Source organism: Pedobacter sp. R20-19 (assembly GCF_000708265.2).
Taxonomy (GTDB): Bacteria; Bacteroidota; Bacteroidia; order Sphingobacteriales; family Sphingobacteriaceae; genus Pedobacter.
In genome coordinates, this window is the sequence record NZ_JCKI01000001.1 from 634,387 (window position 1) to 692,057 (window position 57,671).

A 57,671-nucleotide genomic window follows, 5' to 3' on the forward strand; every position below is an offset into this window, starting at 1 on the left:
CGTACTACAGAAGTAAGTTCTGGTGATATTTGTGCAGTTGTAGGTATTGATGGTTTTGATATTGGTGATACTATTGCTGATTTTGAAGCACCAGAGCAGTTACCGGTAATCAGCATTGATGAGCCAACAATGAATATGTTATTTACCATTAATAACTCTCCATTCTTCGGTAAAGAAGGTAAATTGGTTACTTCTCAGCGTATTAAAGAACGTTTAATTAAAGAAACTGAGAAAAACCTGGCGTTAAAAGTTGTTGAAACAGCATCTCCTGATTCATGGTTAGTTTACGGTCGTGGTATTCTCCATTTATCGGTATTGATTGAAACCATGCGTCGTGAAGGTTATGAGATTCAGGTTGGTCAGCCACAGGTTATCGTAAAGGAAATCGATGGTAAAAAACATGAGCCAATTGAGACCTTAATTGTTGATGTACCTGGTGAAGTTTCTGGTAAAGTAATTGAATTGGTAACTCAACGTAAAGGTGAGTTATTGATTATGGAACCAAAAGGTGATTTACAACACTTAGAATTCGAAATCCCATCTCGCGGTATTATCGGTTTACGTAACAACGTATTAACTGCTACAGCTGGTGAGGCGATTATGGCACACCGTTTCAAAGCTTATGAGCCTTGGAAAGGAACTATCCCTGGTCGTTTAAATGGTGTATTGGTATCTATGGAAAAAGGTCAGACTACTGCTTATTCTATTGATAAGTTACAAGATAGAGGTCGTTTCTTTGTTGATCCGGGAGTTGATGTTTACGAAGGTCAGATTATGGGTGAGCACATCCGTGATAATGATTTAGTAGTAAACGTTGTGAAAGGAAAAGCATTAACCAATATGCGTGCATCTGGTACAGATGATAACACCCGTATCGCACCTGCAATTAAATTCTCTTTAGAAGAGGCTATGGAGTATATCCAGGCTGATGAGTATATTGAAGTTACGCCTGCAAGCATGCGTTTACGTAAAATCTTCTTAACAGAGCAAGAACGTAAAGTTAAAGGCAAGCAATTTGCTTAAACCCTTAAATCCCCTGAAGGGGACTTAAAATATAGATTACTAAAGCCTCGATGTAAAATCGGGGCTTTTTTTTAATTGGTGAGGTTTTTTACTATTTAAGGAATGTAAGTTGGATAGTGGAAATTCCTGGCGTGTTGGTTATACCTGCTATCCTTTTTTTTCTCTCTTTCAGGAGAGTGACTTCCACAAGCCTATCCAAAACCTACGTTCTTTAAAAGGGAGAGGCCCTATCGCCCTAAAAACTCATTAATAGCCCTTATCGCATGCTCTACTCGTAGTGTTCCTAAGCCGCTAATCACCCTATAGTTAGCATCCAAAGCATTTAGTTCCTTGTGCCACACCTCCATAAAATATTCCCTTTGATTCGGAAAGTCACGCAGTGGATCGTCCTGCCAGGGCAAATCAATGTCCATTAAAAGGTAAAGATCATAAGGTCTTTTTTGAAGTGCATCTAACACTATCTGGGGAGTTTCGCCTAACATCTCATCACTCCAGATTTTTACCGTTACAAAAGTGGTATCACAGATGATAAAATCACTTTCAGTAATGGTGAGAATGGCGTCTTCTAATGCTACCTGTCCATAGTACATGTTCACCTCGTCTTGTAAAGTGTAAGGAGCTGTTAAATTTTCACAGTAATAGCGGGCGTATTCAGGCACCCAGGAAACGCCATAATGTTTTGCCAGTAATTGAGACATGGTCGATTTGCCTGTACTCTCTGGTCCAACAATGGCAATCTTTTTAATTAATTTGTTCACGATATGTTTTTCTCCAGATTAAATAACCATTAAATGCAATAACAATTAGTACGAGATATAGTAATGCGCTTAGGTTGAGGTTTTTATAAATAAATAATGGAACGTAGCAGATGTTTGCAAAAACCCATAGCAACCAGTTTTCCAATATTTTTCGGGTTAAGAGCAGCTGCGCTGCGAAACTTATAGAAGTACAAAATCCATCTGCATAAGGTACAGTACTGTTGGTATAGTGATCCATAAACCAACCAAGTAAAACACTTAGCAGGGTAATAGATATAATTACCATTAGCCAATGTTTTATTGTTAATCTGGCAATTGGCCGATGTTGTTCCACCTTTTTATTAATCCAGAAATACCAGCCGTAAAATGCGGTAAACAGGAAATAAATCTGAAGCGTCATGTCGCCGTACATTGCCTCCCTAAAAAACAATATACCATAAGCCACTACACTGATGATGGAGATGGGCCAGTTCCAGATACTTTCTTTAGCGGCAAGATAAATGCATAAAAAGCCAGCAATCACCGCAACCCATTCTAAAAGGGTGGTTTGCTGAAACTGTGTGGTAACAAATTGAAAGAATGATGCTATGAGCAGGATCATATTAACCAAAAGTAAGAGAAAAAGCCATAAAAGAAAAAATCCGGTAGAGGAGGGCTCCTCTAACCGGATAATAAACCAAACAAACTATTTATGAAGAAATCCTCATTGCGGTTAACTACTCCGCGGAGGAAGCTTTAGATCTTTTTCTAAAGTATATACAAAACGCATATATGTTCTCCTTATTACAACATTATTGCCAATAATACCCTTTTAAATCATTCATGACTTAAACATGACTTCGTGTTCTTTTAACACTATATTTATGTTACATTTTAACAAATTTTAACTATTGTTCATTACTTTTGCGTTGGATTTACAACCAATATGAGCTTGGATTAAGCCAACTTTAGCATATTGTTTTTTACAAAATAATACAGTGTTCTATTTTGACGACAAACAAATTGGTTGTATAAACCGTTTAAAATGAGTTTCCATTGAAATGGAATTTTTTAGAAAAAAAATAAATTAATATGAAAAAGCTGAGTGTTTTTTGCGTAGCCTTAATTCTTTCATCTATTCTGTTTGTGGCCTTTACTTTCGTTAAACTGGGTGGCATTGTTGGGCGTGTAGGTCCAGTTGATGCCGTGACAGGTGTTTCTCTTATTGCTGGTCGGGATACTACGAGTGTGACCGTTAATCAAGGTAGCTTTTCTTTTACGCAGCTAAAAGAGGGGGTTTATACCATAGTGATTAAAGCCAATGCACCTTATAAAGATGCTGTTATCGAAAATGTTGCTGTTAAAGACAGTACCACTACCGACCTTGGAGAAGTGAGATTAAAGCAATAGTATTAAAAAGATATAAAAGGAGCTGATGCTCCTTTTTTTGTTTTCAGGAATTGTGGTTATCTTGTTTATGATTAACGGACCAAGTTAATTTTCGGGAAACATCTATTTTACTATAGCATAATCTTGGTTTTTTAATATAAAAACGTGCATTTCAGCTGTTTGATTTAGGGGATATTAATTTTTAAAATTTAATCAAAAACCTCCTTTAAAAAACATATCTTTGCATCCCGACAGAACAGTTGGGATTTTCTCTTCAAAAAGCAAAAAAACCTTCTTGCTTCTTCATCATTACCAGGTCAAATACTTTAGAATTTTAATCATTGTTTAAGCTTAATCATGCCTAAAGACACTTCAATACGCTCAGTATTAATTATCGGATCGGGACCAATTATTATTGGCCAAGCCTGCGAATTTGACTACTCGGGTTCACAAGCGGCACTTTCCTTAAAAGAAGAAGGAATTACCGTTTCCATTATCAACTCTAATCCGGCTACGATTATGACGGATAAGGTTATCGGAGATCATGTTTATCTTCGACCTTTATCGGTTGATTCAATAGAGGTAATTTTACAAGAGCATATCGACTCTGCAGATTTACCTAGAATTGACGCTGTTTTGCCAACTATGGGCGGTCAAACGGCGCTAAATCTTTGTGTAGAAGCTTCCGAACGTGGTGTTTGGGAAAAATATGGTGTTAAAGTTATCGGTGTTGATGTAGCGGCTATCGAAAAAACCGAAAACCGTGAATCTTTCCGCCAGTTAATGGTTGATATAGGTGTAGGTGTAGCGCCTTCTAAAATTGCCAACTCATTTTTAGAAGGTAAAGAAGCTGCTCAAGAAATTGGTTTTCCGTTGGTAATTCGCCCATCGTATACTTTAGGCGGTTCTGGTGGTGGTTTTGTACATAAAAAGGAAGAATTTGACGCTGCACTTAAACGTGGTTTAGAAGCTTCGCCAACACATGAGGTTTTGGTAGAACAAGCTGTTTTAGGCTGGAAAGAATATGAATTGGAGTTATTGAGAGATAGCAATGATAATGTAATCATTATCTGCTCGATTGAAAACTTCGATCCAATGGGTATCCATACTGGAGACTCGATCACTGTAGCGCCTGCTATGACCTTATCCGATCGTTGTTATCAGGATATGCGTAATCAGGCCATTAAAATGATGCGTGCTATCGGTACTTTTGCTGGTGGGTGTAATGTTCAGTTCTCGGTAAACCCGGCAAATGATGACATTATCGCCATTGAAATTAATCCACGTGTATCCCGTTCATCAGCTTTAGCTAGTAAAGCAACTGGTTATCCAATTGCTAAAATTGCAGCGAAACTGGCTATCGGTTATAACCTGGATGAAATTGAAAATCAAATTACCAAAACAACTTCAGCATACTTTGAGCCTACTTTAGATTACGTAATCGTTAAAATTCCTCGCTGGAATTTCGATAAATTTAAAGGTGCCAACAAAGAACTAGGCTTACAAATGAAATCTGTAGGTGAGGTAATGGCCATTGGTCGTACTTTTATCGAAGCTTTACAGAAAGCTTGTCAGAGTTTAGAAATAAGCCGTGCAGGTTTAGGTGCCGATGGCAGACAAGTGCGCAACATCGAAGAAATTATGGACGGCCTGGAGCATGCTTCATGGAACCGTTTGTTCTTAATAAAAGATGCCATGACAATGGGTGTGCCTTTGGAATCTATCCGTAAGGTAACTAAAATTGATAAATGGTTCTTAAACCAGATTCAGGATCTTGTTCTTTTAGAAACCGAATTAAAAAGATATTCATTAAATAATATTCCTCGTGATTTCTTCTTCACCCTTAAGCAGAAAGGATTCTCTGATATTCAGATTGCCTGGTTATTAGGGAATGTTACCGAAGATGAGGTTTATGATCGCCGTAAGGCTTTAGGCATCAACAGGGTTTATAAGATGGTTGATACTTGTGCTGCGGAATTCCCTGCTCAAACACCTTATTACTATTCTTCTTTTGATGAGGAAAATGAATCAATCCCTACAGAGAACAAAAAAGTAATTGTTTTAGGTTCTGGCCCCAACCGTATTGGTCAGGGAATAGAGTTTGATTACTCTTGTGTACATGGTTTGTTAGCAGCTAAAGAATCTGGTTTTGAAGCCATCATGGTGAACTGTAATCCTGAAACTGTTTCTACAGATTTTAACATGGCAGATAAGTTATACTTTGAGCCGGTTTTCTGGGAGCATGTTCGTGAGATTATCGAATTAGAGAAACCTGTGGGTGTGATTGTTCAATTGGGCGGTCAAACAGCGCTGAAGATGGCGGAGAAATTAACGGCATTAGGCATTAAAATTATCGGAACATCTTTCGAGAACATGGATATCGCTGAAGATCGCGGCCGTTTCTCAGACTTGCTTAAAGAATTAGATATCCCTTATCCAAAATATGGTGTAGCCGAAAATGCAGAAGAAGCCATTCTGGTTGCAAATGAAGTAGGTTATCCGGTATTGGTTCGCCCGAGTTATGTGTTAGGCGGACAAGGAATGAGCATTGTGATTAACGATGAAGACCTCGAAAAAGCTGTAGTAAAATTATTAGGTGATTTACCAGGTAACCGCGTATTGATTGATCACTTTTTAGATCGTGCAGAGGAAGCAGAATCTGATTCAATCTCTGATGGTGACGATGTACACATTGTTGGTATGATGGAGCACATCGAGCCTGCAGGTATTCACTCTGGTGATTCATTTGCAGTATTGCCTACTTTCAGCTTGCCAGAAACAGTAACTAAAGCAATGGAAGAGTATTCCATTAAGATTGCGAAAGCTTTAGATGTACGTGGCTTGTTAAACATTCAGTTTGCCATTAAAGATGAAAAGGTTTACGTGATTGAGGCCAACCCAAGAGCATCCCGAACAGTTCCTTTTATTGCTAAAGCATATGATGTTCCATACATTAACATTGCTGCTAAAATTATGTTAGGTGTAGCGAAGTTGAAAGATTTTACTATCGAACGTAAGCTTAAAGGTTATGCAATTAAAGAACCAGTATTCTCTTATGAGAAATTCCCTGAGGTTACGAAAGAGTTAGGTCCGGAAATGAAATCTACTGGTGAGGCGATTCGTTTCATTAAAGATTTAGAAGATCCTTACTTCCGTAAGCTTTACAAGGATAAATCCATGTATTTGAGTAAATAAAAATAAAAAAGGGCGATGGAAACATCGCCCTTTTTGTTTAAAACTGTTCTGATGAACAGGAGACATTAATATCAAATCTTAACCTCATGAATTAATTCTTCATTCTATTTTGCTCTGCTTCTGAACCCGTAGAACGGCGGCGGGCAGGTTTAATTTCTTTACCGAACCGATAAGTGAAAGTGATTCTTCCAAAGCGACTTTCATTTTTCTGATGTAAATTATAGTTTAATCCTGGATAAGTACTGGTTAAATTAGTTTCGGATGTGTTAAATATATCTGATAGGGCAAACTTTAAACTACCCTTTTTCTTAAACATCGTTTTGCTTAAACCCGCATCTATAGAATAATTAGACCGAATGCTTAATGTGCCATAATCCAATGGGGATTCGTAATTGCCGTTTAGTTCTGCGGTTAAGCCACTTGCAATAGTAAAACTTTGTTGTGATTTAAACTGGAAGGAAGTTTTTCCTGTTTTTAATGCACTGCCAGCCAGATCAGGAGCTTCAAAACTAAGATAGAAAACGTTTAAATTGTTATTTGCCTGCCACCATTTAGTAATCTGTATAGGTATATTTAAGTTGGCATTATAACTAATGTTTTTGGCAATATTTTCGTTCGTTTGGTATAACGCCTTTTGTGCCTCATCCGGCAAAATAACTTCCGCAATCACATCATTAGTTCTGCTATAACCTAAAGAAAGCATATACCTTTGCATAAAGGTATAGCTCAATTCAACATTATTAGTGTATTGCGGTTTCAAAAATGGATTACCCTTACTATAGGTATACTGATCCAGGTAATAAACAAATGGGTTTAAAGCATCATAACTTGGGCGGTCTATTCTTCGACTGTAAGAGAAACCCAACTGATTATTTTTAGAAAGTGTTTGCTGTACAAATAATGTAGGGAAAAAATCGAAATAATGCCGATCTACAACCGTATTTGTAGTAACCAGATTTCCCTTAGAATTAGTTTGCTCAACCCTTAACCCAAGCTGAATGCTGGTGTTTTTAAATTTCTTGTTAATATTGGTGTAGGCTGCATTTACATTTTCGTCATAAATAAATTGATTGCTGCGGCGAACATCATTTTGCCAAACATTATTCACCAGCTCTTCAGCCTGCAAATCGTTATCTGTTTTTACCCAGCTACTTTTTAAGCCAGCTTCAAGCTTTATGGTTTTACTCAATGCAACATTATAATCAACTTTAAAAGCTTTAATATCAATTTTTGAAGGTGTACCATTTCTGGTATAGTTAATCGGACGAATTCTATTGCCATTAGCAAACATATAATCATTCACATATTCAGAACCGTCATTTCCATTGTATTTTGAATAATCAAAATCTGCTGAAATTTCAGAACCTGCTGTATCTAAAACTGATTTGTAATTAAGATTATAAGAAATATTGTTGTATTTATTGTTTTGTAAACTGCTGGATGCCAGTGTAGAATCTACCTTTTGGAAGGATGTTCCGATTAAAGTGTTATTGTTGGTTGTCTCCGTTCCACGGTTAAAATAACCATTCACCAACACTCCAATGGTGTTATTTTTATCGATGAAATAATCTAAGCCTGCTTTAAAATTATTGTTTTGCTGTTTTCTTAAACTCAATCCCGATTGCATAAAATAAGTATCAGGTGTTCCGTTTGAAACGCGATCAATCATGATGAAATTTTCACGTGTGGTTTTCCCATAGTTATAATTTCCAAACAGATTTAATTTTTTTGTTCTATGGTTCAGGTTTAAGCCTGTATTGCCCCTAAAGTTTTTACCGTATCCAGCCGTGGCGTTTAAGCTTCCGTTTGTACCGCCGGCTTTGTTTTTCTTGGTTTTAATATTGATGATGCCTGAATTTCCGGCTGCGTCGTATTTAGAGGATGGATTTGTAATTAATTCGATGGTTTCAATTTCAGAACTTTGCATGTTTCGAAGTAGATTCGCTACATCAGCGCTACTCATATAAGTTTGCTTCCCATCAATCTGAATCAATACACCTTGTTTTCCCTGCATTGAAATTCTATCATTCTGATCAACAGAAACCCCAGGTGCTTTTTGCAATACCTCCAAAGCGCTGGAACCAGTCATAATGGTGCTGGTTGAAACGTTCATCACTACTCTATCCATTTTTCTTTCAATGAATGGTTTAGTTACAGCAATACTAACTTCTTTTAAATTTTGAGTGCTTGAAACAAGTTGAGCAGAACCAAAATCTACCTTCTGGTTTTTGTCTGTAAGTGTAATGGTTTTACTTTTAAAAGTATTATAGCCCATGTTACTGGCTTTGTAAAAGTAGTTTCCTTCTGTATTAACAGCAAAACCGAAAATGCCATTTTGATCCGTAAAACTGGTTTTTACAATGCTTGAATCAGCCGCTTTATATAATACTACTGTTGCATAATCTACTGGTTTTTTGTGCTCATCAAGGATAATTCCCGTTAGGTTAGGCTTGGGTGAAGTTTGTGCAAATAAACTTACTGAAGAGAAAGCAGCAATGATGATAAAGGATATTTTGTATAAAATTCTCATTTGTTTAGGTTTAAGTTTTAAAAAATCCAGGCAAAATAATTCCCATAACGCATGTTTCATGCGCCTTCTATTTTTGTCTTTATGTTTAAAGTTTAGCTTGGAAACGAATAGTCTCCTTTTTTAGTTATTAGTAAGACGAACGTTTTTTTAAAAGGTTACGAAGTTTTTAAAAAAAAGAAAAATCCCTGATTCAAAGACAAGTATAAGTCTGCAAATCAGGGATTTATTTAACACATCAAAAAGTGATGTGCCGTTTTTTATTGCTATTATTTAACGCCTAATACATCTACACCTTGTTCAAAAACAACATCAACCGGAATGTTTTTTCTGGTTAGGCGGTCCAGGTCCTGCTGAAGTGTAGCCGAAATAACTGCTTTTTCCTTTTGCGTTTTCTCTACAGCAGCTTTATCACCGTTTCCTTGTAGAGTAATGATAAATGCACTGAGCTCATTCATTGCAGCGGCAAACTTTTCGAAGTTAACTTTATATGTTCCTTTGGATGTACGCTCAAAAGCGCCCTTTTCTGCGAAGTAATTAAAGCATTGCATATTGGCTTTGCCATGTGCCTCTGATACGCCAAAACGAACTGATCTTAAAATGCCAGCCATAAAGGTGGTGTAATAACTTTTAATGTCGCCTTGGAGCTCGCCTTTTTTTAATAAGCCAGTAACCATATACAAGCCTAATATATCAGCTTTGCCTTCTTCCAGCCAGCTATATTGTTCTTTTAAAGCCTCGCGAACAAAACCTTTTCCGGTAACGGTTTTCTTAATCCCCAAACCATGGGCAACCTCATGAAACATTACATTGGCAAAAAAAGCATCAAACTTAATATATTGCTGCTGATCTGCATCGATTAATTCTTTAGATATTGGAAGAAGAATTTTATCAAATTTCGCTTGCATTGCATTTTTGAGTTGCGAGCGGCGGGTTCCTTTCTCCTGTTGAATTTTCTCATCATTGGGTAAGTTAACTGCAATGGTTTTTGATCCTGCATTACAATCTCCTGCGTAATAAACTACATCGTAAGCATTCAATTCAGAATCTGTTCCCGGTGTTTCGGTTTTATACTTAGCCGATACTGGAAGGTTTTTTTGCAATTCTGGTAAAAGCTTTACGTATTTTGCCAGGCGTTTACTCCATTCTTTATCTTTAATTAAAACATAAGCTTCATAACTGGTACGGGCATTGAAAAGTTTATCTTCATAATTTTCAATCGGACCTATAATAATATCCAATCCGTTTGTTTTCATGTCTAGCCAGGCATAATCACTTGCCGTAAACTTATCCGTTACCAAAGCATCAGCACGTAGATTTAAATATTTTTTTAAACCAGCATCTTCTGCAATTAGTGCTGCTTGTTTCAAAAGGGAACTTGCTCTTTGTAATTCAGAAGCGAATAATACATGATAAGGAACAGTAATGAATTTTCCGAGGCTATCTTTTTTTACCACAGAATAAGATCCAAATTTATCAGTTAATTCAGCTTTTTCAATTTCTTCCTTTGTGGTGCCATAAGGATAAAATGAAGCACCTTCTGGTTTATTTCCAACGCCTGCAACAAAAGGCTTATCATTGTTGAGTCTATCCCATGGACCATAGTTAATGTTAACAAATTCGCGGGTTTTTTCGTCCTTAATGGTGGCCAGTAAACTATCGCGCTGAGGATAGGCCTGTTTCCAATAAAGTTCATCCATAATTTCTGCTGCCTGAATAAGAAGCGGCAGAATTTTGCGGTCGTTAACACTCAATTGATTAAGATTTGTGCTAAGTTTTACCCTTTCATATATAGGAAGTCTGTTTGCTACATAGTCCGTTAAGCTATCTTTTTGTACAACGGTTACTTTTTCTTCAGTAGGTTTGCCTGTATTTGTGCAAGCTGTAAACAAACTTGTAGAACAGGCTATTGCTGATACAAATAGGATGGGTTTGTATAGTTTCTTCATGATTAAAATATATCGCGACTAAATTACTAAAATTTGAAAGCTTTGTAGAAAATTTGATGTAATGGATGAAGTTTAACATAACTTTGTACTTTCATATTTTATTTAAGTAATAACATGTTTTCAGTAAAATCTTATATTTTTAAAGGCACTTCAATTTTGGCACTGGCGCTGCTTCTTTCTTCCTGCAGCACGAGTAAATACGCTGCAACAGAAAAGATTTACAAGCAAAAAAGTAAAGATTTTGCAAAAATAATTTCAGCTACTCCGCCAGAAGGTCAGCTTTATGACCTACAAAATGCAACAAATCAAGCCTGGGTTGGTTCTGTAAATTTTGGGATACGTAAACCTAATTTTGTTATCCTTCACCACACTGCCCAGGATAGCTTAGCCCAAACGATCAAAACCTTTCATTCTACTAAGGCAGAAGTTAGCGCACATTATGTAATTAGCAGGGATGGAAAAGTAGTGCATATGGTAAACGATTATCTGCGATCAAACCATGCCGGTATTGGTAAATGGGGAAAAGACACAGATCTAAACTCTTCTTCGATAGGAATTGAACTAGATAATAATGGCACAACAGACCTATGGCCAGATGCACAGATCAATAGCCTGGTTAAATTATTGGAGACATTAAAAAAGACTTATAATATTCCGACTGCTAATTTCATTGGCCACTCTGATATTGCTCCAAAGCGTAAGCCTGATCCAAATAAGTTTCCATGGAAAAAATTAGCTTTAAAAGGTTTTGGTTATTGGTATGATGATGTACTTAAAAACCCACCTGTAGATTTCGACGGGCCAAATGCCCTAAAATTAATGGGCTATGATACCAGTGATTTGGGCGCTGCAATTGTTGGTTTTAAACGCCACTTTATACAAAGTGATATTACGCCAAAGCTTACGCCAGTTGATTTGTTGGTATTGTATAATGTGTATACGAAATACTAAAAAGGATGAAGGTAAAAAGTTAGAGGTAGGAAGGTAGATGGTAGAAGGATTTGGAGCAGAAGGTAAGGCAAATAGTCATATTTTTTAGAGAAACATTCTAGAATAAGGGGTCCTTGATCTCTGTATTCCCATGGCAATTCTTAATCAATTAAGAAAAAAAACACGGATAAATCTAAGTTCATCCGTGTTTATCTGTCATTATACTTAACTATTTCGGCTTTTTAAAAGTATCTTTTAAAGTTACCGTCCGGTTAAAAACTAACTTTTCTGCAGTAGAATCTTTATCTAAACAGAAATAACCTTTTCTGATAAACTGATAACGGCTATCTAAATCTGCATCAGCTAAAGCTGGCTCAATGAAAGCATTTGGAAGAACAGTTAAACTTTCTGGATTTAAATAGTCTTTAAAATCACCTTCTTCAGCATCTGGTGTTTCAGAAGTGAACAAGCGATCATATAATCTAATTTCTGCTGTTTTAGCATGTTGAACACTTACCCAATGAATCGTTCCTTTGACGTTAATGCCACTGGTGTCATTTCCACTTTTTGATTCTGGAATGTAAGTACAATGAATTTCTGTTACATTACCGTTTTCATCTTTAACAAAATCCTCACACTTTACAATATATGCAAATTTTAAGCGTACCATTGCTCCAGGTGCCAAACGGAACCATTTTTTTGCAGGTACTTCCATAAAATCTTCGCGTTCAATCCAAAGCTCGTTGCTGAAAGGGATTACACGGGTACCACCACCATCTTCAGCTTCAGGATTGTTTTCGCCTATTAAATCTTCTGTTCCTTTTTCATAATTGGTAATCACCAGTTTAATCGGATCTAAAACGGCCATTACACGATTAGCTGATTTATTTAAATCTTCGCGGATGCAAAACTCCAATAAGCTCAGTTCGATTAGGTTTTCACGTTTAGCAATACCGATTCGCTCGCAAAATTCGCGAACACTCTTTGGTGTAAAGCCTCTTCTTCGCAAACCAGAAATAGTTGGCATGCGTGGATCATCCCAGCCATTAACTAAATTCTCATTTACCAATTGCAATAATTTGCGTTTACTCATTACTGTTGAAGTAAGGTTTAAACGTGCAAATTCATATTGTTTAGATGGAAAAATCTCTAGTTTTTCGATAAACCAATCGTATAATTCACGGTGCGAAACGTATTCTAAAGTACAGATAGAATGTGTGATGTTTTCGATACTATCACTTTGGCCGTGTGCAAAATCATACATGGGATAGATACACCATTTGTTGCCTGTACGATGATGTACCGCATGTTTAATGCGGTAGATAATTGGATCTCGCATTAACATATTCGGACTCGCCATATCTATTTTTGCCCTTAAGATATAAGCACCATCAGCAAATTCGCCATTTTTCATTCTGGTGAAGATGTCTAAATTCTCTTCAATGCTGCGGTTACGGTATTTGCTATCTTGTCCTGGTTCAGTTGGCGTGCCCTTTAAAGCTGCAATTTCATCAGCAGAACTCTCATCAACGTATGCTAAACCCTTCTCAATTAATTTAACGGCAAAAGAATATAGTTCATCAAAATAATCTGATGCATATAATTCATTCTTCCAGTTAAAACCTAACCATTTAATATCTTCCTGCTGACTATTAACATATTCTGTTTTTTCTGTAACCGGATTGGTATCGTCAAAACGCAAATTAGTATAGCCGCCATATTTTTGTGTCAGTCCGAAGTTAAGGCATATCGCTTTTGCATGGCCAATGTGTAAATAGCCATTAGGTTCAGGCGGAAAACGCGTCACTAAAGTTTCATACTTGCCACTATTTAGATCGTTCTCAACAATTTCTTCAATAAAGTTCAATGACTTTTCTTCACTCATAAAAACCTGTAAATTAGGAACGCAAAGTTAAAAAGATTGAGCGTATATTATGTAATGATTAGAAAATAGATAATGTAGAAATAGGGAATTGAGGGTACTTATTGAATAGGCTGCTGGAAAATAGCACATAGATTGAGCTTCAATTGCTCTTCACCATTTTCCATCAATATGCAGGAGCTTAAAAATAGAGAATGGGCTGAAAATGTATCTCTATTACCAATTATCGATTTCATGTTAACCATCCTCTATTTCCCATAAAAGAAAAATCGATACATTTACATCAACTTAATATTCACTATGAGCAAAGTATTAAACAGGCCAATACGCGTATTAGTTGCTAAAGTTGGGTTAGATGGCCATGATAGGGGCGCAAAGGTAATTGCTACCTCGTTGCGTGATGCTGGAATGGAAGTCATATATACCGGCTTGCGCCAAACTCCAGAAATGGTGGTTAATACGGCATTGCAGGAAGATGTGGATGCTATAGGCATATCCATCCTATCTGGAGCACATATGACAGTTTTTCCTAAAATCATTCAATTTATGAAAGAAAAGCAACTTGATGACGTTCTATTAACGGGCGGAGGAATTATACCGGAATCGGATCGTAGAAAGCTTGCTGAAATTGGTGTTGGAGCGTTATTTCCTCCAGGAACTACTATGGCAAGTGTTGTAGCATATATTCAGAATTGGGTGGAAGAAAACAGAAATTTTTAAATTATGGCATATCAAAATTTAATATCAGAGATAAAAGAAAACATTCTTTACATTACTATCAATCGCGAAAAAGCTTTAAATGCGCTAAATAGAGAAACACTTGCTGAACTTGCAGATGTGATCAATTTGGCAAATGAAAATGCAGATGTTAGAGGGGTAATTTTAACTGGCTCTGGTGAAAAGGCTTTTGTAGCAGGTGCAGATATTAAAGAATTTTCTGACTATAACGCTGAACAGGGAGAAGAATTGGCCAGAAATGGACAGCATCACGTTTTTAATGCGATTGAAAGGTCTTCAAAGCCTTTTGTTGCTGCCATTAATGGTTTTGCGTTAGGCGGTGGGTTAGAGTTGGCTATGGCCTGCCACATGCGTATAGCTGCAAGTCATGCCAAATTGGGTTTGCCGGAAGTTACATTGGGCTTAATACCGGGTTATGGAGGTACACAAAGGCTCACTCAGCTGGTAGGTAAAGGTAAAGCCATTGAATTAATTACTACAGCAGGCATGATTACAGCCGAGGAAGCTTTAAAAATTGGTTTGGTTAATCATATAGTACCGCATGAAGATTTAATCAATAAAGCAGCAGAAATTTTAAATCTTGTTAAGCAAAGGGCACCTCTTGCGGTATCGGCAGCCATTAAATCTGTAAATGCGGCTGTAAATGAGGTGAATGGTTATGACGTTGAAATTTCAGAATTTGGAAAGTGTTTTGAAACAACGGATTTTAAAGAAGGTGTTTCTGCATTTATTAACAAACGCAAATCATTGTTTAAAGGGCAATAGCACAAACAAATGATTTAAAACGTGAATTTTTTTAATTTAATTGTGGTAAATATTTCCCAATTAAAAACGTTTTCAGTAACTATGCATCCTGTAACTTTCTAAAAATAAGGCTCTATTTCAGGAAAGCCTTATCCTCCTGTTCAGAGGTGTTTAGCTAAACAGTGTCACGCTCATGAAGAAGAAAATTTTAATTGTAGATGATGAAGTAAACATAGGATTGTTGCTGTCAAAATTTCTGGCAAGAGATGGTTTTGAAGTAGCAAATGCTATGTCTGGTGCGTCTGCAATGGATATTTTATCAAAAGAGACATTCGATTTAATTCTTTGTGATTACCGTCTCAATGATACTGATGGTAGAGAAATCTTAATTAAAGTAAAGGAAAACTATCCAACTACAGGCGTAATTATTATTACTGGTTATTCGGATATTAAGCTTGCCGTAGAGTTGATTAAGCTTGGTGCCCATGATTATATTACCAAACCGCTATATCCGGATGAGATTCTATCTGTCATTAATAAAGCTTTAGAAAGTCAGGAAAATTTAAATGAAACTAAGGTGCAGGACGATGCCAGAAGTAATTTGGATCAAGAAGCAGAATATGTTAATTTTAAAGATTTTATTGGTGGCGAAAGTGAAGCATCTGCCAAGCTTTTAAAACAAATCCATCTCATTGCGCCAACATCTTATAGCATTATTTTAACAGGTAAAAGCGGAACAGGAAAAGAAAGAGTAGCTGAAGCCATTCACTCAAATAGTTTACGTAGAGATAAACCTTTTATTGCAATGGATTGTGGATCATTAACCAAAGAGCTTGCCGCAAGTGAATTTTTTGGACATGAAAAAGGTGCTTTTACAGGTGCTTTATTTACCAAAATCGGGCATTTTGAACAAGCAAATGGGGGTACACTATTTTTGGATGAAGTAGGTAATCTATCTTATGAAATTCAGGCCATTCTATTAAGAGCAGTTCAGGAACGTAAGATAAAGCGCATAGGTAGTACAAAAGAGATTGACATTGATGTTCGGATTATTGTAGCAACCAACGAAAATCTGGCTGCAAACATCGAAAAAGGAACATTCCGTGAAGATTTATATCATCGCTTTAATGAATTTTCTATTCATTTACCTTCTCTTAAAGAACGTGGTCATGATATTTTAATTTTTGCTAATAAATTTTTAGCGGTAGCAAATTTAGAATTGAATAAAAAAATTCAGGGTTTTTCTGATGGTGTAAAAAAATGTTTCCTTAATTATAGCTGGCCGGGTAATATACGGGAATTAAAAAATGTAGTAAGAAGATTGGCTTTATTAAGTGATGGAAATGAAATCCAGGTTGATGTCTTACCTCTTGAGCTTTTTAATTACGTGGGCAGCTACGAAAAGGAAAAAAGTTTTAGTCAATTAAAGTCCCAGCAAGATAAACCACAGGATCTAAAAAATGCAGCTCTGGAAGCAGAATATGATGCGATTTTGAGCGTGTTAATTAAGGTTAACTTCAATAAAACCAAGGCGGCACAAATTTTGAATATTGATAGAAAAACACTTTACAATAAGATGAAGGCGATAAAATTAAACGGATAGAATTAAATTTGTTTTTCTATAAAACAAATCAATAGTCTTAGCCATTTAAGAAGTACCGTTCATCTAAACTATGTCAGTATTTTCTCATAAGCAGCGTCAAAATATTAACCTTGTAATCATTATTGCGCTTGGCGTTCTCATTGCATATTCTTTGCAGGATATTTTTTCTGCAATTCTAAGTACACTTGTGATGTATACCATTATGCGTCCAGCTTACATCCATTTGGCAGAGGTTAAAAACTGGAATAAGCGTTTTGTTGCTATCATGCTCATTACCATCAGTATTGTGTTAATCATATTACCTTTTTATGCCCTAAGCAGTATGGTGATTAGTAAAATTTCTGAGTTGAGAAGTAATGAAATCTTTTTTAAAAATTTGCTGATTAAACTTCAGCATATGCTTCCTTTTCGAATCAATGAAAATTTAATACAGGAAGGTTTAAACAGGCTTGGTAACTGGGCCACTCAACTCTTTCCATCATTGATCTCTAGTGCGGTAAATATTATATTGAGTCTGCTTGTGATGTACTTTTTACTCTACTTTATGCTTATTGAAAGAAAGCAATTTGAATTTTCTTTGGTAAAATATGCCCCATTTAGAGAACAAAATGCATTACGTTTTGGCAATGAAATGAAAAATACAACATATGCAAATGTGTTAGGGCAAGGGCTGATTTGTTTGGTACAAGGTTCACTTGTAAGCTTATCCTTTTATGTTTTAGGTTATCAGGATCCTGTGTTTTGGGGGGTAATTACAACATTTATTTCTTTTGTGCCTGTATTGGGGCCGCCAGTTGTATTTGTACCAGCTGCTATTTTACAAATTGTAAACGGTCATAATTTTGAAGGTTGGGCGATGCTGGTTTTTGGTTTTGTGGTGATCATTAATATTGATAATGTACTGAGGTTTATCATTGCAAAAAAAGTTGGCAATATTCATCCTATTATCACCGTAATTGGCGTAATTATTGGTATCCCTTTATTCGGGATTTTAGGACTTGTTTTTGGTCCGCTTTTGCTATCTTATTTTATTCTGCTTATTAAAATTTATGAAAGCAGTACACTGGCATCAGAAAGATTGGAAAGAATTAAAACAAATAATGAGCATATTGAGTTATAAAATATAGCTTAACAATTAAATAATATAGTAATTCTTATATTGTAAACGTTAAACCCTAAAAATACATAATTATGAATGATAACTCGAAAGTAGTAGTTGCCCTTTTAGCAGGATTAGCTGCTGGTGCCGCTTTAGGTATTTTATTTGCACCAGATAAAGGTGATGAAACCCGCGATAAATTAAGCCAGTCTTTAAAAGATTTAGGAGATTCTATTAAAGATAAAGCTGCTGATGAAATCAATAGCTTAGCTAGTTTAAAAGAAAAAGTAGTAAGCTCAATTAAAACCAAATTGAGAAGTGTTGAAGAAGAATATAGTGACGACGTAGAGCACGCATAAGCCACAAAATAAAAGCTGAGCGTTAACCACGCTCAGCTAAATTTCATCTTAACTATGCAAGAAAATAAAGAAAAAGGTATTGAAGATATTTTCGATGATGCCAAAGGCTACCTAGAAGCTAAAGTAGAATACACCAGGCTTTACCTTGTAGAAAAGGTATCTAAGATATTTGCCGATTTAGTAACCAATACGGCAGTAATTGTGTGTTTTATACTGGCCTTTTTATTTGGTAGTGTAACGCTAGCTCTTTTCTTGTCAGATGTTTTAGGCAGTTATACCAGAGGCTTTGGTTGCGTATCATTAATTTATATTTTATTAGCAGTAGTCGTGTATTTAACTAAAGATAAATACATTGAAAAGGCGATCATCAATATTGCCATTAGAAAGTATTTCACTAAACTTGCAGATAAGGAGGAAGAAGATGAGAAGTTATAAAAACATCAATAATCTCGAAGATTTGCAAGCCAGGAAACTCGAGCTTAAAGTAGAGTACACGTTAAAGCAAAATATGCTTGTTGCTGATTCAAAAGCTTATGCAAAACAATTTACGATTGGCGCATTGATTAAAAAATATGCTACTCCAAATAACTTTTTCAAAGCAGATGAAAAGCTAAATATTAGTGGTACAGCGATGTCATTATTGCTTCCTATGGTTATGAATAAGACAATTTTCAGGGGTGCAGGATTTTTAACAAAAGCTGCTGTTGGATTAGTGTCAGGTAAAGTAGGTAAATCATTAGATGCCGAACATATCTCAGCTATTTTTAATTCTGTAAAGGGTTGGTTTGGCGCTAGAAAAGAAAAAAAAGCAAAGAAATTTATTGACTATGGTATTCCACCAGATAGTGAGACTTATTAGTTTCATGATTCATTAGTCATTTGTTCAATAGTTAGCAAAGAGTAAAAATTAACAAAAAGCCTCAGAATTTTAAATTCTGAGGCTTTTTATTTAACCTAATCTACTGGTTGGTATTTCACCAACCGATAGATAGAAGGCTGCTATATGTGCTTCTGGCACAATGAACCAATGACTATTGAACAAATGAACTTTATAATTATAAATCCGTTTTAATTTTCAATTCTTTTAATTGTTTTTCATCAATAGTACTCGGACTATCAATCATCACATCTCTGCCTGAATTGTTTTTAGGGAAAGCGATCACATCACGAATTGAATCTAAGCCAGCGAAAATAGACGTTAAACGGTCAAAACCAAAGGCAATACCACCATGTGGAGGTGCACCAAACTCAAAAGCATCCATTAAAAAACCAAATTGTTTTTGAGCTTCTTCTGTAGTGAAGCCTAAATGTTTGAACATTAAAGCCTGTAGTGTCCGATCATGAATCCGGATAGATCCTCCGCCAACCTCAGTTCCGTTAATTACCATATCATAAGCGTTGGCACGTACGTTTTTAGGGTCTGTGTCCAATAAAGCAATATCTTCCGGCTTAGGAGAAGTAAAAGGGTGGTGCATGGCATGGTAACGTTCCGTTTCTTCGTCCCATTCCAAAAGAGGAAAATCCAATACCCAAAGGGCAGAAAATGTGTTTTTATCACGCAAACCTAAACGATTACCCATTTCTAAACGAAGCTCATTTAATTGTTTACGAACTTTATCTGTAGTGCCTGCTAAAATTAAAAGTAAGTCACCCTTTTCAGTTTCGAATATCTGGCTCCATTGTTTTAAATCTTCTTCGTTAAAAAACTTGTCGACAGATGATTTTATCGTTCCGTCTTCGTTATGGCGGGCATATATTAGTCCGGTTGCACCAATTTGTGGGCGTTTAATAAAGTCTGTTAATTCATCTAGCTGCTTACGTGTATAGCTTGCGGCTCCTTTGGCATTAATTCCAACAACCAATTCTGCATTGTCAAAAACCGGAAAGCCTTTGCCTTTTACCAAATCATTCAGTTCTACAAACTGCATGGCAAAACGGGTATCAGGCTTATCAGAACCATACAAACGCATTGCATCAGCATATTGCATTCTTGGAACCTCTGGTAAATCGTAATTACGGACTTCTTTAAATAAGGTGCGGATTAAGCCCTCAAAAGTATTTAATATATCTTCCTGTTCAATGAAAGACATTTCACAGTCTATTTGTGTAAATTCAGGCTGACGATCTGCTCTTAAATCCTCATCTCTGAAACATTTTACAATCTGAAAATACCTGTCGAAACCTGAAACCATAAGCAATTGCTTAAAGGTTTGTGGCGATTGAGGCAAAGCATAAAATTCACCCTCATTCATACGACTTGGCACCACAAAATCTCTTGCACCTTCCGGAGTAGATTTAATTAATACAGGTGTTTCTACTTCAATAAAATCTAAGGCATCCAGATAGCGACGAACGGATTGCGCTATTTTATGACGCAAAATCAGGTTGTTACGAACTGGGTTACGACGTAAATCCAGGTAACGATATTTCATGCGTAGTTCATCGCCGCCATCAGTATCATCTTCAATCATGAATGGAGGTAACTTAGCCGCATTTAAAATTTCTAAAGATGTAATTTTAATTTCTACATCGCCAGTTGGCATTTTAGGGTTTTTATTGCTGCGCTCTACAACTATACCAGAGGCTTTAATTACAAACTCACGACCTAATAAACGTGCAGATTCACATAGTTCGCGGTTATCATCCATGTTAAAAACCAACTGGGTAATACCATAACGATCGCGAATGTCTATAAAAGTCATTCCACCTAAATCTCTTGATTTTTGTACCCAACCACACAAGGTTACACTTTCACCTAAGTTATTAAGGGTGAGTGCACCACAAGTTACTGTTCTTAACATATATTGTAATCTAAATTGAGCGGCAAAAATACCGAATTAGTTTTAAACTTTGGAATAGAAGATTTGAGCTTTTTTAAGCAATTAGCTTTTGGATTTTAACCTGCTTAGTGTTTCTGGTGAGATATTCAGATAGGATGCGATCATTTTGTTAGAAAGTCTTTTAGCAATAATTGGATTTTGATGAAGTAATTGCTGATACCTTTCCGTAGCATCTGATGTGATGAAAGACATTAATCTGTTTGTGTTGGTTACATAGGCATACTCCAGATAATGGCGATAAAGTTTTTCCCAATGTGGAACAATTGTTAAAAGGTTATAGAAATCGGTTTTATTAATGCTCAGCAATGTGGTGCTTTCTGTAGCCTGAACAAATTCCAAAGACTTTGCCTCGGTAACAAAACTAACCAAAGCCGTTACAAATTGATCTTCGAAGGCAAAAAGTCTGGTTGCTTCACTGCCTTTTTCATTTAAAAAATAGATTCGCAGGCAACCCTTGGTTACAAAATATATTTTATTGCTAATTTGACCTGGACTTACCAAGTGTTCATTTCGCTTTACTCTTAATATAGTAAAAAATGATAAAACAGTTTTTAAATCATTTTCACTAATCTCTATTCGATTGCTGATATAATTAGAAAGCTGTTTGTACATTATTTGTTGTAGTGTTTATTTAGTTTTTTGATGCAATTTTCTCCGCCAGCTTACGGGCAATCGGAATGATCATGAAAGCAGAAAGATATGAAACAGGCAGCATTACACTCCATGCCTTTAAAAATTTGATAAACCAATCTTCGCCAAAGCCATAGTTACGCATCAAGCCTACGAATGCCATAATTAAAGTCATCGGAATTACAACCAATAGTGTGTTGAGGTATTTAAAATATACTTTTTTCATATTAAATTTGTTTTAAAACAAAGATGCAGTGATAAAAAAAGCTAAACTATGATGTAAGTCAATAAATAAGAATGGCTTAATATTTCTCTTCCAGAACCACCTGTACAGAAATTACTTTCCAGGTATCCTGTATTTTTTTCCATTGAAAAACTTCTTCTGTTTGGATGGTTTGCTTTTTTGCAAACAATAATCCTTTCATGTAAACAATTGATTTTCGTGCAATCTTTTCAAAAAGAATCTCACCTTCTATAGATGATTTTATGCGATAATATGATGTAGAAATGTCTTTTGTTTTTTTAAAAAAAGATTCGGTTTGGTAAAGAAGTTCTTTTCGGTCATACACTGTCGAGTCGGCTTTGGTGTAACGAATACTATTATCAAATAGATTCATATACAGGCTAATGTCTTTTCTTTCAAAAGCCAGGTTAGCCTTTTGATGTATGTTATCCAGTTCTTGAGTAATTAAATCAATTTCCATGGCATGAAGTTAAAAATTTGAAACAGGCTTTTAAATTAATTAATAATGAATGTGCTCATCTTTCGAAATTAACAGATGAAAGAGGTAAAAGATTTAAGGATTTCATTATAAATTAAGACACTTTTAAGTTTATTTAAACTTTTTTATACATTGATGCAACGTTTTAAATTCTCTTATGTCTTTTAATCAGAATCTTCGAAATTTTGGAAACGGTATATATCGATAAAAACCTGGAATTAGTAAAAGCATGCATGCAGGGCAGTCGGGCAGCACAGTTTGATTTATACAAATTGTACGCTAGGGCGATGTATAATGTAGCCTTGCGGATTTTAAATTACGAAGAAGAAGCAGAAGATGTTTTGCAAGAATCTTTTCTTGATGCCTTTACCAGAATTGTAGATTTTAGACAGGAAACAACATTTGGACTTTGGCTGAAACAAATTGTAATTAATAAATCCATTAATTATCTGAGGAAACGCAAGATGGAATTTGTAAGCACTGATGAAGTTTCGGAGGTGCCTGATGAAGAAAGTTTTGACGATTATGATACCCGTTTACAAGTAGAAGAGGTTAGAAAAGCAATTACTGAATTGCCAGATGGTTATAGGGTGGTTTTAAGTTTATACCTGTTAGAAGGCTATGATCATGAAGAAATATCACATATTTTAAAAATTAGTGAAAATACAAGTCGCACACAATACATGAGGGCGAAAAAGAAATTGAAAAGCATATTAGAACAGAAAGGGATGAGAGATGAATAATAAATTAGAAACCTTTGTTAAAGAGAACCGGAGATCGTTCGATATCATGGAACCTACGCCAGCACTTTGGGCAAAAATTGAAGAGAAGCTGGATCAAAAAAAAGAAAAAAAACCAATACAGTTATATTTATGGATGAGTGTGGCAGCAGCCATAGTAGTCGTTTTTGGTTTAGGCTGGCTCTATGCGGGAAGAATGCAAAACGGCGCCATCGAAATTGCTGATGTAAATGCTGTTTATGCTAAGAAAGAAGTTCAGTTTGCCGGATTAATTATAGAAAAGAGAGATAGCCTCGCTATTTTTGCTTCCGCAAACCCAGAATTATATAAAAAGTTCACAGCTGATTTAAAGAAACTGGATGAAGAATATGAACGTTTAAAAAATGAACTTCCTACTTCTCCTAACCAAACTTTTGTAGTTAAGGCCATTGTTAAAAACCGTGAAATTCAATTACAATTACTGAAGCAACAGCTATTAATCATAAATCAGGTTGACGATTATAAAAAGGTTAATCAGATTTAAATTCTTGATTCAAAATTTAGTGCTCAATATTTTAAATCAGGTAATTGCTTGTTGCTATTAAAAATTAATGCACAATGGTTTAGGCCGCCGGCAGGTTTACGCCATATTTATAATTAACAATATGAAAACAAAAATATTATTAGCCATTATGGCTTTCATAGCCGTAAAAAGTAATGCACAGGAAAGCATTGTTACAACGATGCCAACAGAAACTTATGCAGTAAACTCCAAAATTTCCACAAATACAAACATAAATACCTCCATTTTATTAAAACAAGATGAGCAAGGTAGTGATAGTGAAAAGTCTAAAACCTATAGTAAAAGTTTTAGTGTAGATGCAAATGATAAAGTGAACCTCAACAATCAATATGGTTCTATTACCATCAAAACCTGGGATAAAAAAGAAGTTAAAGTAGATATAGACATCAAAGCATTTAGTAACTCTGATAGTGAAGCGCAGAAAATGATTAATGCAGTAACCATTGATGCGAGTAAAAATGGTGATGTGGTAACTGTGAGTACCATTATGGGTGAAAGAAATGGCCGTTATGGCCGTGGAACTAAAAATGGAGTAACCACCTGGAGGAGAGAAGTTAAAATCAATTATATCGTTTATATGCCTGCTTCAAATTCACTTACCATTTCTCAGCAATATGGTAATGTAGAGGTCGGTAATATTTTTGGTCCAACTTCATTAAAAGTGCAATATGGAAATCTGGTTGCGGGCAGCCTTAACAACAATAACAATTACGTTAATGTACAATATGGTAAATGCGATATTCGGGAAATCAATGCAGGTGTAGTGAAGCATAGTTATAACGGGCCTGTAAATATCGGGAGTGTTGGCACTTTAGAATTAGATGCAGAGTACGTTGCTGTAAATATTAACAGTATTCGCAGATCAGCAGATCTTAAAATTCAATATGGCAAGGGTTTAACGGTAGGTACCATAGGCGGAAACCTCCTGCTAAATGCAGAATATGCAAAGGTTAATATCAACACAGTTAAAGGAAATATGGTTGCCAAACAAGCTTATGGAGATTTAACTATCGCATCTGCTGGTAAGATAGCTGTAGATGCAGAATACTCCAACGTAACTTTAGGCTCGGTTAATGGCGATGCCAATATCAAAATGGATTATAATCGATTAAATATTAATGAGATCAATCCCGCTTGTAAAAACTTTACTTTTGGAGGCGAATATGTGAGTGTTAGCCTTGGTTTTTCTGATCGTTATAATGGTAATTTTAATGTTTCTACTTCATATGCAGGTTTTAAATTTGGTTCCAATGTATCCTCTTCACTGGCCAGTAAAGATGATGAAGAAAAAAGATATGCAGGTAAGATTGGTAATGGTGGTGCAGGAAATGTAAACATTAAAACCAGTTATGGTGCGGTTACCTTTAAATAAGAATTTCTTAGCTAAACAAATCAGAAGCCTTGCTTATTTTAGTAAGGCTTTCGATTTGTTTATGCTGTTTGATAGGAGTTGCTGTATTTTCTCGAATGCAAATGTCTTTACTTAAACGGTGTTTTTTAGACTGTAGAAAAGTTGAAACTTAAAATCATCCAGATAAAACTGAACAAACAATATGAGAAAAATTCTTTTACTGATGCTCTTGCCTGTGGTAGCTTTCGCTCAATCTCACAAATTAACCAAGGCAGATAAAATTTACGGGTTATCAAAATTTTGGCAGGAAGTAAATTGTAACTTCGTTTATTTAAACAAAATAGATCGGAATAAATGGGATAGTACTTATAAAGCATTGATTACTTCTATTCCAGAAACCAAAACTGATTACGAATATTACCACGAAATGCAACGGTTTTGCGCCACACTTAAAGATGGCCATACCAATATTAACATGCCTGCCGGTAAAGATTTTGAACCGCTAACCACCATGTTTGGCAACTATCGCCTTTTTATCGAAAACGTAGAAGATAAGGCAATCGTTACACGTGTTAACTTTAGCAAAAAGGATGAAATCCCGATTGGAAGTGAGGTTATAGAGGTGAATGGAATGCCCACTACTAAATATATTACTGAAAATGTTGCTCCCTATATCTCTTCATCAACCGATTATGGTTTAAAAGATTGGAGTATAAGTAATCTACTTCAGGGATTAGAAGGAAGTCAGTTCGAAATCAAAATTAAAAAACCTAAGGGGCAGATTTTAAGCTTAAAATTAATTCATCAGCGTACTGAGGAAAAGGAAGTTTTTCCTGAATTCTCCTCATCTCTGCTAGATTTTAAATGGTATCCTAATAACGTAGCCTATATTGCGCTTAACTCGTTTGCAGAGGAGAAAATAGACTCTCTTTTTATCACCAAATTACCAGAATTGTATGAAGCGAAGGGCGTAATTGTTGATTTAAGAAATAACGGAGGCGGAAATACCTCTATTGGAAGCTTCATATTAAAATACTTAACTAACGATAGCTTGCTTTATGGAGCACGCTATTCTACGCGGCAATTGAACTCGGCGTTTAAAGCCTGGCGAAAATATACTGCTGTAAAGGATACTGTTAATAACGAATGGAACAAAAAGGCATTTCTAACTTATCAGGATAATTATTTCTACAATTTCGATTATCATCCACTGAAAAATAATCTTTCGGCAAAGCGAATAGTCGTTCCTACGGTTTTATTAATTGGCCACAATACCGCTTCGGCTGCAGAAGATTTTTTGATTTATGCTGATTACCAAAAACACATGACCAAAATTGGTAGAAATTCTTGTGGAAGTACAGGACAACCTTATTTGTTCGATCTTCCTGGCGGAGGAAGTGCAAGAGTGTGCACAAAAAAAGATACTTATCCGGATGGGCGTGAATTTGTTGGTTATGGCGTAAAACCTGATATAGAAATCATCCCAACAGTAAAAGATTTTATTGCCAATAAGGACGCAACCTTAAATACTGCTGTAGATTACCTGAATAAAAAGATAAAATAATTAACAAGATAAACCAATAAATCTCACCATATTAGTTAGAAGTATGATAACTGCGTTTGAATCATAAAATTTCTATGAGGATTTACTTTGCTACATTTTTTTTGATGGCAGGTTTGGCCAGCGCTCAGGAAAAACCTGTTAAATGGGCTACACAAGAAACTTTTTTTGAAGACCTGGTTAGTAAACCATTGTCAGAATTTCATGGACAAACAGTAGAAGGTAAAAAATTTTCAAGTAAGCAGCTGGAAAATAAGATTATTGTTATCAATTTTTGGTTCGAAAAATGCCCGCCCTGTATTGCTGAAATGCCAACATTAAATAAATTGGTAACTCAATATGGAGCAAAAGGCATCAGGTTTATTGGCTTAACGCATGATGCTCCACAAAGTGCCAGACGTTTTCAGAAACGAAATGGTTATCTGTATGAAATTATATCATTAACCATGGATGAAATTCGCAAGTTAAATATCAACCACGGTTTTCCATCAAATGTTTTGGTTGGGCGAAATGGGAAGATCATCTATGCCACTGCCAATATTTCCTTTTCCGATGTAGCGTTTCAAGCTAAATCAATCCTTTTTGTAGAGAAATTAAAAGCTGAAATCAAAAATCTTCCAGCGTCAAAATAAAACCAATAGTCTAAAAATATGTTTCCATAAACGGCATTGATTTATATATCTTCGCCTGATCAGATAAAATACATATGGATTTTTTAAGTACGCCTGAAGCGTGGATTTCACTCTTAACCTTAACACTGTTGGAAATTGTGTTGGGTATCGATAACATTGTCTTTATTTCCATTCTTTCAGGCAAATTACCACAGGATCAGCAGAAAAAAGCCAGGCAACTGGGCTTAGGATTGGCCATGATTACCAGAGTGCTGTTGCTGCTTTCACTCAGCTGGATCATGACACTTACCTCGCCTTTATTTAATCTTGGAAGCTGGATCGGCATCAACGGTGGGGAGTGGTACGAAAAACTCGCTATATCGGGTCGCGATTTAATTTTAATCATTGGCGGATTATTTTTAATATATAAGAGTACGCATGAAATTCACAATAAGTTGGAAGGTGAAGAAGATGAGGAAGGAAAAACAAAGGTACATTCATTTTGGGCAACAATCATTCAGATTTTAGTGCTGGATATTGTCTTTTCATTGGATTCTGTTATTACTGCTGTAGGCATGGCAGAACATATCGAAATTATGATTGCGGCAGTTGTAATCGCTGTAATCATTATGATGTTTTCAGCAGGAAAGATTAGTGAATTTGTCAATAACCACCCAACAGTAAAAATGCTGGCACTTTCTTTCTTGCTGCTGATTGGCGTTTCATTATTGGCCGAAGGATTAGATCAGCATATTCCGAAAGGTTATGTTTATTTCGCCATGGCCTTTTCAGTTTTGGTTGAAATGCTGAATCTTAAAATGAAAAAGAATACTAAAAAACCAATTGAGTTAAGGAATATGCCGAAGAAATAAACCTTAAAAAGCTTACCATAGTTTTGGATAGCAATTGCTACAAAATACTTTTTTAACCTATACTCTCATGAAACCAGCAGCAATAAAAAGTATATATGTTTCAATCACAGCTATGATGGTTTGGTTTGCATTGGGGCTGCAATTAAAATTAAGCATAGGGCATTCTGGCGGAAATATCTGGCATGCGTTAAAGTTATACTTATCGTTTTTTACTATACTAACCAATATTCTTGTTGCCTGTTGCTTAACCTTCATTATCTTTTTCAAAGGAACAGGCATCAGTAAGTTCTTCAGCAAGGCATCTACCCAAACCGCTATAGCTGTTTATATACTGGTTGTAGGATTGGTTTATAATATTTCGCTCAGAGGATTAACACACCCTGTAGGATTGGATAGGGTAGCAGACGAATTGCTGCATGTGGCAAGTCCTTTGTTATTTCTATGTTTCTGGATCTTTTTTGTTAAAAAAGCAGGGCTTGATTATAAAGATGCAGTGAAATGGCTAATTTATCCTTTACTATATGTGCTTTTAATTGTGGTAAGAGGCTATATTATAAACGCGTACCCTTACCCGTTTATCAACGTTGTTAATCTAGGTTATCCAAAAGCACTATTAAATACTGGTATTATTTTGTTGATAATGTGGGTTTTATCACTGCTTTTTATTTTTATTGGCAAAAAGATGAAGAAAATTTAAAGTATATATTCTTCGTTAATTGGTTTGATTGGTTCGGGTATATCAGTTTCTTCCAGCATTTGTAAAAGATTAATCTCTATAGTTCTGGTAATCTGATTTAATGGAATTCCTGCAGAATTATTTTCAAAAGGATCTACTAAACTCATTCCATTAATTTGGGTAGAAACAAATACAAAACCGATTAACCAACCTAAAAAAATAGCCGCCGGACCAGCAGACTGACTAATCACCAGTGTGAAGGTAACCACAAAAAGCCAGATAAAAACTTTGGTTAAATAAGTATAGGTAGTAGGGAAAATCGTGTTTTTAATCCGCTCACTCATGCCCATCGAATCAGAAAAACGAACCAGCATTTCATTGATTTCAATAAAACGGAAGCCATCAATTTTATTTTCCTTAGAAAGTTTTTGCAATTCTCTTGATTGGATATTTAAGATAGCGTTATGGATATTGGTGTGTTTTCGAACTTCTATCAGGTCTTCAGGCAATAAATATTTAATATAGATTTCATCTACCGTACCTCGTAAACCTGCTTTTAGTGCATACAAAAAGGCTATGTGCCTAAAGATTATCCTTTTTGAACTGGCCTCATCTTCATCTACATAGTTAATTAGAGCCCTTGCAAAAGAGCGGGAATCATTTACCAAAGCGCCCCATATTTTTCTGGCTTCCCACCACCTATCATAAGCCTGATTATTATTAAAGCCAATAAAAAATGCAATAGCTGTACCCAAAACGGTAGGAATGATCGATGGAATTTCAAAATGATGTGCAATTAAATATTCGCGAACAAAATAAGCAGCAGTGCAGGAAGCGATCATAATGAGATCAACTTGCCAGGTGTTCCTTAAGATTCTACTTAATCTAATGTTTTGTATTAAAAGCATATGTTTGGTTTTCGGTGTGAAAATACAAAACTAGTTCCAAAATGATTTACTATTCAAAATTAAATCAATCATAATTTTTTTGTCGCTCAAATGTTTATATTAGGAAACCAAATATTCCTGTTTATGAGCGAAACGTTACCCAAGAATAACATTTTCAAAGTTATTGGTGCATCATCATTGGGCACACTTATCGAATGGTATGATTTTTACATCTTCGGCAGTTTAGCTGTAATTATAGGGCATCAGCTTTTTCCTGAAGATGCAGGGGCTTCGGCACTGATTAATACGCTTGCTATTTTTGCTGCAGGCTTTATCGTTCGGCCTTTCGGGGCTTTGGTTTTTGGAAGGCTAGGTGATTTAATTGGTAGAAAATATACCTTTTTGCTCACACTGGTATTAATGGGAGGATCAACATTTCTGATTGGCCTGATTCCTTCCTATCAAAGCATTGGTTATGCTGCGCCAATTTTAGTGTTGATATTAAGGCTAATTCAAGGATTAGCGCTTGGCGGAGAATATGGTGGAGCAGCAACTTATGTTGCAGAGCATGCGCCAAAAAATAAGAGAGGATTCTTTACCAGTTGGATTCAAACCACGGCTACCTTAGGTTTATTTCTCTCGCTTGGTGTAATCGTTATCACCAAAAATGTTTTAGGTGTAGATGCTTTTGCAGATTGGGGCTGGCGGATTCCTTTTTTACTTTCCATTCTTTTGGTTGTGGTATCGATTTATATCAGAATGAAAATGCATGAATCTCCAATGTTTTCAAAGTTGAAGGCTGAAGGGAATGTTTCTAAAAATCCATTAAAAGAAAGCTTCAATAACAAAGCTAATTTTAAAATGGTCTTGCTGGCTTTGTTTGGTGCAACCATGGGGCAGGGCGTAATCTGGTACACCGGACAATTCTACGCACAATCCTTTCTGGAAAACACTTGCAAGCTTGATTTTAATGATTCGAGATATATTTTACTTTGGGGAATTGCCTTTGCCACACCATTTTTTGTGATTTTTGGTGCATGGAGTGATCGGATTGGTCGCAAGTGGATCATGTTGAGTGGGATGCTTTTGGGGATTATTTTCTACAGGCCCATTTATCAGATCTTTCTGGATGATACGGATACAGCCAAAATGAATTTAACAGAAGCTAAATATGGCACAGTACATAAACGTGAACAAATTGACGGCACTCAAGACAGCTTATATACGGCCATCACGCATGTAGTTTTAAAAAGTGGTGCTTCATTTAATAAAGTTCAGATGGATACCATTTCTGTAAAATCCGGTATTCATCCGGCTAAGGAAATTATAAAAGATAAAATTTTACCAACCCCCATATTCTGGAAGTTTGTTGGATTAATATTTTTTCAGATTTTATTGGTTACCATGGTTTATGGTCCGATTGCCGCATTTTTAGTTGAACTTTTTCCAACTAAAATCAGGTATACCTCCATGTCACTTCCATACCATATTGGTAATGGTGTATTTGGTGGGTTGGTGCCTTTTGTAGCCACCTTAATTGCCAGTTTCTCTGGTTCCACACCACTATCTGGCTTGTGGTATCCGATAGGGATTGCAACTTTGAGCTTTATAATAGGAACTATTTATTTATCGAATAAAAGAGATGAAACGATTAACGATTAAATTATGAATTTTTTAAAGAAATTTTTAGGCTTGGTTTGGATGGTTTTGGGTCCGCTGACTATGGGATTCTTATTGATACAGGCCTTTGATAAGGTAGGCTTTGCACATAGCGATATAGAAAGAACAAATACCATTTTGCAATGGGGAATTATCCTATTTATCTTTTTTCCGATTAGTATTGGCTTGATGATTTTTGGCTATTATGCCTGGAAGGGTGAATACGATCAGTTAGCAGATCATTCATCAGATTAATTTGCTAATGTAAATATGCTACCAAATAAAAAACCCCGATGCTGTTTTAGCATCGGGGTGGATATATGATGACCTCATAGGTAGAGGGTAATTGCTTCTTATCCTTGTTTTTGAGCAGCTTGTTTTAATGAATCGTTCGCAACGATTACAATCTCTACACGACGATTTGCTGCACGGCCTGCATCAGTTTCATTATCGGCAATTGGCTCAGAAAAACCTTTACCAATCGTTACTAATCTTGATGAAGGAACACCTTGAGAAACAGCATAAGCTTTAACTGCTGCTGCTCTTCTTTCTGATAATCCCTGGTTGTAAGATTCTGTACCTTTACTATCAGTATGACCGATGATTTTAATATCGGTATCAGGATATTGATTTAAAGAAGCAGCTAAGCTCTGAACATTTGTTTTAGCGGCATCTTTCAATGCTGTTTTATCAAAATCGAATAGAATACCACTATCAAATTTTACAATAATACCTTCGCCCTCACGAATAACTTCTGCATTAGGGATTGCTTTTTGAATTTCAGCAGCTTGTCTGTCCATTCTACGGCCAATAAATGCACCAGCAGTACCACCAATAGCACCACCGATTAATGCACCCACTGCAGTATTACCTGCTTTTTTACCAATTAATGCACCTACTACACCACCCGCAGCTGCACCAATACCGGCACCTTTTTGTGTTTTGGTTAAACTATCGCAGCTTTGAAATGCGATTGATCCTACTGCTAATCCTATGCTTAATGTTGCTATTCTTACTTTTGAGATACTCATGATTATTTATATTTAAATTCTAAACGATCGTATTCAAACACGATGCCAAAAAATCATTTAAATAAAATTTCTTAATATTTACACAGTTAAGTGTTAAAAAGAATAATATATCTCAATTTAAAATGCAAAATCAAATTGTCATTTATTTATAATGTATCATTCTTAGTACAAGGATTAAGCAGAGAAATAGCTTTCCAGTTCTCTCAGAGTGTTCTCATCTGTTTTAAAATCTTTAATCACTTGTCCCTTTTCTACCAAAATAATTCTATTACATACATCTGTAACGTGATTTAAATCATGGCTGGATATAAAGGTGGTCATGCTACCGGCCTGTGCTTTTAAAAGATTTTTAAGCCGGATTTGAGTAGTTGGATCAAGATTGGCAAAAGGCTCATCTAAAATCAGAATTTCTGGTTTTTGCATCAATGCTGCGGCTATACCTACTTTAACCTGATTACCTTTACTAAAATCTCGAATATACTTGCCGCTATTTAGGATTTCATTATTGAAAAACTCACCATATTGTGTTAAATAGGCGCCTACATCGGCAGTACTTAGCTGATTTAAACTACCAATAAACGTGAAATATTCTTCTGGGGTAAGGTAATCGATCAAAAAGCCTTCATCTAAAAAGGATGCGGTATAATTTTTCCAATTTTCATGGTGGCTAACATTTTCTCCTTTTGATAAAACTTCCCCTTCGGTTGGTCTGATGAGGTCTAAAAGCATCCTGAAAAACGTGGTTTTTCCGGCACCATTATTTCCAACCAAACCAATGGTTTCGCCCGGATTGATTTGGATGTGCTCAATGTTTACAACTGTTTTATCGCCATAAACTTTCTTCAAATTTTTTACTTCTAAAATCATAATTATTCTCTAAAGCCTTCGGCTATTTTATAACGTTGTTTTTCAAATCTTTTTACAATAAAATTCACCCAGAATCCACGCATAAGCAACATGATTAATCCAAATAAACCTATCGCCAATAAGCCCATGTAAGGCTGATGAAATATATTGAAGGCCCAATAAATTAATATCGGGAGTAAAATAAATGGAAAAATAGAAATCCACTGTGTTGCTCCCATGCCTTGCCAGTTAAAGCTGGCACTTCTGGAAATATCCAGTCTTTTGTAATTATAGGTGGCCAATATTAATACCATAACCGTTGTAAAGCCAATATTGTATAAGTAAGCTACCAAATGCAGAATAAGTAATTTTGCGCTAATAAAGCAGTAAAAACTGGCCAGAATAGTAATAATGGTAGAAGCAATGGTAAACAGTAAAAATTTAGCTTTAATAAAATCTTTGAAATCAATTTTATTACTTAACAGACCATCAAAATGTGCACTTTGCCAGGCGAACATAAACTGACCATAACTGATAATAGACATTCCCGTCATAAATACAGCAGCGAATAACATCATCCCAAATGAATTAGCCTGTATCACTTCTGGTTTGTAAAATAGAAAGCCGTAAACAAGAATAATGGTACCCATTAATACGGTACTTCGTGGGCGTTTATGTCTAATAATTAATTTCAACTCTAAGGCTGCAAGTTCACCAGCTTTTCCGAAACGGTTGAAAAAAGCATAATCGGTACTTACCTTTTTCTCTTGTTTAGCACTCAATTCTTCTACGTAGAGATTTTTACGTAAAAAAGCAGCATTGATTTTAAAAATTAAAAACGCAACCAACGGAAAAATCAGCGCAAGTAATGGTTGTTTGGTAATGGCCTTAAATACCCAATCTGACCCAGCCATAATGGAGATTACCTTAAAATATTCCAATGCAACAAAAGCTGAAACAACGGCTAGGCCACCAATGGTAAAGAGAATGTTGGAAATTGATTTCCTTTTAAGAAACAGGATAAGATAATTGTTCAGCAGCATTAAAGAAATAATGCTTAAAATATAAGCTGCAACAACAATAAAGCCATTCTGCGGTAATATGGCTACGAAACAAAAGGGTAGAAATAGTAAAAATGGCCAAAGGTTGAATACTGAAAATAGCGCCTTGATATTTAAAAAAGATACAATTTTGCTTTTTGAGATTTTTAGATGAAGATAGGGGATGATGCTTAATGTGGGTAATTCCTGCAATTGTAAACGCATCAGGAAGTCAAAAGCAAAATAATAGAGAATAACACCGTTGAAACTGGTGATAGCATCCTGATGAGGTAAAAATTTAGGTAAGAAAATTTTCATTCCAAATCCTACTCCAAGGGCAACCAGTAAAAAATAGAGCATAAAAAGGCCTAAAACAACCTGAGCGGCAATGCTGCCACCCCTGTTTCGCGAACGCCAGAAAGATTTCCTTTGATGGCTTAAGAAAGTATTGAGCATATAGGTTTAGGTATTAGTTAATTTCACCTATTAGTATCATTTTTTTACAAAATGTTACATTAATAGTTGTATTTGTCTTTCCAGTTTTGCCTTAGCTTTTCTCGAAGCTTTTCTTCAGCAGCATTTTTACCAGGATCATAAAGTTTGGTTCCGCTTAATTCATCCGGAAAATATTCTTGTGCTTCGAAGTTCCCTTCATAGCTATGTGAATACTTATAATCCTTTCCATAACCAATATTCTTCATCAGTTTGGTTGGGGCGTTACGGATGTGTAAAGGCACTGGTAAGTTTCCGGTTTGTTTAACCAACGCCTGGGCATGGTTAATGGCTTCGTACGAGGCATTGCTTTTTGGTGAACTGGCCAGGTAAGTTACACATTGTGATAAGATAATTCTTGCTTCGGGATAACCAATTACGTTGACGGCGGTAAAGCAGTTATTGGCCAGAAGCAATGCATTTGGATTGGCATTTCCAATGTCTTCTGAAGACAAAATCAATAATCTTCTGGCAATGAACAAAGGATCTTCCCCTCCTTCAATCATTCTGGCTAACCAGTAAACAGCAGCATTTGGATCGCTGCCGCGAATAGACTTAATAAAGGCCGAGATGATGTCGTAATGTTGCTCACCTGCTTTATCATAGAGTGCTAAGTTTTGTTGAGCATGAGCCAGGACATTATCATTTGTTAGGGTGATTTGATCTCCACCAATACCATTTACAGCAATTTCTAATACATTGAGGAGCTTCCGTGCATCACCGCCCGAAAGGCGTATAAGTGCCTCATGTTCTTTAATGGTGATTTTCTTTTGAGCAAGTAATACATCCTTTTTAACAGCTGTTTGTAATAGGCCCGATAATTCCTCCTCTGTTAATGATTTTAAAATATAAACCTGACAACGGGAAAGCAAAGCGGAGATAACTTCGAACGATGGATTTTCTGTTGTAGCGCCAATTAGTGTAACTAAACCTCTTTCTACTGCACCGAGCAAGCTATCTTGTTGCGACTTACTAAAACGATGAATCTCATCAATAAATAAAATGGGCAAACCAAGAAAACTATCTTTTAACGCCGCTGCTTTATCGATCACTTCCCTGATATCTTTTACGCCACTATTAATGGCGCTTAAATTAAAGAACGGGCGATCTAGTGCCTGGGAAATAATATAGGCCAAAGTTGTTTTACCAACGCCTGGAGGTCCCCAGAAAATCATGGATGGCAATTGGCCACTTTCTATCGCTTTGCGTAAAACGGCACCTGTACCTACTAAATGTTTTTGTCCCACATATTCGTCTAGGTTTTGTGGGCGCATTCTTTCGGCTAATGGTGCTTGATTTTGCATAATGGTAAATATAGGGAAAATGATTTTTAACCATAAATTTTCATTGCTGAACAATGCGTAATGGTTGGGATATTTCAAGCCATTTGCAATTTACAATCAATTATTAATCCTGTTTTACGCTTCTATTTTTGAATGGTGTTTGGTGTCCTTCATGGTAGTATATAAAATTAGGGAGATGAGAATACAAACGGTAACATACCAATAAAAGTAATTTTCATGGCCTATATTTTTAAACCAAAGTGCTAAATATTCAGCTGTTCCGCCAAAAATAGCCACCGTTAAAGCATAAGGTAATCCAACTCCTAAAGCCCTTATTTCAGCAGGGAAGAGTTCTGCTTTTACTACTGCATTTATACTGGTATATCCACTCACTATAATAAGGGCAGCAATCATGAACAGAAAAATAATGGTGGTGTCGGTTTCACGGGCAATGCCGGTTAAAATGGGATAAGTAAATAGGCTTCCTAATACGCCAAAACCAATTAATAACGGCTTTCTCCCTATCTTATCAGATAATAATCCAAACAAAGGCTGTAAGAGGGCAAAAATTAATAGCGAAATAAATGATAAAGTTGTAGAGGTTTCCTTACTGAGGTGAACAGTATTTACTAAGAATTTTTGCATGTAGGTGCTAAAAGTGTAGAAAGCAATGGTGCCGCCAAGCGTTAATCCAACAACGGTAAAAACCTCTTTTGGATATTTAAGAAGTACAGCAATCCCGCTTTCTTTTTCTTCTGTATTTTTACTTTTAAATGCAGAAGTTTCATCAATATGCCGCCTTAAATAAAGGGCAATAAAGGAAAGGATGGCTCCAATAGCAAATGGAATTCTCCAACCCCATCGGTGTAATTCTGCTGGTGTAAGCAACCAGTTTTGCAAAATTAATTGGATACCTAATGCCAGTAATTGTCCGCCGATGAGCGTAACATATTGAAAGCTGGAAAAAAAACCACGGTGTTTTTTGGTGGCCATTTCACTTAAATAAGTGGCTGAAGTTCCGTATTCACCGCCAGTACTTAAGCCCTGAATTAACCTGGCAAAAACCAATAACAGTGGTGCTGCAATTCCAATTTTATGGTATCCGGGTGTACAGGCAATAATTAATGATCCTATAGCCATCATGAGGACGGAAAGTGTCATAGATTTTTTGCGTCCCTTTTTATCGGCAATGCTGCCAAACAGCCAGCCTCCAATAGGTCTCATTAAAAATCCAACAGCAAATATTCCTGCAGTATTTAAGAGCTGGGCAGTTGGATTACTGTTCGGAAAAAATGCATCTGAAAAGTATAATGCAAAGGCAGAATAAGTATACCAATCATACCATTCTACCAGATTTCCAACCGATCCACCAAAGATAGATTTTAGCCGGTATCTCATATCATCATTTTCAGGGGACTGATGTTCTTTATCTGTTTTAACCATCGTATGAAATAGGATTAAAGCGTTTTGGCTAGCAAATTTTAAACACAAATCTAAATCTTTTGTTTATTTAAGTAGGTGGTTTAAGATAATTTGAGATAGATATGTAATGTAACATTCAGTTATTCAATTATCCAGCCATTCAACATTCACTCATTCTTTAAGACATGAAAGATAATTTCTCTACACAAGCTGCAGAATACGCCATTTACCGGCCAACTTACCCAATTGAATTGTATGACTTCCTTTTTAAATTAGTTGCGCATAAGCATGCCGCATGGGATTGTGCTACAGGAAACGGTCAGGTGGCAAGTATACTGGCACAACATTTTCAGCATGTTTATGCTACTGATATCAGTGAGAAGCAATTGAGCCAGGCGCTTCCGTTGCCTAATGTAGTTTACCAGGTAGAATCATCAGATCAGGTAAATGTTACTGATCAAAGTTTTGATTTGATTACTGTTGCTCAGGCCATCCACTGGTTTAATTTTGATGCATTTTACAGTGAGGTTAAGCGTACTTTGAAGCCGAATGGCGTTATTGCTGTTATTGGCTATGGCTTAATGTCTATTGATAAGAAGGTAGATCAGGTTATTCATAAGTTGTATGAAACTATTTTAGGAAAATACTGGGATAGTGAACGCAGATATATTGAGGAAGGCTATAAAACGATTCCTTTCCCGTTTGAAGAAATTGTAGCACCTCATTTTCAAATCAAAACCACCTGGAATTTTAACCAGCTGATTGGATATTTAAATACCTGGTCGTCACTGCAGCATTATAAAAAGGCTAATGACCGCAATCCATTGGAATATGTGTTGACTGAATTAAAGGAAGCCTGGGGTGATGATGCGGAGAAAGATGTACGCTTCCCTGTGTTGTTAAGGGTGGGAAAATAAATTTTATTTCACTACAGACATAAAAAAGTACAGAGAAACGCAAAGCTATTATATGTTTTTTAAACAAGCGCTACGTTTCTTTGCGAAAAACTCAACGTGTGCTGCGGTAAAGATTTTTAATTAATACATAAGTCAGATTGCTTCATCCAATGAAGAATTAGCTTCGCAATGACGATGGATTTACGTTGCGAAACCTACCGGTTAAATAGCCTTCAATAAATCCAGAATCCCTAAAACCGTTAGCTTTTTCTGCTCACCATTCTGCATATCTTTCAGGGTTAATTCACCACTTGCAATTTCGTCTCCGCCAATAAGAACCACATATGGTATTTTTTTCGCATCAGCATAAGCCATTTGTTTTTTCAGTTTTGCAGATGATGGGTATAATTCAGCGGAAATGCCTGCATTTCTGAATTGTTGTAAAATAGGCAAAGCATATTTTTCTGCTGCTGCATCAAAATTACTGATTAAAACTTTCGTGCCTACTTCTGCTGCTGCAGGAAAAAGATTTAATTCTTCCAAAACATCATAAATACGATCTGCACCAAAAGAAACACCAACGCCGGTTAAGTCTTTTAAGCCGAACATGCCTGTTAAATCATCATAACGGCCACCACCGCCAATGCTGCCCATGGCTACCTCATTGGTTTTTACTTCGAAAATGCAACCAGTGTAATAATTTAAACCACGCGCTAAGGTAATATCCAGTTCCAATTTAGCGGTTAGTGGTAAAGCGTATGATATTAAAGATTCTACATATTCAAAAACCTGTTCAATTTCAGCAACACCTTTTAAACCGGTTTCTGAAGTGGCAAGTACTTCTTTCAAACTGGCTAATTTTTCTTCATTGCTGCCCTCTAATAAAATAACTGGGTGTAGTTTCTCTAAATCATCCTCAGTAAAACCACGTTCTAAAAGCTCTTTACTTACGCCATCTAAACCAATTTTGTCCAGTTTATCAATGGCAACAGTCATATCTATAATCAAATCGGGTTTGCCTATAATCTCGGCAATGCCTGATAGAATTTTTCTATTATTAATTTTAACAGTGAAATCTTTAAGTCCTAATTTGGCTAAGGCTTCATTGTAAATTAGTATAAATTCTGCTTCATTTAATAAACTTTCTGAACCTACCACATCTACATCGCACTGATAAAATTCGCGGTATCTTCCCTTTTGCGGTCTGTCTGCACGCCACACAGGTTGCACCTGGAAACGTTTAAAAGGTAAGGTAATTTCGTGCTGGTGCATTACTACATAACGGGCGAAAGGAACAGTTAAATCGTAACGAAGAGCTTTTTCAGAGATAAGCGGAATTAATTTATTGCTGTTTTCCTCTTCAGAAAAATCAAAGGATTTCTTTTTAGGATCCTTTAAATATTCTCCACTATTTAAAATTTTAAAAATCAGTTTATCCCCTTCATCGCCATATTTGCCAGTTAGGGTAGAAAGGTTTTCAAAGCTTGGGGTCTGGATTTCAGCATAACCATATTTTTTGAAAACCGATTTAATGGTGTCATAAATAAAGTTGCGTTTGACCATTTCAACAGGCGTAAAATCACGGGTACCTTTGGCTAATGAGGGTTTAATAACTGACATAGCCGCAAAAGTACAAAAATACGGGGTTTAATCCTTACAGGTTTTTAAAACCTGTAAGGATTGTTTTTTATTTTCGCAACGCAGCTTTAACCATTTCTCTATTTGGTTTCGAAACCGGAATTTTATCACCATTATTCATTAATAATATTCCACCATCTTCCTTAAGCCAACTTTTTACAAATTTTGGGTTAACTAAATGACTTTGATGTGCCCTAACAAACCCTTGTGGTTTTAGCAAATCAGAATATTCTTTCAGGGACTTAGAAATTAAGATTTTCTCTCCACTTGATAAATAGAAAAATGTATAATTATTATCGGCAACACATCGCACAATAGCTTCAACTGAAACATAGCGGATTTCATGCTGCTGCGGCAGTGCAATTTTAGGGGCAGCAGGTTCAGTACGTTTAAGTTGATTGAGCAAAAAGTTCAGTTGTTCACCATTCATTTTGCTTTCAATTCTGTTTTCAGCTTTTGAAACTGCAGCCATCAATTCATCAGGATCTACTGGCTTAAGAAGATAATCTAAGGCAGCAGATTTTACCGCCTGGATCCCATAATTATCGTATGCTGTTATAAAAATGACTTCAAAAGATTTTTCAGTAAGCAAATTTAGCAAATCAAAACCTGTGGTTTTTCCCATTTGGATATCAAGAAAAAGCAAATCAGGGCGATGTAGATTTATTTTCTCGAAAGCATCATCAATGTTATTAGCAATAGCTACAACTTTAACCGTTCTGCAATTCTTAGCCAGCAAAACCTGTAGGTTTTCTAAATTTGCCAGTTCATCATCTACCAAAATTACCCTCATTTTATAACCATTGTGTTAAAGTAATTGTAACCGTTGTTCTGTTAATACCTGATTTAATATCCAGAACAAAAGGTGCATCTTTATAAATTGTATTTAGTAAAGATATTCGGTTTTTGCTAAGCGCCAAGCCTAAACCGTTGTATGTTTGAGTGGTGTCGAAACCTTTTCCATTATCGATTATTTTTAGCACCAAATTAGACACTTGCTTCTCGAAACTAATAGCAATTTCACCATCTTTTCCTTTCTCGGCAATAGCATGTTTAACTGCATTTTCTACAAATGGTTGTAAAAGCATGGCTGGTATTTCAATATTTTCCATGTCTAAATCAAATGGAGCGCTTAACATGTAGTTGAATCCAAATCGTAACTGTTCCATTTGAAGATAATCATCGAGTAAAGTCTTTTCTTTAATTAAACTGATGAGTTCTTTGCTATCTAAAACATTTCGTGTGAGGCGTGCAAACTTGGTGAGGTAACGATTAGCATTTTCGATTTCATTTTTATTCATTAGATTTTGAATACCTGCCAAAGCATTAAATAAAAAATGTGGATTTAGTTGTGAGCGAATGGAGTTAAGTTGGAGCTGAACAATTGCTTTTTGTTTATATTGTTGAGCGAGTTTTTTGGCTTGCTTCTTTTTGATATAGAAAAGAGAGGTGCCGAAAATAGCTGCTAATAATAAAGGGGTGATGATCCCAAAAATTATCATTTGACGATTTGTGAAAAGCTTTTCTTCATCTAAAATTATTGACAGCGTGTATCTGGCTGTATATTTTTCTATTTCTTTTAACGGCGTATGCTCATTAAGGAATGGTTGAATAATAATTTCGTAATCTCCTGATTTTTTGAAAATGCTCTTATCAATCTTTACGTAAGGCAAAAATTCATTTGCATCAATATAGCTGCCATATTCCCAATAAGTTGATCTAAAAATTATTTTATTTGTTAGCTTATTTTTTATTAAAACATAGTAGAGATAGTCTATATCCGATTTATTTTTTATAATTCTTAACCCAATATCTTTTTTAGAAAAACTAAGCTTTGTTCTTTCTTTTGGGGCAATGAGATTTGTAAAGCCTTCACCTTGATTGATTGCAACAAGCTTGGAAAATAAAACTATTTTTACTCGGGGAATAGGTTTAGCATAAAAAACAGATTTATAAATATCAAGAGGTTTATTGATGTTGTAAATAAGGGTTGTTATATTTTTACCTTTTATTGCGAGAACACCAAGCCTTGTGAAGCTCATTAAATCAGGAGTTTCAATATCGGTTAGTTGTTTTTTGTTAATAGACTTGTTTACCACTATTGGCTTGTTATCTGCCAAAATTGTGTATCTGTACTGTCTTACATCATCTTTCCGATCGAAATAAGCTTGTATGCTTATGTTATTCACTTCAGGTAAATAGTTAAATGATGTATTAGGCTGATTAGGAAATTTATTATCATAATAAATGCTTTTGGCAGAACTATCAACACAAAATCCCAATTTTCTACCGCCTGAATAAATCTTAGAAAAATTGATGCCTTTTTGCGCAAATACTGTAGATAGCATAAAAATGAAACTGAAAAATGTGATGAATATCTTTTTCATATGTTATTTTTTTATAAACCTCCGCTTAAAAAACAGTTTACAAAATGCCAAAATAGTAAATGAAACCTATAACCTAGTATTTGAATGGTTTGGATTAGAATTTTATCCATTGGTTTTCAATTCGGTTGCTGTAGAGTGATTAATGCGGTTCATATTTGAATCCATTGTAGCGACCCTGATATGCTTTCAAAGATGCACAAAGCATATGCAAATAATGAAACAGATGCTTTGTGTCTCAGCATGACAAATTGATTAAAAAACAGAAGCGAATGATCGTGACTGATTTAGCAAAAAAAAATAATGCAGTATCCTTCTAAAATAAAAATATTGTTTATCTAAATACAGTCAAATCCTGCCTTAGGAAATATCAAAGATAATACTATACGTTATAGGCAAAAAACTTAAATTTGTGACAACAAAATCAAAAATATAATGAGTTTCAGAATAGAACACGATACCATGGGCGAGGTGCAGGTGCCGGCCGACAAATACTGGGGTGCACAAACCGAACGCTCACGCAATAACTTTAAAATCGGACCTGAAGGTTCGATGCCTAAAGAAATTATTCATGCTTTTGGCTATTTGAAAAAAGCCGCTGCCTTAGCTAACACTGAGTTGGGCGTGCTTACTGCTGAAAAAGCAACATTAATTGCTAAAGCCTGTGATGAAATTATCGCTGGTGATTTAGATGATCAGTTTCCATTGGTGATCTGGCAAACAGGTTCTGGTACACAAAGTAACATGAACGGAAACGAAGTGATTGCGAACCGTGCACACGTGATCAATGGTGGAGCATTGGCTGATGATAAAAAAGTACTTCACCCGAATGATGATGTGAATAAGTCACAATCATCTAACGATACTTATCCAACTGCAATGCACATTGCAGCGTATAAACTTACGGTAGAAAACACCATTCCAGGATTAGAACACTTAAGAAATGCCCTGGCTAAAAAGGTAGAAGAATTTAATTCGATCGTTAAAACGGGCCGTACCCATTTTATGGATGCCACGCCTTTAACCTTAGGGCAAGAATTTTCTGGTTATGTACAACAAATTGATAACAGCATCAGGGCAATTAAAAATGCTTTGGTAATGGTTGCTGAATTGGCTTTGGGGGGTACTGCAGTTGGTACAGGTTTAAATACACCAAAGGGATATGATGTTTTAGTGGCTCAAAAAATCGCCGAATTAACAGGCTTGCCTTTTGTTACCGCACCAAATAAATTCGAAGCTTTAGCAGCTCATGATGCGATGGTTGAACTTTCAGGCGCTTTAAAACGCACGGCAGTTGCATTGATGAAGGTTGCGAATGATGTTCGTATGTTAAGTTCTGGCCCACGTTGCGGTATTGGAGAAATTGTAATTCCTGATAATGAACCAGGTTCTTCCATCATGCCTGGAAAAGTAAACCCAACACAACCAGAAGCTTTAACCATGGTTTGTGCACAGGTAATCGGCAATGATGTTGCAGTTTCTGTAGGCGGGATGTCTGGCCATTTTGAATTAAATGTTTTCAAACCTTTAATTGCGGCAAATGTATTGCAATCTGCCCGTTTAATTGGCGATGCCTGCGTTTCCTTTACGGATAAATGTGCAGAGGGCATTACAGCAAACCTACCAGAAATTGAAAAACATTTACAAAATTCACTAATGCTGGTAACTGCTTTAAATCCGCATGTAGGTTATGAGAATGCAGCGAAAATTGCTAAGAAGGCACACAAAGAAAACAAAACACTAAAAGCTGCGGCTGTAGAGTTAGGCCTGTTGACCAACGAACAATTCGATGAATGGGTTCGTCCGGAAGATATGGTTGGAAGTTTAAAATAGCATATTCAGGCCTGGAAGCTTTAAAAGCTTTTAGGCCTGTTTTTAGATAGAAAGCTTACGTAATAAAAATATGGAAGGTGCAATAATGAATTTTTTGTCTACCCTGATTTCAGTAATTTCTCCACTGTTAATCTTTTGTGCCTGCTGTTATTATCTTAGTAAAGAGGTGAAAGCAGATTCAATCCTGCTTTTTATTGGCTCGGGATTTACCTTATTGCTAGCCTGCTTTTATAGGTTTTTAATGCCCTATTTGATGGATCATTATGCTATGCCCATGTCGGAGGTAAATTCTTATTATTTTATTTTAGGGGTAATAAGCTTCTGTGCAGGCATTTGTTTTGCAATTGGCCTTTTTATGCTGATTAACAACTTGTTAAATGCCAACAAGATGCTTAATAAAAAGCTTTAACCGATTTTTATACATTAATATTGATGAACAACGATGCCAAAATATAAAGATGGACTGAAGCGACTGAGCCTGGTTTTTGTTGTTGCTGGTTTATTATATTCTTCCTGCTCCAGATTACCAAATATCCAGGGTAAAGGAGAAGCATTTATGCAAGGACTTTGGAATGAAGATTCAGTTGCCTTTAGCCATAAACTAAGCAACTACACCCAACATCGTTTTAAGGTTACTTGCGATTCCATCTATATAGATTTTGTAACGCATAGCAAAGTAAATTTTTACGAAGATTCCTGTTACCACAATGGTGTATGGAAAGAGTATGCAAAAGGCGTTTATGCGGTTCGGGGTGATACCTTAATTGTAGGTGCTACGTTTACGCATGCCAACTATAAACAAAAAATATCCGGCTGTTATCGCATCGGCCGATATGATAAAAATTTTCTGATTAAAAAGCATTCAAGTGATACCTTAATATTGGAAAGCTTAAATGATCAAAGTGAAATCAAATTAGTGCTTAAAGAAAAAATAAACTGTGTCCAAAAAGAATTATAAAATGATATTTAAATTTATTAATAAGAAGCTAGCTATTATAGCAGCCATCGGTTTGCTTGCTTATGTGCCACTTCAGGCGAATGCCTGGGGCATGATTGGTCATCGCATCGTTGGCGAAATTGCAGATAGCTATTTAAAGGCTAAAACCCGCAAGGCTATTCAGGCTATTTTAGGTACAGAATCATTGGCGATGTCTGCTAACTGGGGTGATTTTATAAAATCGGATTCTACTTATAATTATATGTATAATTGGCATTTTGTAAACCTTCCGGGTGGTTTAGATAAACAGGGCGTTTATAATATTTTAGAAACTGAAAAAGCACCGAATCTTTACAACAAAATTATCGATCTGACAGCTGTTTTAAAAAATGCGAATAGTACCGCATCTGAAAAAAAGTTAGCCTTAAGGATGTTGGTACACATGGCAGGCGATTTGTGCCAGCCGATGCATGTGGCGCACAAGGAAGACTTAGGTGGTAACAGGGTTTCGGTGATGTGGTTCAATGAAAAATCTAACTTGCATCGGGTATGGGATGAGCAATTAATCGAATATCAGCAGCTAAGTTATACGGAATTTGCAAAGGCGATTAATCATCCTTCAGCTATTCAACTATATAATTGGCAAAATACAAACTTAAAAGATTGTGTTTACGATGCTTATACCATTTGCAGCAAGATTTATGAGGGTACAAAACCAGATTCCAAATTAAGTTACCGATACAATTTCGATTGGTCAGAAATCCTTAACCAGCAATTATTAAAAGGTGGAGTTCGTTTGGCTAAGATGCTTAACGATATTTACGGATAACTTATATCAGCTTTAAATCCTCCAAAAATTGGGGGATTTTTTTATGTAGCAAATTCATTGTTATTTTCGTTTACCTTATATAATCTAAATCATATGAGAAAATTACTATTTGTACTTTTAATTTGCACAGCAGTTGCCTGCACAAAGGATACCGCTAAAATGCTTATTTCAAAAAAATGGGTAATCGAGTCAGTAACAGTTACGCCTGCAATAACTCTAGGTGGTAAGACTGATACTAATTATATCGCACTGTCTGGACCAGAAAGTTGTGTAGCCAACTTATCACTCTCATTTGCGGCAGATAGTACTTATGTGGCTGGGGCCAATGGAGCGCTTTGCGATATGATGGCTGATGCCAGTGTAAAGACCTGGAAAAAAGAGGACAACAAGATCATTTTGTCTGCTTCTCCTTCCGCTCCGCTCTTTTTTGACGGTAAAAAACTAACTCAGACAACCACAACTCAACAAAACGGGACCACATATACTTTTGTATATACCTATAAATCTAAATAATTTGAAAATTTTAATGGTCTGCCTCGGTAATATTTGTCGTTCGCCTTTGGCAGAAGGCATTATGCGTCATCTGGCAAAACAACAAAACTTAGATTGGGAAATTGCATCAGCCGGAACAGGAAACTGGCACATCGGCCAGGCACCCGATGACAGAAGTATAGCCGCCGCCCAAAATTGTGGTTACGACATTAGTTTGCAAATAGCACAGCAATTTTCACCTGCTATGTTTTCGCAGTACGATTGGATTTTGGTCATGGATCGAAAAAATTTAAGGGATGTAAAGAACCTTGCAAAAACTAAAGAAGCACAGCAAAAGGTTAAACTTTTTTTAGATGATGAAGAATTGATAGACCCGTATTGGGATGATACTTTATTTGCCACAGTTTGTAAACAAGTTGAAGAAAGATGTAAAGAAATTATCAAAGAACTTTCTTAGATTTAGGATTAAATAGCAACCCGTTGATCATAAGCTAACCAAATTTTAAGATGAAAAAAATATTCGTACTGATGATTACCCTGGTCATCTGTCACAGTAATTTATTTGCAAAAAGTAATTTGAGAATTTTGGTATTCTCTAAAACCAAAGGATTCCGTCACGCTTCTATTGAAGACGGTAAAAAGGCCCTAATTAGCCTTGGTAAGCAATATCATTACCAGGTAGATACCACAGAAAATGCAATCCTGTTTACAGAAGATAATTTAAAGAAATATGCGGCAGTTATCTTTTTAAGTACAACCGGCGATGTGTTGAATGAGGTACAACAATCTGCTTTTGAACGTTATATTCAGGCCGGTGGTGGTTATGTAGGTATTCATGCAGCCACAGACACTGAGTATGAGTGGCCATGGTACGGAAAACTGGCCGGTGCTTATTTCAGCAGCCACCCTGAAATACAGGAGGCAAGATTCGTTATTAAAGATAAAAATCATCCTTCAACCAAATTTTTAACAGATTCGATATGGATGCATAAAGATGAACTGTATAATTTCAAGGATATCAATCCGGATCTTAAGGTGTTAATTACTCTGGATGAATCATCCTACAAAGGTGGAAAAAATGGCAATTTCCATCCCTTTAGCTGGTATCATTCATATGATGGTGGCCGAGCCTTTTACACAGCAATGGGTCATACTAAAGAATGCTGGAGCGATCAAAAATTCCTGATGCATTTAAACGGAGGCATAACATATGCAATTGGAAAGCATCAAAAACTGGATTACCGTAAAGCAAAGTCGAAACTGCTATAATCAACTTTAAAGATTCAGGAAATTGTTTAATCAATTTGAAATCAAAATCACATCATTATAAATGTCAGTTAATGATATGAAGATATATTGTAGCAGTTTCAAGAATAAAAATTTAAAAATAATTACAAACTATTCCAGGCAGATCATGTTCCATTAATACATCAAAACTTATAAAAACATGAATACTGCAACAATAACAACAGAAGTATTAAACGATCTGGTTCAAATTAATAATGACCGTATTGCCGGTTATGAAAAAGCCCGTGCAGAATTAAAAGATGAGGATGCAGATTTAAAATCTTTATTTCTGGATATGATCTCAGAGAGTCAGAAATATAAAATGGCTTTAGGAACGGAGATATCTGCCTTAGGAGAAGACATCGATACAGGTACCACTAATTCTGGAAAAATCTATAGAGCATGGATGGATGTTAAAGCATTATTTACAGGCCATGATAGAAAAACAGTATTAAATAATTGCGAAGGTGGAGAAGATGCTGCTCAAAATGCTTATAAAATGGCTTTAGAGGTAGAAGATCTTCCTGCACACATCAGAACGCTGATTTCAGATCAAAAGGCCTCGTTGAGAACTTCTCATGATGAAGTTAAAAGATTACGCGATAGTCAGGCATAAGAATTTTTAGTTTAATAGAAAAGGCCTCCTAATTTAAATCAGGAGGCCTTTTTATTTTTAAGATTCCAACTCTCTATCCAGGTGTTCAGTTACCCTTTGAATGGTGTTATCTATGGTATTACTTAGTATGGTTAAGTACGATCCTTTTTTAGCAGAATCAATGGCAATTTGTAAACACTCCGTGCTTCTATTGTTAATGATGATTTCCTTATTTGGGTCAACCTCCTTAATGCCTCGAATCAATAAATTGATCAGTTCATCTTGCTTACGGCCACGCAGGTATTTCTCCTGACAGATATAAATTTTATCGAACATTTGAGCAGATATGCGTGCGGTTTCAATAATATCTTCATCACGTCTGTCGCCCGTTCCTGAAATGATGCCAACATGTTCGGTGGCTTCAACACTTTGTAAATAGGCTTTAACACCATTAAATCCATCCGGATTGTGTGCAAAGTCTACCAGTACTTTGAAGTCTTTGAATCTGAAAACATTCATTCTACCTGGCGTATGTGCTGCAGATGGAATAAAAGTTTCAAGTGCTAAGCGAATGTCTTCAGGTTTATAACCCCATAAATATGTTGCTAAAGTTGCAGCCAGAACATTCTGAATCATAAAGTTTACTGCCCCACCAAAAGTTAGAGGTATATGCGTTGCTTTATCAACCCTTAGTTTCCAATCACCTGTTTTGATGGTGATATAGCCATTTTCATATATTGCTGCGATACCACCTTTTCTGCAATGCTCCTTAATTACCGGATTGTTTTCATCCATACTAAAATAAGCTACATTACAACGGGCATCTCTGGCAATTTTAACACAATAACCATTGTCTGCATTTAATACGGCCCAACCTTTACGGCGTACGGCCCCAACAACTACAGCCTTTACCCTTGTTAAATCATCAAGATTATGAATATCAGAAATACCCAAATGATCTTCCTGAATATTCGTTACAACACCAATATCACATGCATTAAATCCCAATCCAGCTCTTAATATTCCACCACGTGCCGTTTCCAGTACTGCAAATTCAACGGTTGGATCTTTTAAAATAAATTCAGCACTTACCGGTCCAGTGGTATCGCCTTTCATTAACATCGTGTTATGAACATATACCCCATCACTGGTGGTGTAACCTACGCGTTTACCATTACTCCTGATGATATGGGCAATTAAACGTGTTGTTGTCGTTTTTCCATTGGTTCCGGTTACCGCAATAATAGGTATTTGAGATAACCTTCCTTGCGGATAAAGCATATCTACAACAGATGCAGCAACGTTTCTAGGTAAGCCTTCGCTTGGTGCCAAATGCATTCTGAAACCTGGAGCGGCATTCACTTCTAATACTACGCCTCCATTTTCTGTTAATGGCTGAGTAAGGTTTTGCGCCATGATATCAATGCCACAGATATCTAAGCCAATCACCCTGGAAATTCTTTCGCAGATAAATATATTTTGCGGATGAACAATGTCGGTAACGTCTATGGATGTACCACCAGTACTTAAATTAGCCGTTGATTTCAGGTAAACAATTTCTCCTTTTTCAGGAATGGTTTCCAGCGTATATTCTTTTTTGGCCAGCAAATCCAATGTATCACGATCGACAGCAATCTCTGTTAACACATTTTCATGCCCATAACCACGGCGAGGATCTTCATTTTCCTTATCAATTAATTCCTGGATGGTGTGAATGCCATTTCCCAGAACATGGGCTGGATCACGTTGTGCTGCGGCAACTACTTTATGGTCAATAACCAGCACACGAAAGTCAAAACCGGTAATGAACTTTTCAATGATAACCCGGCGGGAATATGTTTTAGCATATTCAAAGGCTTCTTTAGCCACTTCCATCGTTTTGATATTGATGGTAGCGCCTTTTCCATGATTGCCATCCAATGGTTTAAAAACCAATGGAAAGCCAACTTTTAGAACAGCAGCTTCTAAGTCTTCCGGATCTGAAATGGTTACGCCAGAAGCCACTGGAATAGCGGCTTCGGTTAACAAACGTTTGGTTTCTTCTTTATTACTGGCAATATCTACAGCAATGCTACTGGTTTTTTCGGTCATGGTAGCCCTGAAGCGAACCTGATTCTTACCATAACCCAGTTGTACTAATGAACTCTTATTTAATCTGATCCATGGAATGTTTCTACTCACCGCCTCCTGAACAATTGATCCGGTACTTGGGCCAAGTGCTTCCAGTTCACGGATTTCTTTCATCCTCCTGATGTCATGTTCTAAATCATATTCTTCATTATCAATCAGGGCCTGGGCTATTTTTACAGCAGCTTCAGCAGCATAAACCCCTACTTTTTCTTCCAGGTAACTAAATACTACATTATAAATGCCTTCAGTTTTAGTTTGGCGGGTTCTACCAAAACCTGTTTCCATTCCAGCTATGGTTTGAATTTCCAGGGCAATATGCTCAATAACATGTCCCATCCAGGTGCCTTCTTTCACACGTGTGAAGAAACCACCCTCAACACCTTTAGAGCAACGATGGGTAAACATACTAGGAAGTAACTTCTCTATTCGCTCACTAAATCCATCAATCAGGTTGGTTGGCCTTTGCTCTAGTTCCTCTAAATCCAGTCTCATCTGGATGAGTTTTTTGCGGTTTATCGACCATATATTTGGCCCTCTTAATACTTGGATGTTATATATCTTCATGTAATGTTTTGTCGTTTTTATTTAAAAGCATGGATTTTGGGCAGATCTTTTTTCAACCTAGAGATGCTAAAATTGATGATTGTAAATTATGCATTTATTTTGAAAATTGGCAAATCAAATAGCTAAATGAATTTCTTAGGCTATTTGTTTTATTTTCAGGTATAACTTTAACCCAAATTCTTCATAATTATTTCAACCATTGTTAATAAATGCATATTTATTGACAAAAAAAGTCGTGTTTTTTATCTTAAGCTGATATATTTGGGTTTTTTGATAGAATATTAATACACACAAAATGGTTCCAAAAGGCAAACTCATCATTATTGGAGGCGCAATAAATACAGGCAGCTTTGCTGAAACGCAATTTGGATTGCCTGAAAACATGAATTTTTTCGAACGGGGAATTTTAAAAAGAATCACTACAGAATCAATTAAAGATCTTGATTCGCGTTTCGAAATTATCACTACGGCGTCCTTAATGCCTGAGAAAGTTGGCGAAGAATACATTAAAGCCTATGCGCAGCTAGATGTGCATAATGTTGGGGTATTAAATATTACCAATCGTGAAGAGGCTAATGCTGACGACAATTGTGAAAGAATTAGAGCTGCTGAAGTAATCATTTTTACTGGCGGAGACCAGTTAAGGTTGTCATCGATTTTTGGAGGGACAAAAATTCATCAGATTTTGATTGATAAATATAAAACAGAGCCTGTAGTTATTGCCGGTACCTCAGCCGGTGCTGCAGCAAGTTCTAAAAATATGATTTATCAGGGTAGCAGTAAGGATGCCTTGCTTAAAGGCGAAGTAAAAATTACTGGCGGATTGGGATTTATCGATGATGTAATTGTTGATACGCACTTTGTTCAGCGTGGACGAATTGGAAGATTACTTTATGCAGCAGCCAGTAATCCTGGAATTTTGGGTATTGGCTTGGGTGAAGATACTGGATTATTTATCTCGGATGGACACATCATGGAGGCCATTGGTTCAGGCATGGTAATTCTGGTTGATGGCCGTCAAATGGCTGATACCAATTTAACTGATGTAGAAATGGGGCAACCTGTATCAATCAAAAACATGGTTGTGCATGTAATGTGTGATGGCGATGTTTATGATCTCACTGATCACAGTCTCATAATCCATCATCCTAAAGTTATTCCAATAGGATAGAGGCAGTTTTAGTTTGCAATTTTCAGTTAACAATTTACAGTTTGCAGATAACGCTTAACAATTTTTAGATAACCATTACAAACCAGGCTTGATACTTGATAACCCATTCTTGATACTTGATACTCACATCTTGATACTCAATACTCACATCTCGATAAAATGAAACTAATAATACATGGTGGCTTTTTCAGCGAGTCATCAACCAATCAGGAAACTAAAAGAGCTAAACAAGATGCACTTGCCAATATCGTGAAGCTTGGTTATGCCTATTTAGAAAATCATTCGGCACTTGAAACGGTTGTTTACACTGTTGCTTTATTGGAAGATAATGAATTGTTTAATGCAGGAATAGGCTCGCAAATTCAAAGTGATGGAAAAGTGCGACTGAGTGCTTCCTTAATGGATGGAAAAACAGAAAAGTTTAGTGGTGTAATTAATGTTGAGGGTGTAAAAAATCCGATTCAAATTGCACAAAGTTTATTGCCATATGATGACCGTGTGCTAAGTGGTAATGGAGCGCAAAACTTTGCACGTGAAAATGGTTTTGAATATTTTAATCCGATTACTCCGCAAAGACAGTCTGAATATGAAGCAAAACTAAACCAGCAAAATAATAAAGGAACAGTTGGTTGTGTAGCTTTAGATGCAGAAGGAAATATTGCGGCGGCTACATCTACAGGCGGTAAAGGATTTGAAATTCCTTGTAGAGTAAGTGACTCAGCAACTGTAGCAGGTAACTATGCCAATCAGTTTGCGGGTATTTCATGCACTGGTGTTGGTGAAGACATTGTAAGTGGTTCATTGGCCTCAAAAATAGTGACCAGGGTTACGGATGGATTCTCTCTAAAAGATGCATGTGATAAATCATTTGTAGAGCTCCAATCATTTGATGGTTTTGCAGGCGTTATTGGCATCTCCAATACAGGAGAAATTTATCATTGTGATTCACACCCTTACATGGTTTGGGCATCTTTCGATGTTAATTTACAGGTATTTAGCTAAAGTTAAATATAAAGTATTATTTTTGTTGCATGTCCAAAATTGTATTGGCTCTTGTAAGCCTTTTTGCCTCATTTCAAATACATGCTCAAGATCTTGATGCCCAACAGCCAAATGCGGGAAATGCGATAACGATAGCCGTTTCTAAATTTGATCTGGTAGATGGCAATTCTTTTTACGAAGAAGCGGAGAGTTTCGAAAGAAAAGGCGATTTTAATGAGGCATTAACCTTATTTGGTAAAGCTGCTTTCGAATACATATCTGTTAAAAATTTTAACAGATATGGTCAGGCCATAATTAAAATGAGCAACATGCATTATATGCTGGGTCGTTTTGGCGATGCAGAGCAAATCTTGTTGAACGTTGCCCTTAAAAATTATTCAAAAATGGGCAGTAGAAATGGCCTCATGAATACTTATGGCTTGCTTGGTAAGGTATACCTGGCCAATAATAAATCTACACAATCGATGTGGTTTTACACCCAGCAGGGCATGTTGGCTAAACAGTTAAAAAGCAATAATTCATATTTAGAATCCATTTTGGGCATTGTACAGGTCAAAATTAAAAAGAAGGATTTTACGCTTGCTTTGAGAGATCTTAAAACAGCAGAATGGTTTGCTAATTCGGTCAAAATTACGCAATTCAAAAGCCAGATCCGCGATGCCAGAGAAGTGATTTCTAATAAGACCACTTCAAAAACAACTCTTAAGTAGACCTTATTTTTCTAATTTTAATGGAATAAGTTGGGCTAATTACCCTTCGACATTTTTGCAACAGGTGGTTTCCATTTTTTTAGCCAATTACCCCTAAAAGGTCTACTGTTTAATATCTTAAAACAAAATAATTTAAATTACGTTAGCATTTAAGAATTGTTAAATAAGAAGCTTTTGGTTAGATTTGATCAGTTTTAACAAGAGACGGTAATAATGCTGTCTCTTTTTTGTTTTTTTGTTAAAATGGTATCATATTGGCTATATAGAATTAGAAATGGATTTTAAATCATTTAAAGAGATGTTGAAGAGAGTATTTTTTGTAATTTTTACTGCCGCAGTGATTGCATGTCACGCCGCTCCGAAGCCTCAGCCAATAGTTGATGGCATTGCCAATGTTATGCCTGATCAGCAGCAACAACTCGTAATTAAAGAAGTAGTAAACCTGATTGAAAGTTATAACTATAAGAAAGTTCAGGTGAATGATTCCATCTCTTCACTTATTTTAGATAAATATATTAAAGCCCTAGATCAGGGTAAAAACTATTTTTTAGCTTCTGATATTAAGGAGTTTGAAAAGTACAGGTATACGCTGGATGACGATTTCAAAAATGGAGACTTAAGTGGTCCATTTTACATTTATAATGTTTATGCAAAACGTTTAAATGAATATTTTACATACTCTTTAGCGCAGATCAAAAATAAGTACGACTTTAATCAGAATGATACATATGTGTACGATCGTGAAAAAATGCCTTGGGCCGTATCTACCGCTGCTTTAAATGATACCTGGAAAAAACGTGTTAAATACGAACTGGTTAATTTGAATCTAGCAGGTTCTGCTGAAGCAAAAAATGTAGAGACACTAACTAAACGTTATCAAAATCTAAAGTCACAGATCGCTAAAAATAACAATCAGGATGTTTTTCAAATCCTGATGGATGCTTTTACAGAATCAATTGATCCACACACCAACTATTTCGTTCCGGCGAGAGCAACTGAGTTTAATGAAGAAATGTCTCGTTCATTCGAAGGAATTGGGGCCCGCTTACAATTGGAAAATGAAGTGGTTAAAATCGCAGAAATTATTCCGGGTGGACCAGCGTTCAAAGGAAAGCAGTTAAGCGCAGGCGATAGAATTATTGCTGTTGCACAAGGCAATGAAGATTTTGTGGATATTGTTGGCTGGAGATTAGACGCAACAGTAAGCAAAATTAAAGGTCCGAAGGGAACTAAGGTTCGTTTAAAAGTAATTCCGGTTGGAAAAGAGATGTCGTCAAAACCTGTGATCATCGAAATGATGAGAGAAAAGGTTATTCTGGAAGATCAATCTGCCAAGAAAAAAGTAAAAACCATCAATTCAAACGGTAAGGATTACAAAGTGGGTATCATTTCTTTACCTGCATTTTATGCTGATTTTAAAGCAGCAAATGCTGGTGATAAAAATTATAAAAGTACCACAAGAGATGTTAGAAAACTTATTGATTCCTTAAAAAATATTGATAAGGTTGATGCCATATTGATGGATTTACGTGGAAACGGTGGTGGTTCATTAGTAGAAGCCATTTCATTAACTGGTTTATTTATTGATAAAGGTCCTGTTGTACAGGTAAAAGATTTACGTGGTAAGATCGAGGTCGATGAAGATGAAAATTCAGGTGTAGCATGGGATGGACCATTTGGTGTAATGGTTGACCGTTTAAGTGCTTCGGCATCCGAGATTTTTGCTGGTGCAATTCAGGATTACGGACGTGGAATTATCATGGGCAGCCAAACTTATGGTAAAGGAACGGTTCAATCATCTATAGATTTAAATAAATTGGTTAACCCAGGCATGTTACAGAAAATTGCTGGTCTGGTTACCAGAGATAAAACGCTTGGTACTTCCCCTAATGGAACAAGTGCCGCTGATATTAACTTAGGTCAGATTAACCTGACCATGGCTAAGTTTTATCGTGTGGCCGGGAGCAGTACCCAGCATAAAGGGGTAATGCCAGATGTTGTTTTCCCATCTGTATATCCAATGGATAAAATAGGAGAGGATACCGAACCATCTGCTTTGCCTTGGGATGTTATTCCAAGTTCTAGCTTTACTGCCGTAGCAAATCTATCAGCTGTAAAGGCGGGATTAATGAAAAATAGTGAGCAGCGAATTGCAAATTCTTTAGATTTTAAATATTTGAAGGAAGATATTGTTGAATTGAAAAAAAGAGATAAAGAAGTATCTGTTCCTTTAAACGAGACTAAGCTAAAAGCTGAACGTGATGCTCAGGAAGCAAAGTCTTTAGCCAGACAGAATGATTTAAGGGCTTTAAGAGGTTTGCCAGCCATTAAAAAAGGAGAGAAAGTAACTAAACAAGATTCTTTTGACTTTATAGAAGATGAATCTTTAAAAGTGATGGGCGATTTCATGCAGCAATCTGGTAACTATGTTATGAACTTAGGTACACCTGCGCAGAAGTTATAATCAATTAATTAAGTAAGTAAAAAGCGGGCTGTCTGGAATCAGGCAGCCCGCTTTCTTGTATGAAGATTTTAGCACTTATTTCAGTTTCTGATATTAATTAAAAGATTGCCTGAATGCCGATGGTGTGAGGTTGGTTTTGGTTTTAAATAATTTAGTGAAAGACTGTAAATGCCCGAAACCAAGAGCATAAGCAATTTCACTAACTGATAAATCTGTTGTTGAAAGCTTCTCTTTAGCCAAATCAATCAGTTTCTGATGAAGATATTGCTGCATATTTAGACCAATAAGTGTTTTTAATAATCCAGAAAGATAGCCTGCTGAAATATTTAGTTTTTCGGCAATATAAGTTACAGTGGGTAAGCCTTTGCTGGCAAGATCTTCTTTTAAATAGTTATTAATCACATTTTCCAATCGATCGAGTATTTCATGGTTACTCGCTTTGCGTGTAATGAACTGGCGTTGGTAAAAACGTTGCGCATAATTTAGCAGTAGGGCAATTTGAGCGATGATTACATTTTGGGTAAAGCTATCTATATTGCTATTTGTTTCAAATATCAATTGTTGGATAATGGTGTTTAATGTGATTTCTTCATTTTCTGCTACGTGTAGGGCTTCAAATAATGTGTAATCAAAAAAGTCGTAATCTTTTATTGTCTTAGCCAAAGGTGTGTTCCAAAGTAAATCTGAATGGAAGAGAATCATCCACCCGGTTGGACGATGAATCCTATCTTCGTGAACCTCAACCGTAAAAACCTGCCCTGGGGCCATAAAAAATAATACACCATCATCAAAATCGCTCATTTGCTGGCCATACTTAATTTTAGCATCAGGAACACGCTTCAGCGCGATGGAATAAAAGTCAAAAATCATGGTATTCGAAAGGCCATTTACAGGCATTTTTACGTCTTCAAGGTTAACCACACTCACCAGCGGATGCCCCGGTTTTGGCAATCCGGCAAGTTTATGATATTCTGATATCGTTTTAAATCGGTATCTGATCGAATTTTTCATTGATACAATTTACTTAAAATAAATCTCTTGTTTCAAATCCTGAATTAAGGTTTGATGTTTTGGTTCCCAACCTAATCGCTCACGAGTTAAGCTTGCTGAAGCAGGACCATCTATGCTTACGAAATGTTCAAACCAGGTAAAATGGGCTGCAGCTTCCTGTTTTGATTTAGAGATAACTGGCAACCCTAGTTGCTTGCCAATAGCTTCAGCAATTGTTTTAATCTCTATTGATTCTTCTGCCACGCCATGAAAACGAGCACCTGGGCTGGCCTGTTCTAAAGCCAATCTAAAAAGCACTGCGGCATCCAAACGATGAACGGCAGTCCAA

The 57,671-nt window shown here is 36.1% G+C and carries 53 protein-coding genes (2 of these 53 only partly in view); 32 read left to right on the plus strand and 21 right to left on the minus strand.

Going from position 1 to position 57,671, the window contains the following annotated elements:
• Positions 1-1,023: the 3' portion of a translational GTPase TypA gene (gene typA / locus AN34_RS02815; RefSeq protein ID WP_029282086.1), read on the plus strand. It extends 783 nt beyond the left edge of the window; only the last 1,023 of its 1,806 coding nucleotides appear in the window; its start codon lies off the left edge, out of view; it ends in the stop codon at positions 1,021-1,023.
• Between the two features lie 227 nt (positions 1,024-1,250).
• Here typA and AN34_RS02820 read toward each other — a convergent pair whose 3' ends face one another.
• Both AN34_RS02820 and pnuC read right to left on the minus strand, forming a co-directional pair.
• Complete coding sequence (locus AN34_RS02820; RefSeq protein ID WP_029282088.1) at positions 1,251-1,781, minus strand: AAA family ATPase; 531 nt, start codon at positions 1,779-1,781, stop codon at positions 1,251-1,253.
• Positions 1,765-2,382: a nicotinamide riboside transporter PnuC gene (gene pnuC / locus AN34_RS02825; protein WP_029282090.1), complete on the minus strand. Its 618-nt coding sequence runs from the start codon at positions 2,380-2,382 to the stop codon at positions 1,765-1,767. Before pnuC ends, AN34_RS02820 begins: the two co-directional genes overlap by 17 nt.
• 470 nt (positions 2,383-2,852) lie before the next feature.
• Between pnuC and AN34_RS02830 the strand changes: the two genes are divergently transcribed.
• Positions 2,853-3,170: a hypothetical protein gene (locus AN34_RS02830; protein ID WP_029282092.1), complete on the plus strand. Its 318-nt coding sequence runs from the start codon at positions 2,853-2,855 to the stop codon at positions 3,168-3,170.
• 336 nt (positions 3,171-3,506) lie between these two features.
• Entirely contained in the window at positions 3,507-6,344 is a 2,838-nt protein-coding gene (gene carB, locus AN34_RS02835; RefSeq protein WP_029282093.1) for a carbamoyl-phosphate synthase large subunit, read from the plus strand.
• Between the two features lie 91 nt (positions 6,345-6,435).
• Here the strand turns inward: carB and AN34_RS02840 are convergent, their stop codons facing one another.
• Together AN34_RS02840 and AN34_RS02845 are read right to left on the minus strand one after the other, a co-directional pair.
• Positions 6,436-8,874, minus strand: coding sequence for a TonB-dependent receptor domain-containing protein (locus AN34_RS02840; RefSeq protein WP_029282096.1), 2,439 nt, complete (start codon positions 8,872-8,874; stop codon positions 6,436-6,438).
• Between the two features lie 266 nt (positions 8,875-9,140).
• Positions 9,141-10,820 (minus strand): hypothetical protein, encoded by a 1,680-nt coding sequence (locus AN34_RS02845; RefSeq protein ID WP_029282098.1) that lies wholly within the window; start codon positions 10,818-10,820, stop codon positions 9,141-9,143.
• A gap of 114 nt (positions 10,821-10,934) precedes the next feature.
• On the opposite strand from AN34_RS02845, the gene AN34_RS02850 reads away from it, so the two are divergent.
• Positions 10,935-11,771, plus strand: a complete 837-nt coding sequence (locus tag AN34_RS02850) for an N-acetylmuramoyl-L-alanine amidase (RefSeq protein ID WP_029282100.1) — start codon at positions 10,935-10,937, stop codon at positions 11,769-11,771.
• Between the two features lie 208 nt (positions 11,772-11,979).
• Here the strand turns inward: AN34_RS02850 and AN34_RS02855 are convergent, their stop codons facing one another.
• Positions 11,980-13,635, minus strand: coding sequence for a glutamine--tRNA ligase/YqeY domain fusion protein (locus tag AN34_RS02855; protein ID WP_029282102.1), 1,656 nt, complete (start codon positions 13,633-13,635; stop codon positions 11,980-11,982).
• A 297-nt stretch (positions 13,636-13,932) separates the two neighbouring features.
• Here AN34_RS02855 and AN34_RS02860 point away from each other — a divergent pair, with 297 nt between their 5' ends.
• The 7 genes from AN34_RS02860 to AN34_RS02890 all read left to right on the plus strand — a co-directional run bounded on the left by AN34_RS02860 (position 13,933) and on the right by AN34_RS02890 (position 19,034).
• Positions 13,933-14,352 carry a cobalamin B12-binding domain-containing protein gene (locus tag AN34_RS02860; protein ID WP_029282104.1) on the plus strand — a complete coding sequence of 140 codons (420 nt, stop codon included), beginning with the start codon at positions 13,933-13,935 and terminating at the stop codon, positions 14,350-14,352.
• A 3-nt stretch (positions 14,353-14,355) separates the two neighbouring features.
• On the plus strand, positions 14,356-15,135 hold the full coding sequence (locus AN34_RS02865) for an enoyl-CoA hydratase/isomerase family protein (RefSeq protein WP_029282106.1): 780 nt from the start codon (positions 14,356-14,358) through the stop codon (positions 15,133-15,135).
• A gap of 172 nt (positions 15,136-15,307) precedes the next feature.
• Positions 15,308-16,717 carry a sigma-54 dependent transcriptional regulator gene (locus AN34_RS02870; RefSeq protein ID WP_029282108.1) on the plus strand — a complete coding sequence of 470 codons (1,410 nt, stop codon included), beginning with the start codon at positions 15,308-15,310 and terminating at the stop codon, positions 16,715-16,717.
• Between the two features lie 70 nt (positions 16,718-16,787).
• Entirely contained in the window at positions 16,788-17,837 is a 1,050-nt protein-coding gene (locus tag AN34_RS02875) for an AI-2E family transporter (RefSeq protein WP_029282110.1), read from the plus strand.
• A gap of 71 nt (positions 17,838-17,908) precedes the next feature.
• On the plus strand, positions 17,909-18,175 hold the full coding sequence (locus AN34_RS02880) for a YtxH domain-containing protein (protein WP_029282112.1): 267 nt from the start codon (positions 17,909-17,911) through the stop codon (positions 18,173-18,175).
• A 54-nt stretch (positions 18,176-18,229) separates the two neighbouring features.
• The gene (locus tag AN34_RS02885; protein ID WP_029282114.1) at positions 18,230-18,610 is read left to right on the plus strand and encodes a hypothetical protein; all 381 of its coding nucleotides are present in this window, start codon (positions 18,230-18,232) and stop codon (positions 18,608-18,610) included.
• Positions 18,597-19,034: a hypothetical protein gene (locus AN34_RS02890; RefSeq protein ID WP_029282116.1), complete on the plus strand. Its 438-nt coding sequence runs from the start codon at positions 18,597-18,599 to the stop codon at positions 19,032-19,034. The genes AN34_RS02885 and AN34_RS02890 overlap by 14 nt, the downstream gene beginning before the upstream one ends.
• A gap of 196 nt (positions 19,035-19,230) precedes the next feature.
• Here AN34_RS02890 and aspS read toward each other — a convergent pair whose 3' ends face one another.
• The 4 genes from aspS to AN34_RS02910 all read right to left on the minus strand — a co-directional run bounded on the left by aspS (position 19,231) and on the right by AN34_RS02910 (position 22,349).
• Positions 19,231-20,976, minus strand: coding sequence for an aspartate--tRNA ligase (aspS, locus tag AN34_RS02895; RefSeq protein ID WP_029282118.1), 1,746 nt, complete (start codon positions 20,974-20,976; stop codon positions 19,231-19,233).
• Positions 20,977-21,057: 81 nt separating this feature from the next.
• Positions 21,058-21,627, minus strand: coding sequence for a Crp/Fnr family transcriptional regulator (locus AN34_RS02900; protein ID WP_029282120.1), 570 nt, complete (start codon positions 21,625-21,627; stop codon positions 21,058-21,060).
• Positions 21,628-21,646: 19 nt separating this feature from the next.
• Entirely contained in the window at positions 21,647-21,871 is a 225-nt protein-coding gene (locus tag AN34_RS02905) for a DUF2798 domain-containing protein (RefSeq protein WP_029282122.1), read from the minus strand.
• 76 nt (positions 21,872-21,947) lie between these two features.
• Positions 21,948-22,349 carry a hypothetical protein gene (locus tag AN34_RS02910; protein WP_029282125.1) on the minus strand — a complete coding sequence of 134 codons (402 nt, stop codon included), beginning with the start codon at positions 22,347-22,349 and terminating at the stop codon, positions 21,948-21,950.
• A gap of 203 nt (positions 22,350-22,552) precedes the next feature.
• On the opposite strand from AN34_RS02910, the gene AN34_RS02915 reads away from it, so the two are divergent.
• The 7 genes from AN34_RS02915 to AN34_RS02945 all read left to right on the plus strand — a co-directional run bounded on the left by AN34_RS02915 (position 22,553) and on the right by AN34_RS02945 (position 28,761).
• Positions 22,553-23,110 carry an RNA polymerase sigma factor gene (locus tag AN34_RS02915; RefSeq protein ID WP_029282127.1) on the plus strand — a complete coding sequence of 186 codons (558 nt, stop codon included), beginning with the start codon at positions 22,553-22,555 and terminating at the stop codon, positions 23,108-23,110.
• Positions 23,103-23,630 (plus strand): hypothetical protein, encoded by a 528-nt coding sequence (locus AN34_RS02920; RefSeq protein WP_029282129.1) that lies wholly within the window; start codon positions 23,103-23,105, stop codon positions 23,628-23,630. The genes AN34_RS02915 and AN34_RS02920 overlap by 8 nt, the downstream gene beginning before the upstream one ends.
• 121 nt (positions 23,631-23,751) lie before the next feature.
• The gene (locus AN34_RS02925) at positions 23,752-25,041 is read left to right on the plus strand and encodes a hypothetical protein (protein ID WP_231625470.1); all 1,290 of its coding nucleotides are present in this window, start codon (positions 23,752-23,754) and stop codon (positions 25,039-25,041) included.
• Positions 25,042-25,222: 181 nt separating this feature from the next.
• Entirely contained in the window at positions 25,223-26,584 is a 1,362-nt protein-coding gene (locus AN34_RS02930; RefSeq protein ID WP_029282133.1) for a S41 family peptidase, read from the plus strand.
• Positions 26,585-26,658: 74 nt separating this feature from the next.
• Positions 26,659-27,213, plus strand: a complete 555-nt coding sequence (locus AN34_RS02935) for a TlpA disulfide reductase family protein (protein ID WP_029282135.1) — start codon at positions 26,659-26,661, stop codon at positions 27,211-27,213.
• A gap of 74 nt (positions 27,214-27,287) precedes the next feature.
• Positions 27,288-28,064, plus strand: coding sequence for a TerC family protein (locus tag AN34_RS02940; RefSeq protein WP_029282137.1), 777 nt, complete (start codon positions 27,288-27,290; stop codon positions 28,062-28,064).
• A gap of 67 nt (positions 28,065-28,131) precedes the next feature.
• Positions 28,132-28,761 carry a Pr6Pr family membrane protein gene (locus tag AN34_RS02945; protein ID WP_029282139.1) on the plus strand — a complete coding sequence of 210 codons (630 nt, stop codon included), beginning with the start codon at positions 28,132-28,134 and terminating at the stop codon, positions 28,759-28,761.
• Here AN34_RS02945 and AN34_RS02950 read toward each other — a convergent pair.
• Positions 28,758-29,648, minus strand: coding sequence for a bestrophin family protein (locus AN34_RS02950; RefSeq protein WP_029282141.1), 891 nt, complete (start codon positions 29,646-29,648; stop codon positions 28,758-28,760). The genes AN34_RS02945 and AN34_RS02950 overlap by 4 nt on opposite strands.
• A 123-nt stretch (positions 29,649-29,771) precedes the next feature.
• Here AN34_RS02950 and AN34_RS02955 point away from each other — a divergent pair, with 123 nt between their 5' ends.
• Both AN34_RS02955 and AN34_RS02960 read left to right on the plus strand, forming a co-directional pair.
• Entirely contained in the window at positions 29,772-31,289 is a 1,518-nt protein-coding gene (locus tag AN34_RS02955) for an MFS transporter (protein ID WP_029282143.1), read from the plus strand.
• Positions 31,290-31,292: 3 nt separating this feature from the next.
• A complete protein-coding gene (locus AN34_RS02960; RefSeq protein WP_029282145.1) occupies positions 31,293-31,541 on the plus strand; it encodes a DUF6814 family protein in 249 nt (82 codons plus the stop codon).
• Between the two features lie 98 nt (positions 31,542-31,639).
• Here AN34_RS02960 and AN34_RS02965 read toward each other — a convergent pair whose 3' ends face one another.
• The 5 genes from AN34_RS02965 to AN34_RS02985 all read right to left on the minus strand — a co-directional run bounded on the left by AN34_RS02965 (position 31,640) and on the right by AN34_RS02985 (position 37,421).
• Positions 31,640-32,317, minus strand: a complete 678-nt coding sequence (locus AN34_RS02965) for an OmpA family protein (RefSeq protein ID WP_029282147.1) — start codon at positions 32,315-32,317, stop codon at positions 31,640-31,642.
• 174 nt (positions 32,318-32,491) lie between these two features.
• A complete protein-coding gene (locus AN34_RS02970; protein ID WP_029282149.1) occupies positions 32,492-33,184 on the minus strand; it encodes an ABC transporter ATP-binding protein in 693 nt (230 codons plus the stop codon).
• Between the two features lie 2 nt (positions 33,185-33,186).
• Positions 33,187-34,659 (minus strand): DUF5687 family protein, encoded by a 1,473-nt coding sequence (locus AN34_RS02975; protein WP_029282151.1) that lies wholly within the window; start codon positions 34,657-34,659, stop codon positions 33,187-33,189.
• A gap of 59 nt (positions 34,660-34,718) precedes the next feature.
• Entirely contained in the window at positions 34,719-35,999 is a 1,281-nt protein-coding gene (locus AN34_RS02980) for a replication-associated recombination protein A (protein WP_029282153.1), read from the minus strand.
• A gap of 114 nt (positions 36,000-36,113) precedes the next feature.
• Positions 36,114-37,421, minus strand: coding sequence for an MFS transporter (locus AN34_RS02985; RefSeq protein WP_082468300.1), 1,308 nt, complete (start codon positions 37,419-37,421; stop codon positions 36,114-36,116).
• A gap of 164 nt (positions 37,422-37,585) precedes the next feature.
• On the opposite strand from AN34_RS02985, the gene AN34_RS02990 reads away from it, so the two are divergent.
• A complete protein-coding gene (locus AN34_RS02990; protein ID WP_029282157.1) occupies positions 37,586-38,317 on the plus strand; it encodes a class I SAM-dependent methyltransferase in 732 nt (243 codons plus the stop codon).
• Between the two features lie 201 nt (positions 38,318-38,518).
• On the opposite strand, the gene hisS is transcribed toward AN34_RS02990, so the two are convergent.
• The 3 genes from hisS to AN34_RS03005 form a co-directional block, all read right to left on the minus strand.
• Complete coding sequence (hisS, locus tag AN34_RS02995; RefSeq protein ID WP_029282159.1) at positions 38,519-39,916, minus strand: histidine--tRNA ligase; 1,398 nt, start codon at positions 39,914-39,916, stop codon at positions 38,519-38,521.
• A 67-nt stretch (positions 39,917-39,983) separates the two neighbouring features.
• Entirely contained in the window at positions 39,984-40,727 is a 744-nt protein-coding gene (locus tag AN34_RS03000; protein ID WP_029282161.1) for a LytTR family DNA-binding domain-containing protein, read from the minus strand.
• Between the two features lies 1 nt (position 40,728).
• A complete protein-coding gene (locus AN34_RS03005) occupies positions 40,729-42,321 on the minus strand; it encodes a sensor histidine kinase (RefSeq protein WP_029282163.1) in 1,593 nt (530 codons plus the stop codon).
• A gap of 432 nt (positions 42,322-42,753) precedes the next feature.
• On the opposite strand from AN34_RS03005, the gene fumC reads away from it, so the two are divergent.
• The 7 genes from fumC (at position 42,754) to AN34_RS03045 (ending at position 48,312) form a co-directional block, all read left to right on the plus strand.
• Positions 42,754-44,151: a class II fumarate hydratase gene (gene fumC / locus AN34_RS03010; protein WP_029282165.1), complete on the plus strand. Its 1,398-nt coding sequence runs from the start codon at positions 42,754-42,756 to the stop codon at positions 44,149-44,151.
• A gap of 442 nt (positions 44,152-44,593) precedes the next feature.
• Entirely contained in the window at positions 44,594-45,109 is a 516-nt protein-coding gene (locus AN34_RS03020; RefSeq protein WP_029282169.1) for a hypothetical protein, read from the plus strand.
• 1 nt (position 45,110) lies between these two features.
• Positions 45,111-45,917, plus strand: coding sequence for a S1/P1 nuclease (locus tag AN34_RS03025; RefSeq protein ID WP_029282171.1), 807 nt, complete (start codon positions 45,111-45,113; stop codon positions 45,915-45,917).
• A gap of 93 nt (positions 45,918-46,010) precedes the next feature.
• Positions 46,011-46,430 carry a hypothetical protein gene (locus AN34_RS03030; protein ID WP_029282174.1) on the plus strand — a complete coding sequence of 140 codons (420 nt, stop codon included), beginning with the start codon at positions 46,011-46,013 and terminating at the stop codon, positions 46,428-46,430.
• Between the two features lies 1 nt (position 46,431).
• Positions 46,432-46,866, plus strand: coding sequence for a low molecular weight protein-tyrosine-phosphatase (locus AN34_RS03035; RefSeq protein WP_029282176.1), 435 nt, complete (start codon positions 46,432-46,434; stop codon positions 46,864-46,866).
• Positions 46,867-46,916: 50 nt separating this feature from the next.
• Positions 46,917-47,678, plus strand: coding sequence for a ThuA domain-containing protein (locus AN34_RS03040; RefSeq protein WP_051666179.1), 762 nt, complete (start codon positions 46,917-46,919; stop codon positions 47,676-47,678).
• A gap of 178 nt (positions 47,679-47,856) precedes the next feature.
• Entirely contained in the window at positions 47,857-48,312 is a 456-nt protein-coding gene (locus AN34_RS03045; RefSeq protein WP_029282181.1) for a PA2169 family four-helix-bundle protein, read from the plus strand.
• Positions 48,313-48,369: 57 nt separating this feature from the next.
• On the opposite strand, the gene cphA is transcribed toward AN34_RS03045, so the two are convergent.
• Positions 48,370-50,985 carry a cyanophycin synthetase gene (cphA, locus tag AN34_RS03050; RefSeq protein WP_029282183.1) on the minus strand — a complete coding sequence of 872 codons (2,616 nt, stop codon included), beginning with the start codon at positions 50,983-50,985 and terminating at the stop codon, positions 48,370-48,372.
• A 295-nt stretch (positions 50,986-51,280) separates the two neighbouring features.
• On the opposite strand from cphA, the gene AN34_RS03055 reads away from it, so the two are divergent.
• The 4 genes from AN34_RS03055 to AN34_RS03070 all read left to right on the plus strand — a co-directional run bounded on the left by AN34_RS03055 (position 51,281) and on the right by AN34_RS03070 (position 56,332).
• A complete protein-coding gene (locus AN34_RS03055) occupies positions 51,281-52,156 on the plus strand; it encodes a cyanophycinase (protein ID WP_029282184.1) in 876 nt (291 codons plus the stop codon).
• Positions 52,157-52,315: 159 nt separating this feature from the next.
• Entirely contained in the window at positions 52,316-53,158 is an 843-nt protein-coding gene (locus AN34_RS03060) for an isoaspartyl peptidase/L-asparaginase (protein ID WP_029282186.1), read from the plus strand.
• 29 nt (positions 53,159-53,187) lie between these two features.
• Positions 53,188-53,868: a tol-pal system YbgF family protein gene (locus tag AN34_RS03065; protein ID WP_029282188.1), complete on the plus strand. Its 681-nt coding sequence runs from the start codon at positions 53,188-53,190 to the stop codon at positions 53,866-53,868.
• Positions 53,869-54,166: 298 nt separating this feature from the next.
• Positions 54,167-56,332: a carboxy terminal-processing peptidase gene (locus tag AN34_RS03070; protein WP_231625471.1), complete on the plus strand. Its 2,166-nt coding sequence runs from the start codon at positions 54,167-54,169 to the stop codon at positions 56,330-56,332.
• 93 nt (positions 56,333-56,425) lie between these two features.
• On the opposite strand, the gene AN34_RS03075 is transcribed toward AN34_RS03070, so the two are convergent.
• Complete coding sequence (locus tag AN34_RS03075) at positions 56,426-57,343, minus strand: AraC family transcriptional regulator (protein ID WP_029282192.1); 918 nt, start codon at positions 57,341-57,343, stop codon at positions 56,426-56,428.
• 9 nt (positions 57,344-57,352) lie between these two features.
• Positions 57,353-57,671 carry the final stretch of an SDR family oxidoreductase gene (locus tag AN34_RS03080; protein ID WP_029282194.1) on the minus strand. 575 nt of this gene lie beyond the right edge of the window, so only the last 319 of its 894 coding nucleotides appear in the window; its start codon lies off the right edge, out of view; its stop codon occupies positions 57,353-57,355.

Bases quoted from the DNA above. Each gene is read 5' to 3' on its own strand.
- AN34_RS02925 (WP_231625470.1), top strand. From the start codon at position 23,752: ATGAAAACAAAAATATTATTAGCCATTATGGCTTTCATAGCCGTAAAA.
- AN34_RS02830 (WP_029282092.1), top strand. From the start codon at position 2,853: ATGAAAAAGCTGAGTGTTTTTTGCGTAGCCTTAATTCTTTCATCTATT.
- fumC (WP_029282165.1), top strand. From the start codon at position 42,754: ATGAGTTTCAGAATAGAACACGATACCATGGGCGAGGTGCAGGTGCCG.
- AN34_RS03020 (WP_029282169.1), top strand. From the start codon at position 44,594: ATGCCAAAATATAAAGATGGACTGAAGCGACTGAGCCTGGTTTTTGTT.
- hisS (WP_029282159.1), bottom strand. From the start codon at position 39,916: ATGTCAGTTATTAAACCCTCATTAGCCAAAGGTACCCGTGATTTTACG.
- AN34_RS03060 (WP_029282186.1), top strand. From the start codon at position 52,316: ATGAAACTAATAATACATGGTGGCTTTTTCAGCGAGTCATCAACCAAT.
- aspS (WP_029282118.1), bottom strand. From the start codon at position 20,976: ATGTTAAGAACAGTAACTTGTGGTGCACTCACCCTTAATAACTTAGGT.
- AN34_RS02985 (WP_082468300.1), bottom strand. From the start codon at position 37,421: ATGGTTAAAACAGATAAAGAACATCAGTCCCCTGAAAATGATGATATG.
- AN34_RS02960 (WP_029282145.1), top strand. From the start codon at position 31,293: ATGAATTTTTTAAAGAAATTTTTAGGCTTGGTTTGGATGGTTTTGGGT.
- AN34_RS03065 (WP_029282188.1), top strand. From the start codon at position 53,188: ATGTCCAAAATTGTATTGGCTCTTGTAAGCCTTTTTGCCTCATTTCAA.
- cphA (WP_029282183.1), bottom strand. From the start codon at position 50,985: ATGAAGATATATAACATCCAAGTATTAAGAGGGCCAAATATATGGTCG.
- AN34_RS03075 (WP_029282192.1), bottom strand. From the start codon at position 57,343: ATGAAAAATTCGATCAGATACCGATTTAAAACGATATCAGAATATCAT.
- AN34_RS03070 (WP_231625471.1), top strand. From the start codon at position 54,167: ATGTTGAAGAGAGTATTTTTTGTAATTTTTACTGCCGCAGTGATTGCA.
- AN34_RS02920 (WP_029282129.1), top strand. From the start codon at position 23,103: ATGAATAATAAATTAGAAACCTTTGTTAAAGAGAACCGGAGATCGTTC.
- AN34_RS02955 (WP_029282143.1), top strand. From the start codon at position 29,772: ATGAGCGAAACGTTACCCAAGAATAACATTTTCAAAGTTATTGGTGCA.
- AN34_RS02875 (WP_029282110.1), top strand. From the start codon at position 16,788: ATGTCAGTATTTTCTCATAAGCAGCGTCAAAATATTAACCTTGTAATC.
- AN34_RS02945 (WP_029282139.1), top strand. From the start codon at position 28,132: ATGAAACCAGCAGCAATAAAAAGTATATATGTTTCAATCACAGCTATG.
- AN34_RS02890 (WP_029282116.1), top strand. From the start codon at position 18,597: ATGAGAAGTTATAAAAACATCAATAATCTCGAAGATTTGCAAGCCAGG.
- AN34_RS02880 (WP_029282112.1), top strand. From the start codon at position 17,909: ATGAATGATAACTCGAAAGTAGTAGTTGCCCTTTTAGCAGGATTAGCT.
- pnuC (WP_029282090.1), bottom strand. From the start codon at position 2,382: ATGATCCTGCTCATAGCATCATTCTTTCAATTTGTTACCACACAGTTT.
- AN34_RS02940 (WP_029282137.1), top strand. From the start codon at position 27,288: ATGGATTTTTTAAGTACGCCTGAAGCGTGGATTTCACTCTTAACCTTA.
- AN34_RS02980 (WP_029282153.1), bottom strand. From the start codon at position 35,999: ATGCAAAATCAAGCACCATTAGCCGAAAGAATGCGCCCACAAAACCTA.
- AN34_RS03000 (WP_029282161.1), bottom strand. From the start codon at position 40,727: ATGAGGGTAATTTTGGTAGATGATGAACTGGCAAATTTAGAAAACCTA.
- AN34_RS03005 (WP_029282163.1), bottom strand. From the start codon at position 42,321: ATGAAAAAGATATTCATCACATTTTTCAGTTTCATTTTTATGCTATCT.
- AN34_RS02965 (WP_029282147.1), bottom strand. From the start codon at position 32,317: ATGAGTATCTCAAAAGTAAGAATAGCAACATTAAGCATAGGATTAGCA.
- AN34_RS03040 (WP_051666179.1), top strand. From the start codon at position 46,917: ATGAAAAAAATATTCGTACTGATGATTACCCTGGTCATCTGTCACAGT.
- AN34_RS02970 (WP_029282149.1), bottom strand. From the start codon at position 33,184: ATGATTTTAGAAGTAAAAAATTTGAAGAAAGTTTATGGCGATAAAACA.
- AN34_RS02855 (WP_029282102.1), bottom strand. From the start codon at position 13,635: ATGAGTGAAGAAAAGTCATTGAACTTTATTGAAGAAATTGTTGAGAAC.
- carB (WP_029282093.1), top strand. From the start codon at position 3,507: ATGCCTAAAGACACTTCAATACGCTCAGTATTAATTATCGGATCGGGA.
- AN34_RS03055 (WP_029282184.1), top strand. From the start codon at position 51,281: ATGGTTCCAAAAGGCAAACTCATCATTATTGGAGGCGCAATAAATACA.
- AN34_RS03045 (WP_029282181.1), top strand. From the start codon at position 47,857: ATGAATACTGCAACAATAACAACAGAAGTATTAAACGATCTGGTTCAA.
- AN34_RS02860 (WP_029282104.1), top strand. From the start codon at position 13,933: ATGAGCAAAGTATTAAACAGGCCAATACGCGTATTAGTTGCTAAAGTT.
- AN34_RS02840 (WP_029282096.1), bottom strand. From the start codon at position 8,874: ATGAGAATTTTATACAAAATATCCTTTATCATCATTGCTGCTTTCTCT.
- AN34_RS02865 (WP_029282106.1), top strand. From the start codon at position 14,356: ATGGCATATCAAAATTTAATATCAGAGATAAAAGAAAACATTCTTTAC.
- AN34_RS02870 (WP_029282108.1), top strand. From the start codon at position 15,308: ATGAAGAAGAAAATTTTAATTGTAGATGATGAAGTAAACATAGGATTG.
- AN34_RS02950 (WP_029282141.1), bottom strand. From the start codon at position 29,648: ATGCTTTTAATACAAAACATTAGATTAAGTAGAATCTTAAGGAACACC.
- AN34_RS02935 (WP_029282135.1), top strand. From the start codon at position 26,659: ATGAGGATTTACTTTGCTACATTTTTTTTGATGGCAGGTTTGGCCAGC.
- AN34_RS02930 (WP_029282133.1), top strand. From the start codon at position 25,223: ATGAGAAAAATTCTTTTACTGATGCTCTTGCCTGTGGTAGCTTTCGCT.
- AN34_RS02905 (WP_029282122.1), bottom strand. From the start codon at position 21,871: ATGAAAAAAGTATATTTTAAATACCTCAACACACTATTGGTTGTAATT.
- AN34_RS02975 (WP_029282151.1), bottom strand. From the start codon at position 34,659: ATGCTCAATACTTTCTTAAGCCATCAAAGGAAATCTTTCTGGCGTTCG.
- AN34_RS02845 (WP_029282098.1), bottom strand. From the start codon at position 10,820: ATGAAGAAACTATACAAACCCATCCTATTTGTATCAGCAATAGCCTGT.
- AN34_RS02900 (WP_029282120.1), bottom strand. From the start codon at position 21,627: ATGTACAAACAGCTTTCTAATTATATCAGCAATCGAATAGAGATTAGT.
- AN34_RS02910 (WP_029282125.1), bottom strand. From the start codon at position 22,349: ATGGAAATTGATTTAATTACTCAAGAACTGGATAACATACATCAAAAG.
- AN34_RS02885 (WP_029282114.1), top strand. From the start codon at position 18,230: ATGCAAGAAAATAAAGAAAAAGGTATTGAAGATATTTTCGATGATGCC.
- AN34_RS03030 (WP_029282174.1), top strand. From the start codon at position 46,011: ATGAGAAAATTACTATTTGTACTTTTAATTTGCACAGCAGTTGCCTGC.
- AN34_RS02990 (WP_029282157.1), top strand. From the start codon at position 37,586: ATGAAAGATAATTTCTCTACACAAGCTGCAGAATACGCCATTTACCGG.
- AN34_RS02850 (WP_029282100.1), top strand. From the start codon at position 10,935: ATGTTTTCAGTAAAATCTTATATTTTTAAAGGCACTTCAATTTTGGCA.
- AN34_RS03025 (WP_029282171.1), top strand. From the start codon at position 45,111: ATGATATTTAAATTTATTAATAAGAAGCTAGCTATTATAGCAGCCATC.